This window comes from Crossiella sp. NPDC003009, from assembly GCF_053591555.1.
Genome location: NZ_JBSFUA010000036.1, coordinates 1 through 56,746, shown reverse-complemented (window position 1 = coordinate 56,746; position 56,746 = coordinate 1). Strand labels below are relative to the sequence as shown.

Annotated in this window: 52 protein-coding genes and 1 tRNA gene (1 of these 53 cut by a window edge); 18 read left to right on the top strand and 35 right to left on the bottom strand. The window is 71.8% G+C overall.

Features of this window, described 5'->3' with window-relative positions:
• Together ACWDY5_RS29790 and ACWDY5_RS29785 are read right to left on the bottom strand one after the other, a co-directional pair.
• Positions 1-422 carry the 5' portion of an SAM-dependent methyltransferase gene (locus ACWDY5_RS29790; RefSeq protein ID WP_449725459.1) on the bottom strand. The gene continues 373 nt to the left of window position 1, outside the view, so 422 of the gene's 795 nt are visible here — the first part of the coding sequence; its start codon is at positions 420-422; the stop codon falls past the left edge of the window.
• Between the two features lie 5 nt (positions 423-427).
• Positions 428-1,237 (bottom strand): SAM-dependent methyltransferase, encoded by an 810-nt coding sequence (locus tag ACWDY5_RS29785; RefSeq protein WP_449725458.1) that lies wholly within the window; start codon positions 1,235-1,237, stop codon positions 428-430.
• Positions 1,238-1,393: 156 nt separating this feature from the next.
• On the opposite strand from ACWDY5_RS29785, the gene ACWDY5_RS29780 reads away from it, so the two are divergent.
• The gene (locus ACWDY5_RS29780; protein ID WP_449725457.1) at positions 1,394-3,469 is read left to right on the top strand and encodes a phosphocholine-specific phospholipase C; all 2,076 of its coding nucleotides are present in this window, start codon (positions 1,394-1,396) and stop codon (positions 3,467-3,469) included.
• 18 nt (positions 3,470-3,487) lie between these two features.
• Here the strand turns inward: ACWDY5_RS29780 and ACWDY5_RS29775 are convergent, their stop codons facing one another.
• The 3 genes from ACWDY5_RS29775 to ACWDY5_RS29765 form a co-directional block, all read right to left on the bottom strand.
• Positions 3,488-3,766, bottom strand: coding sequence for a DivIVA domain-containing protein (locus ACWDY5_RS29775; RefSeq protein WP_252485117.1), 279 nt, complete (start codon positions 3,764-3,766; stop codon positions 3,488-3,490).
• 69 nt (positions 3,767-3,835) lie between these two features.
• Positions 3,836-4,519 (bottom strand): TetR/AcrR family transcriptional regulator, encoded by a 684-nt coding sequence (locus ACWDY5_RS29770; RefSeq protein WP_449725456.1) that lies wholly within the window; start codon positions 4,517-4,519, stop codon positions 3,836-3,838.
• Positions 4,520-4,521: 2 nt separating this feature from the next.
• Positions 4,522-5,721, bottom strand: coding sequence for a PucR family transcriptional regulator (locus ACWDY5_RS29765; protein WP_449725496.1), 1,200 nt, complete (start codon positions 5,719-5,721; stop codon positions 4,522-4,524).
• Positions 5,722-5,899: 178 nt separating this feature from the next.
• On the opposite strand from ACWDY5_RS29765, the gene ACWDY5_RS29760 reads away from it, so the two are divergent.
• Positions 5,900-6,745, top strand: coding sequence for an esterase/lipase family protein (locus tag ACWDY5_RS29760; protein ID WP_449725455.1), 846 nt, complete (start codon positions 5,900-5,902; stop codon positions 6,743-6,745).
• 50 nt (positions 6,746-6,795) lie between these two features.
• Here the strand turns inward: ACWDY5_RS29760 and ACWDY5_RS29755 are convergent, their stop codons facing one another.
• The 4 genes from ACWDY5_RS29755 to ACWDY5_RS29740 all read right to left on the bottom strand — a co-directional run bounded on the left by ACWDY5_RS29755 (position 6,796) and on the right by ACWDY5_RS29740 (position 9,299).
• Positions 6,796-7,554, bottom strand: coding sequence for an alpha/beta fold hydrolase (locus tag ACWDY5_RS29755; protein WP_449725454.1), 759 nt, complete (start codon positions 7,552-7,554; stop codon positions 6,796-6,798).
• On the bottom strand, positions 7,551-8,039 hold the full coding sequence (locus tag ACWDY5_RS29750; RefSeq protein WP_449725453.1) for an acyl-CoA-like ligand-binding transcription factor: 489 nt from the start codon (positions 8,037-8,039) through the stop codon (positions 7,551-7,553). Before ACWDY5_RS29750 ends, ACWDY5_RS29755 begins: the two co-directional genes overlap by 4 nt.
• A gap of 70 nt (positions 8,040-8,109) precedes the next feature.
• The gene (locus tag ACWDY5_RS29745) at positions 8,110-8,505 is read right to left on the bottom strand and encodes an SgcJ/EcaC family oxidoreductase (protein ID WP_449725452.1); all 396 of its coding nucleotides are present in this window, start codon (positions 8,503-8,505) and stop codon (positions 8,110-8,112) included.
• A gap of 137 nt (positions 8,506-8,642) precedes the next feature.
• The gene (locus tag ACWDY5_RS29740) at positions 8,643-9,299 is read right to left on the bottom strand and encodes a PadR family transcriptional regulator (protein WP_449725451.1); all 657 of its coding nucleotides are present in this window, start codon (positions 9,297-9,299) and stop codon (positions 8,643-8,645) included.
• Between the two features lie 143 nt (positions 9,300-9,442).
• Here ACWDY5_RS29740 and ACWDY5_RS29735 point away from each other — a divergent pair, with 143 nt between their 5' ends.
• Genes ACWDY5_RS29735 through ACWDY5_RS29725 form a run of 3 tightly spaced genes read left to right on the top strand, consistent with a single transcriptional unit; the run spans position 9,443 to position 12,005 of the window.
• On the top strand, positions 9,443-10,804 hold the full coding sequence (locus tag ACWDY5_RS29735) for a pyridoxal phosphate-dependent decarboxylase family protein (RefSeq protein ID WP_449725450.1): 1,362 nt from the start codon (positions 9,443-9,445) through the stop codon (positions 10,802-10,804).
• A complete protein-coding gene (locus tag ACWDY5_RS29730; protein WP_449725449.1) occupies positions 10,801-11,415 on the top strand; it encodes a hypothetical protein in 615 nt (204 codons plus the stop codon). Before ACWDY5_RS29735 ends, ACWDY5_RS29730 begins: the two co-directional genes overlap by 4 nt.
• Complete coding sequence (locus tag ACWDY5_RS29725) at positions 11,412-12,005, top strand: DUF6875 domain-containing protein (RefSeq protein WP_449725448.1); 594 nt, start codon at positions 11,412-11,414, stop codon at positions 12,003-12,005. Before ACWDY5_RS29730 ends, ACWDY5_RS29725 begins: the two co-directional genes overlap by 4 nt.
• Positions 12,006-12,099: 94 nt before the next feature.
• Here ACWDY5_RS29725 and ACWDY5_RS29720 read toward each other — a convergent pair whose 3' ends face one another.
• From ACWDY5_RS29720 to ACWDY5_RS29685, 8 genes are all read right to left on the bottom strand, one after another.
• Positions 12,100-12,843: a S1 family peptidase gene (locus ACWDY5_RS29720; RefSeq protein ID WP_449725447.1), complete on the bottom strand. Its 744-nt coding sequence runs from the start codon at positions 12,841-12,843 to the stop codon at positions 12,100-12,102.
• A gap of 214 nt (positions 12,844-13,057) precedes the next feature.
• Positions 13,058-13,441 carry a ribbon-helix-helix protein, CopG family gene (locus ACWDY5_RS29715; RefSeq protein ID WP_449725446.1) on the bottom strand — a complete coding sequence of 128 codons (384 nt, stop codon included), beginning with the start codon at positions 13,439-13,441 and terminating at the stop codon, positions 13,058-13,060.
• A complete protein-coding gene (locus ACWDY5_RS29710) occupies positions 13,438-13,731 on the bottom strand; it encodes a hypothetical protein (protein ID WP_449725445.1) in 294 nt (97 codons plus the stop codon). Before ACWDY5_RS29710 ends, ACWDY5_RS29715 begins: the two co-directional genes overlap by 4 nt.
• Positions 13,732-13,793: 62 nt before the next feature.
• The gene (locus tag ACWDY5_RS29705; protein ID WP_449725444.1) at positions 13,794-14,441 is read right to left on the bottom strand and encodes a TetR/AcrR family transcriptional regulator; all 648 of its coding nucleotides are present in this window, start codon (positions 14,439-14,441) and stop codon (positions 13,794-13,796) included.
• A complete protein-coding gene (locus tag ACWDY5_RS29700; protein WP_449725443.1) occupies positions 14,434-15,138 on the bottom strand; it encodes a DUF4166 domain-containing protein in 705 nt (234 codons plus the stop codon). Before ACWDY5_RS29700 ends, ACWDY5_RS29705 begins: the two co-directional genes overlap by 8 nt.
• The gene (locus tag ACWDY5_RS29695) at positions 15,135-15,806 is read right to left on the bottom strand and encodes an SRPBCC family protein (protein WP_449725442.1); all 672 of its coding nucleotides are present in this window, start codon (positions 15,804-15,806) and stop codon (positions 15,135-15,137) included. The genes ACWDY5_RS29700 and ACWDY5_RS29695 overlap by 4 nt, the downstream gene beginning before the upstream one ends.
• A 74-nt stretch (positions 15,807-15,880) precedes the next feature.
• Positions 15,881-16,759 (bottom strand): hypothetical protein, encoded by an 879-nt coding sequence (locus ACWDY5_RS29690; RefSeq protein ID WP_449725441.1) that lies wholly within the window; start codon positions 16,757-16,759, stop codon positions 15,881-15,883.
• Positions 16,760-16,871: 112 nt separating this feature from the next.
• Positions 16,872-17,528 (bottom strand): 4'-phosphopantetheinyl transferase family protein, encoded by a 657-nt coding sequence (locus ACWDY5_RS29685; RefSeq protein WP_449725440.1) that lies wholly within the window; start codon positions 17,526-17,528, stop codon positions 16,872-16,874.
• Between the two features lie 74 nt (positions 17,529-17,602).
• Here ACWDY5_RS29685 and ACWDY5_RS29680 point away from each other — a divergent pair, with 74 nt between their 5' ends.
• The 3 genes from ACWDY5_RS29680 (at position 17,603) to ACWDY5_RS29670 (ending at position 19,575) form a co-directional block, all read left to right on the top strand.
• Entirely contained in the window at positions 17,603-18,151 is a 549-nt protein-coding gene (locus ACWDY5_RS29680; protein ID WP_252485133.1) for an NADPH-dependent FMN reductase, read from the top strand.
• 102 nt (positions 18,152-18,253) lie between these two features.
• A complete protein-coding gene (locus ACWDY5_RS29675) occupies positions 18,254-18,814 on the top strand; it encodes a hypothetical protein (protein WP_449725439.1) in 561 nt (186 codons plus the stop codon).
• 5 nt (positions 18,815-18,819) lie between these two features.
• Entirely contained in the window at positions 18,820-19,575 is a 756-nt protein-coding gene (locus ACWDY5_RS29670; RefSeq protein ID WP_449725438.1) for a MerR family transcriptional regulator, read from the top strand.
• Here the strand turns inward: ACWDY5_RS29670 and ACWDY5_RS29665 are convergent.
• The 5 genes from ACWDY5_RS29665 to ACWDY5_RS29645 all read right to left on the bottom strand — a co-directional run bounded on the left by ACWDY5_RS29665 (position 19,526) and on the right by ACWDY5_RS29645 (position 26,030).
• On the bottom strand, positions 19,526-20,041 hold the full coding sequence (locus ACWDY5_RS29665; RefSeq protein WP_449725437.1) for a DUF2165 domain-containing protein: 516 nt from the start codon (positions 20,039-20,041) through the stop codon (positions 19,526-19,528). The genes ACWDY5_RS29670 and ACWDY5_RS29665 overlap by 50 nt on opposite strands.
• A gap of 14 nt (positions 20,042-20,055) precedes the next feature.
• Entirely contained in the window at positions 20,056-23,928 is a 3,873-nt protein-coding gene (locus ACWDY5_RS29660; RefSeq protein ID WP_449725436.1) for an nSTAND1 domain-containing NTPase, read from the bottom strand.
• Between the two features lie 295 nt (positions 23,929-24,223).
• Complete coding sequence (locus ACWDY5_RS29655) at positions 24,224-24,973, bottom strand: SDR family NAD(P)-dependent oxidoreductase (RefSeq protein WP_449725435.1); 750 nt, start codon at positions 24,971-24,973, stop codon at positions 24,224-24,226.
• Between the two features lie 100 nt (positions 24,974-25,073).
• Positions 25,074-25,838: an SDR family oxidoreductase gene (locus ACWDY5_RS29650; RefSeq protein ID WP_252485140.1), complete on the bottom strand. Its 765-nt coding sequence runs from the start codon at positions 25,836-25,838 to the stop codon at positions 25,074-25,076.
• A 118-nt stretch (positions 25,839-25,956) separates the two neighbouring features.
• A tRNA-Arg gene (locus tag ACWDY5_RS29645) sits at positions 25,957-26,030 on the bottom strand.
• A 152-nt stretch (positions 26,031-26,182) separates the two neighbouring features.
• Between ACWDY5_RS29645 and ACWDY5_RS29640 the strand changes: the two genes are divergently transcribed.
• On the top strand, positions 26,183-28,147 hold the full coding sequence (locus ACWDY5_RS29640) for a cytochrome c oxidase assembly protein (protein ID WP_449725495.1): 1,965 nt from the start codon (positions 26,183-26,185) through the stop codon (positions 28,145-28,147).
• A gap of 16 nt (positions 28,148-28,163) precedes the next feature.
• On the opposite strand, the gene ACWDY5_RS29635 is transcribed toward ACWDY5_RS29640, so the two are convergent.
• Genes ACWDY5_RS29635 through ACWDY5_RS29625 form a run of 3 tightly spaced genes read right to left on the bottom strand, consistent with a single transcriptional unit; the run spans position 28,164 to position 30,598 of the window.
• Positions 28,164-28,988, bottom strand: coding sequence for an ABC transporter permease (locus ACWDY5_RS29635; RefSeq protein WP_283663477.1), 825 nt, complete (start codon positions 28,986-28,988; stop codon positions 28,164-28,166).
• Between the two features lie 11 nt (positions 28,989-28,999).
• Complete coding sequence (locus ACWDY5_RS29630; protein ID WP_449725434.1) at positions 29,000-29,944, bottom strand: ATP-binding cassette domain-containing protein; 945 nt, start codon at positions 29,942-29,944, stop codon at positions 29,000-29,002.
• Positions 29,945-29,971: 27 nt separating this feature from the next.
• Positions 29,972-30,598, bottom strand: coding sequence for a TetR/AcrR family transcriptional regulator (locus ACWDY5_RS29625; protein ID WP_449725433.1), 627 nt, complete (start codon positions 30,596-30,598; stop codon positions 29,972-29,974).
• Positions 30,599-30,802: 204 nt separating this feature from the next.
• Between ACWDY5_RS29625 and ACWDY5_RS29620 the strand changes: the two genes are divergently transcribed.
• The 6 genes from ACWDY5_RS29620 to ACWDY5_RS29595 all read left to right on the top strand — a co-directional run bounded on the left by ACWDY5_RS29620 (position 30,803) and on the right by ACWDY5_RS29595 (position 44,351).
• The gene (locus ACWDY5_RS29620) at positions 30,803-31,636 is read left to right on the top strand and encodes a single-stranded DNA-binding protein (protein WP_449725432.1); all 834 of its coding nucleotides are present in this window, start codon (positions 30,803-30,805) and stop codon (positions 31,634-31,636) included.
• Positions 31,637-31,819: 183 nt separating this feature from the next.
• Entirely contained in the window at positions 31,820-33,496 is a 1,677-nt protein-coding gene (ettA, locus tag ACWDY5_RS29615) for an energy-dependent translational throttle protein EttA (RefSeq protein ID WP_252486711.1), read from the top strand.
• 12 nt (positions 33,497-33,508) lie between these two features.
• Positions 33,509-38,095, top strand: coding sequence for a diguanylate cyclase domain-containing protein (locus tag ACWDY5_RS29610; protein ID WP_449725431.1), 4,587 nt, complete (start codon positions 33,509-33,511; stop codon positions 38,093-38,095).
• A 199-nt stretch (positions 38,096-38,294) separates the two neighbouring features.
• Complete coding sequence (locus ACWDY5_RS29605) at positions 38,295-43,292, top strand: NAD-glutamate dehydrogenase (protein ID WP_449725430.1); 4,998 nt, start codon at positions 38,295-38,297, stop codon at positions 43,290-43,292.
• Positions 43,292-43,723, top strand: a complete 432-nt coding sequence (locus ACWDY5_RS29600) for an acyl-CoA thioesterase (RefSeq protein WP_449725429.1) — start codon at positions 43,292-43,294, stop codon at positions 43,721-43,723. The genes ACWDY5_RS29605 and ACWDY5_RS29600 overlap by 1 nt, the downstream gene beginning before the upstream one ends.
• On the top strand, positions 43,716-44,351 hold the full coding sequence (locus tag ACWDY5_RS29595) for a hypothetical protein (protein WP_449725494.1): 636 nt from the start codon (positions 43,716-43,718) through the stop codon (positions 44,349-44,351). The genes ACWDY5_RS29600 and ACWDY5_RS29595 overlap by 8 nt, the downstream gene beginning before the upstream one ends.
• 5 nt (positions 44,352-44,356) lie before the next feature.
• On the opposite strand, the gene ACWDY5_RS29590 is transcribed toward ACWDY5_RS29595, so the two are convergent.
• The 9 genes from ACWDY5_RS29590 to ACWDY5_RS29550 form a co-directional block, all read right to left on the bottom strand.
• Positions 44,357-45,280, bottom strand: a complete 924-nt coding sequence (locus ACWDY5_RS29590; protein ID WP_449725428.1) for a DMT family transporter — start codon at positions 45,278-45,280, stop codon at positions 44,357-44,359.
• Positions 45,281-45,356: 76 nt separating this feature from the next.
• The gene (locus ACWDY5_RS29585; protein WP_449725493.1) at positions 45,357-46,955 is read right to left on the bottom strand and encodes a glycoside hydrolase family 13 protein; all 1,599 of its coding nucleotides are present in this window, start codon (positions 46,953-46,955) and stop codon (positions 45,357-45,359) included.
• A 99-nt stretch (positions 46,956-47,054) separates the two neighbouring features.
• Positions 47,055-47,447, bottom strand: a complete 393-nt coding sequence (locus ACWDY5_RS29580; RefSeq protein ID WP_449725427.1) for a globin — start codon at positions 47,445-47,447, stop codon at positions 47,055-47,057.
• A 12-nt stretch (positions 47,448-47,459) separates the two neighbouring features.
• The gene (locus ACWDY5_RS29575) at positions 47,460-48,437 is read right to left on the bottom strand and encodes a mechanosensitive ion channel family protein (RefSeq protein ID WP_449725426.1); all 978 of its coding nucleotides are present in this window, start codon (positions 48,435-48,437) and stop codon (positions 47,460-47,462) included.
• 52 nt (positions 48,438-48,489) lie between these two features.
• Positions 48,490-49,299 (bottom strand): ESX secretion-associated protein EspG, encoded by an 810-nt coding sequence (locus ACWDY5_RS29570; protein WP_449725425.1) that lies wholly within the window; start codon positions 49,297-49,299, stop codon positions 48,490-48,492.
• A gap of 22 nt (positions 49,300-49,321) precedes the next feature.
• Positions 49,322-50,560 carry a hypothetical protein gene (locus ACWDY5_RS29565; protein WP_449725424.1) on the bottom strand — a complete coding sequence of 413 codons (1,239 nt, stop codon included), beginning with the start codon at positions 50,558-50,560 and terminating at the stop codon, positions 49,322-49,324.
• A 23-nt stretch (positions 50,561-50,583) separates the two neighbouring features.
• On the bottom strand, positions 50,584-51,195 hold the full coding sequence (locus ACWDY5_RS29560) for a DUF3558 domain-containing protein (RefSeq protein ID WP_449725423.1): 612 nt from the start codon (positions 51,193-51,195) through the stop codon (positions 50,584-50,586).
• Between the two features lie 8 nt (positions 51,196-51,203).
• A complete protein-coding gene (locus ACWDY5_RS29555) occupies positions 51,204-51,611 on the bottom strand; it encodes a hypothetical protein (RefSeq protein WP_449725422.1) in 408 nt (135 codons plus the stop codon).
• A 181-nt stretch (positions 51,612-51,792) separates the two neighbouring features.
• On the bottom strand, positions 51,793-53,892 hold the full coding sequence (locus ACWDY5_RS29550; RefSeq protein WP_449725421.1) for a prolyl oligopeptidase family serine peptidase: 2,100 nt from the start codon (positions 53,890-53,892) through the stop codon (positions 51,793-51,795).
• A 154-nt stretch (positions 53,893-54,046) separates the two neighbouring features.
• Here ACWDY5_RS29550 and ACWDY5_RS29545 point away from each other — a divergent pair, with 154 nt between their 5' ends.
• On the top strand, positions 54,047-54,712 hold the full coding sequence (locus ACWDY5_RS29545; RefSeq protein WP_374213372.1) for an HNH endonuclease: 666 nt from the start codon (positions 54,047-54,049) through the stop codon (positions 54,710-54,712).
• Between the two features lie 9 nt (positions 54,713-54,721).
• Here ACWDY5_RS29545 and ACWDY5_RS29540 read toward each other — a convergent pair whose 3' ends face one another.
• Positions 54,722-55,237, bottom strand: a complete 516-nt coding sequence (locus tag ACWDY5_RS29540) for a hypothetical protein (protein ID WP_449725420.1) — start codon at positions 55,235-55,237, stop codon at positions 54,722-54,724.
• Between the two features lie 654 nt (positions 55,238-55,891).
• On the opposite strand from ACWDY5_RS29540, the gene ctaJ reads away from it, so the two are divergent.
• Both ctaJ and ACWDY5_RS29530 read left to right on the top strand, forming a co-directional pair.
• Complete coding sequence (gene ctaJ / locus ACWDY5_RS29535) at positions 55,892-56,146, top strand: aa3-type cytochrome oxidase subunit CtaJ (RefSeq protein WP_449725419.1); 255 nt, start codon at positions 55,892-55,894, stop codon at positions 56,144-56,146.
• On the top strand, positions 56,133-56,612 hold the full coding sequence (locus ACWDY5_RS29530; protein WP_449725418.1) for a DUF5130 family protein: 480 nt from the start codon (positions 56,133-56,135) through the stop codon (positions 56,610-56,612). Before ctaJ ends, ACWDY5_RS29530 begins: the two co-directional genes overlap by 14 nt.
• Positions 56,613-56,746 lie beyond the last annotated feature (134 nt).

Genomic DNA, 56,746 nt, shown 5'->3' with positions numbered 1-56,746 from the left:
CGCCTGGTCTCCGGCGCGTTCAGGATCGTGTCCGGGTCGCGCAGGTCGGCGTGCACGATCGCGGCCCGTGCCGAGCCGCGCAGCATCATCCGGCTGTGCGCCACCGCGACCGGCTCGTTGTCCACGTAGACCACCCTGGCCTCCGGCGCCACCTCGTGCACGTTGCCGGAGGTGGGCAGGCCGGAGCCGATGTCCAGGAACTGCCGGATCCCGTTGTCCGCGCAGTAGCGCACCGCGCGGCGCAGGAAGGAGCGGTTCTCCCGGCACACCATGGGCAGGCCGGGGTGGATGGCGATGGCCTGCTGCGCGAAGGCCCGGTCGGCGGCGAAGTTGTAGTTGCCGCCCAGCAGGTAGTCGTAGACCCTGGCCGCGCTCGGCGCGTCCACGTTCACCTCGGTCGGCACCCACAGCCGACGGTCCACCACGGTCACGGTTTGCGCCCCACAATCGCGTAGAACCCGGCCAGCTCCGGCTCGTCCGGCACGTCCGAGGGTGACTCCGGCCGCCACTCCGGGGTGAACACCAGGCCGGGCTCGACGATCTCGAAGTCGCCCATGAACGCGGTGATCTCCGCGCTGGTGCGGGTGGTCACCCGGTTGGCCCGCTGGTTGTACAGGTCGCGCACCGCGTGCACCTGCGGCGGCTGCCGCTCCTCGGTGCCCTGCGACAGCGCGAGGAAGCTGCCCGGCGCGAGCACCTCCCGGTACCGGCGCATGAACTCCGCGGGCTCGTCGGCATCGGGCACGAAGTGCAGCAGCGCCACCATGAGCAGCGCCACCGGCTGGTCGAAGTCGATCAGGGCTCTGGTCTGCGGGGCGTTGAGGATCCAGTCCGGGTCGCGCACGTCGGCGTGCAGGATGGTCGCGCTGTCGTTGTCCTTCAACATCAACTCGCTGTGCGCCACCGCGACCGGCTCGTTGTCCACGTAGACCACCTTGGCGTCCGGGTAGGCCGCCTGGGCGATCTCGTGCACGTTGCCGGTGGTGGGCAGGCCGGAGCCGATGTCCAGGAACTGCCGCACGCCGTGGCCGAGGATGTACTGCACCGCGCGGCGCAGGAAGGAGCGGTTCTGCCTGCACACCATCGGCATGGTGGGCGCGACCGAGAGCAGCTGCTGGGCGAAGGCGCGGTCCACCGCGAAGTTGTAGCTGCCGCCCAGGAAGTAGTCGTAGACCCTGGCCGCGCTCGGTTTGGACACATCGACTTCCTTCGGCACCCAGCTCGGCCGCTGCTCCACGGCTCACCTTCCCCTGACACCGGTGACCGAACGGAACCGAGTGCGCCCGGTCCGTAGCGGTGAGTGTACTGACCGGCGCGGCGCAGGCCATTCATTCACTCGATGGTCATCCCTTCGCCTCTACCCAACGAACGTCCGCCGGGTGAGGTTGGCGGAATGACCGCTGTCTCCCGCCGCCGGGTGCTCACCACCGGAGCCGCCACTCTCGGCGCCGCCGCACTCGGCTCGTTGCTGCCGCCGTCCCTGCACCGCGCGCTCGCCCTGCCGGCTCCCGCCGGTGGCCTGCGCGATCTGCGGCACGTGGTGGTGCTGATGCAGGAGAACCGGGCCTTCGACCACTACTACGGCACGTTGCGCGGGGTGCGCGGCTTCGGCGACCGCAACGCGCTCGAACTGCCCGGTGGCGGCTCGGTCTTCGCCCAGCCCAGGGCCGGTGGCGAGCCGGTGCTGCCGTTCTCGGTGCGGCAGGCGGCCAAGGACAGCCAGCGGCCGGGGGACGCGGTGCACTACATCGGCGACCTGGACCACGACTGGGACGGCGGGCACAAGGCCTGGGGCCAGGGCAGGCTGGACGGCTGGATCGGTGCGAAGTCCCCGGCCACCATGGCCTACTACGACCGCGCCGACCTCCCGTTCCACCACGAGCTGGCCGACACCTTCACCCTGTGCGACGCCTACCACTGCTCGGTCTTCGGCGCGACCAACCCGAACCGGATGTACCTGATGAGCGGCACGGTCGGCTTCGAGCCGCCGCCGAACCAGCAGCGCCGCGCGGTGCGCAACTGGGCCTACGACGAGGACAAGCACCCCGGGTACGACTGGACCACCTACCCGGAACGCCTGCAGCTGGCCGGGCGCAGCTGGCAGGTGTACCAGGAGTGGGACAACTTCCAGGACAACGCGCTGGAGTTCTTCAGTCGTTTCAAGGCGATCGCGCGCAAGGCGCTGGCGCCGGCCGGTGACTTCAAGAGCATGGACACCTTCTTCGGCAAGGTCCGCAAGGCCGAACCCGTTGAGCGGCAACGACTGCTGGACCTGCTGGCCAAGGGCGTGGCCACGCTGACCGCCGAGGAGCGCGCGCTCTACGACCGCGGCCTGCACCGGGTGCCGACCGGTCAGCTGGCCGCCTCGCTGCGGGCCGACATCGCCGCGGGCCGGTTGCCGGAGGTGTCCTACCTGGTGCCCTCGGCGCTGGACTCCGAGCACCCCGGCGCGTCCTCGCCGGCGGCCAGCGCCGGGATCACCTACCAGGTGCTGGACGCGCTGGCCTCGGATCCCGAGGTGTGGCGGCACACCGCGCTGATCATCAACTACGACGAGAACGACGGCTACTTCGACCACGTGCCCCCGCCGGTCCCGCCGCCGGGCACCGCGGACGAGTTCGTGGACGGCCTGCCCATCGGCCTGGGCTTCCGGGTGCCCGCGACCATCGTGTCCCCGTGGACGGTCGGCGGCTACGTCAACTCCCAGGTCTTCGACCACACCTCGGTGCTGCGCTTCCTGGAGACCTGGCTCGGCGTCCGCGAACCCAACATCAGCACCTGGCGGCGCACCGTCACCGGCGACCTGACCTCGGTCTTCGACTTCCACGGCAGCCGTCCGGGCCGGGTGCCCACGCAGCCGGTCAAGACCCCGCCCGCGATCTCCCGCTGGCGTCCGTCGCCCCCGGCCAAGGGCGTCCTGCCCACCCCCGAACCAGGCACCCGCCCTGCTCGCCCGCTGCCCTACCAGCCGGACGCCACGGCCACCCTGGACGCCACCGGCACCCACCTGCTGCTGCGCCTGACCAACTCCGGCCGGGCCAGCGCGCACCTGTCGCTGCACTCCTACGGCGGCGAGTTCCCGGTGCCCCGGCACTACGACGTGGCAGGCGCGAAAACCGACGCGGTCCCGCTCGCCGGCTCGTCCTACCGGCTGACCCTGTTGGGCCCCAACGGTTTCCGCCGCGAGTTCGGCGGCGACAAGAACTCGGCCGCCGAGGTCACCAGCGAGGTCGCGGCCATCTCCCGCCTGCTCCGCCTGACCCTGCGCAACACCGGCAGCACCCCGCTCACCTTCGACCTGGACGGCCGCAAGATCCGCGTCGCGCCCTCGTCCAGCCGCACCGTGCACCACTCGGCCGCCGCCACCCGCGGCTGGTACGACCTCACCATCCGCGTCCAGGGCGACGGCGGCTTCCACCGCCGCCTGTGCGGCCACATCGAGAACGGCCGCGACAGCACCAGCGGCTGAGCCGCCGCCCGCGGGCGGTCAGCCGGTGGCTTCGTCCACGGCGCTGAGGGTGACCACGACCTGGTCGAGGAAGGCGTCGACCTCGTCGACGTTGTAGCCGCGGCGGCCCAGTGGCGGCCTGCTGAAGGTGACCTCGTCGACCTGGCGGGCGGTGACCGAGTCGGCGCCCCGCAGGGTGGCCTCGACGCGGTCCAGGAAGGCGTCGACCTCGCCTTCGTCGTAGCCGCGGCGGAGCAGCGTGGACATGCTGAACTCCACCTCGCGGATGTCCTTCGGGGTGAGTCCCCGCTCGTTCATGGCAGTCCTCCCCGGGTGGGTGACCGGGGCAGTATCACGCCGGCGGGGGGTGTGCGCGGCATGAGTGGGTCAGGCGTCACCCTTCGGGGTAGCCGCTGCCCCCGGAGTGAGTGTGACGCGGATCCCGGCGAGCACCACGTCCAGCTTGGCGCCGAACCACTCGTCCTGATCTTCGACCATGGCCTCGAAGGCGATCCGGCGCAGCTCCTCGTCGTCCGGGCCGGGGAAGGTGTCGCGCAGCTGTGCGGCCACCGCGTCCGGGCCCAGCCGCCGGGCGTCCACCGCGGTCACCGCCGACTCGTCCACCATGTCCACCACCACATCGGCGGCCAGCATCGCGGCATCGGGCGCGAAACCCAGCGCCACCAGGTGCCGGATGATGGGCAGGTTGCGGGCGGCGAACGGGTCGGTGGGCGAGGCCAGGCCGGAGATGGCCTGGCGGATGCCCGGGTACTCGGTGAAGATCCGCCAGCGGACCCAGGCCTCGCCGCGCAGCAGCTCCTCCCAGTCCGGGCCCAGCAGCGGTTGCGGCGCGCGGTCGGCGACCCGTTCGATCGCGGCCCGCACCAGGTCGTCCCGGTCGGTGACGTGCCGGTACAGCGCGGCGTGCGTGGCGTTGAGCCGCTGCGCCACCGCGGTGACCGTGACCTCCTCGAAGCCGACCCCCAGCACCGCCTCGGCGATGAGGTCCCGGCTCAACCGGGGTGCGGGACCCGGCCTGCGTCGGCCGGGTGTCGGCGGTGGCGTAGTCACGATCAAGAACCTACCCGCTCGGCGGTGAAGTCAGCCGGGGGCGACAGGCGCAGCGCCTCCAACGCCAAGTGCAGCTGGCTCAACGCTTTCGGGCTGGTCAGTGCCAGTCCGGTGAGCTCCTCCAGCCTGCGCAACCGATACCGGACCGTGTTGCGGTGGCAGTGCAGCTCTGCCGCCGCGGCACTGGTCGCGCCGTCGTGCGCCAGCCAGACCCGCAAGGTCTCCAGCACCAGCTCCCGGTCCCGCGCGGGCAGGTCGAGCACCGGGCCGAGCGCGGCCTGGGCCACCGCGCGGGCCGCCTCCGGCGCGCTGGCCAACAGGATCGGCACCGGGGCCTGGTCGTGCCGGAGCACCCCGGGACCGCGCGTGCCCACCGCCGCGCGGGCCAGCCCGGCGGCGTGCCGGGCGCCGGGCGTGGCCTCGATCTGGTGGTACTCCGCGCTCACCCCGACCCTGGCCCTGGTGTGCCCGGCCAGGTGCGCGCACAGCTGCTCCGGCGAGCCGCTCGGCGGCAGCAGCACGATCCCGGCCTGGGCGTCGATCTCCTGCCGCCACACCGACACGGTGCCGCGCAGCCGCAGCCGCTCCTCGATCCTGGGCAGCGCGAGCGTGTCCGCGACCACCACCAGGAACCGCCCGGCCGCGGGCAGCCGCAGGTCGGCCGCGCAGTCCAGCAGCGAGCGGCCGGCCGCGGAGTTGCCCGCGAACAGCGCCTCCAGCAGCGCGGAGCGGACCTCGGTGTCGGTGCGCGCCCGGTCCTCGCTGGCCTGCCGGTGCCCCTCGGCCAGTGCCGCGGAGTAGGTGTCGATGAAGGTCCACAGCGTGGTCGCGGCGGCCAGCACCGCGCGCTGGTCGCCCAGGTCGGCGCCGGCCGCGCTGACGAAGGTCTCCCACATGAACTGCCCGCCGATGCGGTAGCTGCGCAGGGTCGCCTCCACCGGGAAGCCCTGCTCGGCGCGGCGGCGGCCGAGGCGGCGGGCCGCGTCCGTGCCGTCCCAGGACGGGCTGTCCACATCGCGCAGGCCCTGCACCAGGTTGGCCTGGCACTCGGCCACCAGATCGGCGAAGCTGACCAGCCGTTCGTCCTGGTAGGCGGGCACCTCGGCGCGGACCCGGGTGGCCAGGGCGAACGCCAGCTCGGGCACGCGACCGGACAGTTCTCGGGCCAGCCTGCGCACCGCGGCCGGGAAAGTCGGAGTCATCACCTGGGGACCGCCCAACCTCGTCGTTGTGCGTGAGCACAACCGGGGCCGGGCCAAGGCTGTGCTCGCACCCATTCCACCACAGCGTGACCACGATCACGATTAGTCCGGGGCCACCCGTTGATGGAAGGGACACCTGGTGTCGATGAGGACGTTGCGTGCCCTGGTATTTGCCCTGGTGACAGCCTTGACAGTGCTGGTGGTGGGCGCTGGAGCGGCGTCGGCCGCGGTGCCGCCCACCGAGCCGGGCTCGCCGCCCGGCGCCAACGACTGGGCGTGCAAGCCGAGCAAGGCCCACCCCGAACCGGTGGTGCTCGCGCATGGCGCCAGCGCCAACATGACGCTCAACTGGTTCGCCCTGTCGCCGAAGCTGAAGGCACAGGGCCACTGCGTGTTCGCGCTGACCTACGGGGTGCCTGCCGGGACCCCGTTCCCGATCAACCAGATCGGTGGCCGGCTGCCCATGGAGCAGAGCGCCAAGGAGTTCGGCGCGTTCGTGGACCGGGTGCTCAAGCACACCGGCGCGGGCAAGGTGAACATCGTCGGGCACTCCGAGGGCAGCCTGATGCCCAACTACTACGTGAAGTTCCTCGGCGGCAAGGACAAGGTCAACCGCTACGTGGCGCTGACCCCGCTGTGGGACGGCAGCCAGCTGCTCGCCCTGCCCAAGCTGCTGGAGTTCGCCCGCAAGCTCGGCCTCGGCCCGGTCATCGACGGCATCATGGGCCCGGTGTTCCCCTCCGCGCTGCAGTTCCTGCACGGCTCGGAGTTCCTGCGCAAGCTCAACCAGGACGGCGTCGCGGTGCCGGGGGTGACCTACACCAACGTGATGACCCGCTACGACGAGGCAGTGGTGCCTTACACCAGCGGGTACATGCACGCGCCCAACGCCACCAACTACGTGCTGCAGGACCTGTGCAAGTTCAACCTCTCCGAGCACATCCTGGTCGCGGTCGACCCGCTGGTGCACCAGCTGGTGGCCAACTCGCTGGACCCGGCCAACGCCAAGCCGATCCGCTGCTGAGCTGACCACCGCGGCCCACCGTCCACTGTGGATGGTGGGCCGCGGTGCGCTCAGACCGCCAGGAACTCCCTGATCAGCTTGGCCACCTCGGCCGGGTGCTCCCGGACCATGGCGTGACTGCTGCCGATCCGCTCGACCTGCACATTCCACACCTCGGCCAGCGCGGTCAGATCCCGGTCCAGGCCCCGGCGGTACGCCTCGGTCAGCTCGGGGAACTGCTCCTGCGCCGGCAGGTTCTGGGTGGCCGCGACCACCAGCAGCGGTGAGCGGGCCGCCCGGCAGGCGGCGATGTGGTCCTCCTCCACGGCCGCCCTGAGCTCGTCGATGATCTCCGCCAGCGGCCCGGTGACCGCGGCCGCCTGCTCGTCGAACATCGCCCGCACCCTGGCGAGTTCCTTCTCCCGCAAGGCGGGATCGAGGCCGGGGTAGTTCTCCGGCGCGGTCAGGTACCCGCGCAGGCCGTCCAGGTTGACCGCGCCGGGACAGCCCGGCCGGGCCGCCCAGCGGGTGGCGACCATGCCCCCCAGCGACATGCCTGCCACCGCCGGGCTGCCCAGGTCGAGTGCGGCGATCACCGCCTCGACGTCGGCCAGCGCGGCCGACCAGCTCCACGGCCCCACCCCGGAACCGCCGTGCCCGCGCAGGTCCATCAGCACCACCCGGTGCGTGCCGGTCAGCTCCGGCACCACCGGGTCCCAGTGCGCCATCGACCCGCCGAGCCCGTGCAGCAGCAGCACCGGCGGGCCGTCGCCGCCGTGGTCCCGCACCGCGACCGGCACCGGACCCGACTCGACCGTCAGCTCAATCATGTTGTCCCCCACGCGTTTCCGTCCTCTCTGGCGAGTAGCCGGGCGCGGACGGACTCGGTGCGCACGCCGCCGTCGGGGTGCCGGTCGAGCTTGTGCCGGTTGACCAGGTCGTGCACGCCCTGCCGGGTGACGCCGAGCATCGCCCCGGCCACCGAGTACGGGACCGCCTCGGTGGCCGGGTGCCCGACCCGGCGGGCCACGACCTGGCCCAGCGGCGTCCGCCACCACTCCAGCGGCGGGTCGAACGGCTGATCACCCGGGTACAGCGCGCCGATCACCCTGGCGGCCGCGTGCCGGGCCAGCTGGTCGTCCCGTCCGAGCAGTTGCGCCGCCTGGGTCTCCACCGCGGCACGCAGGTACGTGCGCGCGGTGGCCAGGGGTTCGGCCGACTGGAGCAGGATCTCCAGCGGGTCGAGCAGCCGCTGCTCGCTCAGTCGCAGCAGTTGCTCGACGAGGGCGGTGTGCACGGACGTCGGACCGGGCATCGAGTACCTCCGCTTGCTACTTGACGGCAAACGTAAAGTACTTGACGCCAAGCGTCAAGGAGCCTGCGCATCAGAACGCCTGCCGTCGGGTCACCTGGAAAGCGCTGATCAGCCACCTGTCGTCGGTGCGCACCACGACCGCGGTGGTCACCGAGTCGCGCTCCGGGGCGGGGGCGTCGTCCTCCGGCAGGCTGCTGCCGCCGGAGTTGACCACCACCGCGACGTCCGGGCCGAGGAACTTGACCGAGGGCGTGGCCTCGGCCGACCCGCCGCCGAGCTTGACGCCCTTGAGCGGACCGGCGAACAGCTTGGCGTGCCCGGACTCCAGCTCCGCGCGGCCGCGGATGTGCATGCCGTGGAAGGTGACGTAGTCGACGTCCTCGGTGAACTGCGCGGCGTAGGCGGTGGCGTCGCCGTTGTTCCAGGCCTCGACCAGGCGCTGGAAGGTCTTGTTGATCTCGGACATGCGGATGCTCCTTCTCGGATGGTCCGCGTGGCGCCCCCGGCTATCCTGGGTTCGCGTTACCGGGCGCGAGAGCCGCCACGCGGTGCTTGTGTGTCCACTTCTCGGCGCGGTGTTGGCGCACCGCGCCGAGAAGCGCGTCAGTCCACTTCGGACTGTGCGTCTGGTGGGCCGAACGGCGGCAGCTGACCCGGCTTCGCGCCCCGCGCATGCCAGTCGCGCCACCAGTCCGCGCCCTCGATGGTGTGCTGCTCGATGCCCTCGACCACGCCGGACACCCAGCGGTGCTCGGCCTCGATCATGGCCACCCGGTACTCCAGCTCGATCCAGGCCAGCGCGGGCAGGCCCTGCGCGCGCAGCTCGGCCATCACCGAGCGCAGTCCCTCGACCTGCCCGGCCAGGGTCTCCGCGCGCTGACCGAGCAGCCGCGCCGCCTCCTCGGGCGGCAGGATGCCGAGCAGGGAGACCCCGGCCTCGAACCGCGGATATTCCTTGTGCGGCACCGCGATCAGCTCGCGCAGCCAGTCGTTCAGCTCGGCCAGCCCGGCCTCGGTCAGGCGGTACGGGGTGCGTTCCGGGCGCCGCCCGTCCCGCTCGGCCTCGGCCGCCTCGATCAACCTGTGCTTGGCCAGCGACTCGACCACCGTGTACAGCGTGCCCCAGTTGAGCTTGACGCTCTCGTCCTTGTGCCGTTCGCGCAGCGTGGTGGCCATCTCATAGGGATGCATCTCGCGCTCCCAGAGCAGCGACAACAGGGCGAGGGCCAGCGGGTTCGAGCGGCGGTATGTGGTGGCCATTGTCGCTCCGTTCCGAGTACTCGTATCCGAATATACGGGGACGGAGGTCCTGTGGCAACCGGGACTCCGCTCCCGCCGCGGTAGTGGCCGGGTCCCCTGCCGGCGGGAGGTTCCACGTGGAGCCAGTCGCGAGGCTGGTTCTCGTGGATCTCCGACACTGGCTGGGCAGCGCGGTCGACCTGGTGGACAACTGGGCGGCGACCTTCGGCCCGGTCGCCCCGCATCCGGCGAACGCGGTCACCGACGCCGACTTCGGCCGCGCGTTCGCCGAGTTCGGCGACCGGATGCGGGCCAACTACCCGTTCGGCCACCCGCGCTACGCCGCCCAGATGGTCAAGCCGCCGCACCCGGCCGCCGTGGTCGGCTACCTGGCCGCGATGCTGGTCAACCCGAACAACCACGCCCTGGACGGCGGCCCGGCGACCGCGCGGATGGAACGCGAGGTGGTCGCCGCGCTGGCCGGGATGTTCGCCCTGCCAGTCCACTTGGGACACCTGACCACCAGCGGCACCATCGCCAACCTGGAAGCGCTGTTCGTGGCGCGGGAAACCCACCCCGGCAAGCTGGTCCTGCACAGCGCGGAGGCGCACTACACGCACGGCCGGATGTGCCGGCTGCTCGGCGTGCCCAGCGAGCCGGTGCCCACCGACGGCCTGGGCCGGATGGATCTGGTTGCGCTGGAACGGAAACTGCGCCGAGGCGAGGTGGGCACCGTGGTGCTCACCCCCGGCACCACCGGACTGGGCGCGGTGGACCCCATCCACGAAGCCCTTGCGCTGAAGGAGAAGTACGGCGTGCGCATCCACGTGGACGCGGCCTACGGCGGCTTCTTCGCCCTGCTGGCCGGGGAACTGGGCGTGCCTGCCGAGCCGTTCGCCGCGATCCGGCACTGCGACTCGGTGACCATCGACCCGCACAAGCACGGCCTCCAGCCCTACGGCTGCGGCGCGGTGCTCTTCGCCGACCCGGCGGTCGGCCGCTTCTACCGGCACGACTCGCCCTACACCTACTTCACCTCCGACGAGCTGCACCTGGGCGAGATCTCCCTGGAGTGCAGCCGGGCCGGGGCCGCCGCGGCCGCGCTGTGGCTGACGCTGCAAGTGCTGCCGCTGACCAGGACTGGGCTCGGCGAGGTGCTCGCGGCCGGGCGGCGGGCCGCGCTGCACTGGGCCGAGCTGATCGAGAAGTCCGAGGAGCTGGTGCTCTACCAGCAGCCGGAACTGGACATCCTCACCTACTTCCCGCGCCGCGACACACTGTCCGAAGTGGACGGAGCATCGGCGCGGGCGCTGGCCGAGGGCATGGCCGATGAGGCCGATCCGGTCTACCTCAGCACCCTGCGGGTCTCCGCGGCCGAGCTGGGCCGCCGTCACCCCGGCGTGCGCGCCGACGCCGCCGCGGCCCGGGTGCTGCGCAGCGTGCTGCTCAAACCCGAGGCGGAACCGGCGATCGAGCCGCTGCACCGCCGGGTCACCCAACTCGTCCGACAACGGGAGGACACATGATCACCCTGGACCGCCTGGTGCGCAAGGGCACCCCGGCCGACGTGCCGGCGCTGACCCGCCTGCTCGCCGAGTCCTTCGCCACCGACCCGCTGGTGGAATGGATCTTCCCGGACCCCCTGCGGCGCACACGGCTGCTGCCGAGGATGTTCCGGGTGTTCCTGGACCTGTCCCTGGCCGGCCACGGCGTCTACACCACCGTGGACCTGGACTGCGCGCTGCTCACCCTGCCGCCGGGCGCGACCGCGCTGAGCGAGTTCCAGCAGCGCGAGCTGGACCGACGGTTCACCGCCGCCCTCGGCCAGGACGCGGCCAGGCTGCGCACCATCAGCGCGCTCCAGGACGCCGCGCACCCGCAGGGGGAACCGCACTGCTACTTCAGCTTCGCCTGCGTGGCCCCCGACCTCCAGCACACCGGCCGCGGCAGGCTGCTCGCCCCGTACGTCATCGACCGCTGCGACCAGCTCGGCCTGCCCGTCTACCTGGAGGCCAGCTCACCCGGCGGCGAGGCGGCGGCCCGGCTGCTCGGCTTCACCGCGCACGGCCAGGACATCCGGCTGCCCGGCGGCCCCAGCCTGCGACCGATGTGGCGCACCCCCAGGACAGTCCGGTGAACCCCCGGCTCTGGACCGCGACCCAGGTCGAAGCCGGTCTGCCGCCACTGGCCGAGCGACCGCCACTGGAGCTGGTCCTGCGCTGGGCCAAGGACTTCCTCATCCCCGGCCACCCCGACCTCGGCCGCAGCGGCCCGGTCTGCCCGTACACCCGCCCCGCGCTGCGCCGGGACCTGTTCCACCTCGGCGTCGGCTCCGGCGACCTGCGCGAGGCGCTGACCGCGCTGCGCACCGGCTACGCCGCGAAACTGTCCACAATGGACTCCGAGGACGCCGACCTGCTCACCTACCTGCTGGTGCTGCCGGCGGCCGACGCCGATCAGGTCGACGCGGTGCAGCGGGAGCTCAAGTCGGAGTTCGTCGCCGAGGGCCTGATGCTCGGCCAGTTCCACCCGCACTGCGCCGAACCCGGCCTGTGGAACCAGGACTTCCGCCCGCTGCGCTCACCGGTGCCGCTGCTGGCGATCCGGCGACTGCTGCCGGTGGACCTGCCGTTCCTGCTGGCCGACAACGGTCACCTGGACGCCTATCTGGCCAGGTTCGCCCCCGGCATCCCGGCCAGGCTGCGCGCCCAGCTCATCTCGCGCTGAACCGGCGGCGACCAGGCCGCGCCGCCACCCGCAGTGGAAAGGAGTCCGGCCCGGCTGCGCAGGCAGCCGGGCCGGACGGTCCACTAAGGACAGGTCACACGGTTCCCGCGTACTGGCTGATCCAGCTGCGGAAGTAGGGCACGTCCACGTAGATCGACGGGCCGGTGGCGCAGCGCGGGTCGCCGTTGCCGGAGCGGCTGGTCGCGCCGACCAGCTGCCAGGCCCCACCGACCTGCTTGACCTGCGGGCCACCCGAGTCGCCGTAGCAGGCGCCCTGGTTGCCACCGGTGTTGTTGGTGCAGATCTCCGCGGCCGCGTTCATCCCGTTGGTGCAGCGGGTGTCCGCCACGATCGAGGTGTTCAGCTCCTTGAGGTAGGTCGCCGCGCCCGAGCCGTCCGCCCGGGTGGCGCCCCAGCCGATGATGCGGGTCGCGGTGCCCACCGGGCCGGAGGTGGAGGCCACCGGCACGGTCGCCTGGCTCACCGGGGAGGCCAGCTCCAGCAGGGCCAGGTCGATCGAGGGGTGCCGGACGACCCGCTTCACCGCGGCGGTGCTGCCGCCCTGGTTGCGGTACAGCGACCCGACCCGCACCTGCCGCGGCGCGGTGTTGGTGCAGTGCTTGGCGGTCACCACCCAGGTGGGCTTGATCAGCGATCCACCACAGCCGGTGTCCAGCGAGACCATGAACGAGTAGGTCTGGGTCGCGTTGCCGCCACCCACGATCAGCGGCGACACATCGTCGCTCGGTGCAGGGGCAGCCGAGGCGGAACCGGCGAGGCCACCGACGGCGGCAGCCGCGGCGACGAACAGGCTCATCGCGATACGACGGATCTTCATGAGAAAAGCGCTCCTTCCCGTCCGCGATGCCCCGCGAAGCAGGGGAGAGCGGGGACCGTTAATCGGACGGTGGTGTTCGGGCTTCGCACAGAGCATCCGACACCGGTCCGCGCCAGGGGAAGGCCCGGAATTTCACACTCCGGGGAGTGAAACGGTTCCTACTTATGGCGGGGACCCAAGCAAGCGCGGGTGACTCAGTATGTTCGATCGCCCATCAGGCGGACTCGTGATAGACCCGCCGGGCGATCTCCTCGACCTGTTCGACGGTGAGCACAGGAGCGGACGGCGCCCGCAGCGCCTCGGTGAGCAGGCGACGCACCAGCGCCGAGGTGGGGATGTGTTCGGCATCTGCCCGAGCCTTCAGTTCAGCCACCAGCGACGCGGGCACCCGCAGGGACAGCGCGGCCTGCTGGTTCTCCGCGACCTCCGCCGCGATGGCCTCGGCCTCTTCCGCCGCGACCTCCTCGCGCAGCTGTGCGTGCCGAGACCGCCGCTCGCGCTTGACGGGATCCGCCTCGGCCTCGGCGGCGCTTCGCTGGTCGGCGATTTCCTGCCGGATGGCGGCCAGGGCTTCATCCCGGGTGGTCTTGTCAGTCATGACCTGCCGTCCTCTCCCTGTCGATCGCCCAGGTACTCCCGCAGATCGGCTCCGCTGGTCTTCCACGCCGTGACGCCGGAGTGATCCTCGGGATCGATGATCACGGTCAGGACGAACCCCGCCGACAGCGAGTAGCCGACGATTCGAGTGTGGCCGCTTCGGCTCTTGGGGTCGGGTTCACGGGTGATCCGGTGCGGATCGGCTGCTGCTTCCAGTGTCCAGGCGGGGTTCGATGTCAGTGGCTCCCGGATAGCGAAGCGAACGCTGGCGAATGTGCTCCGCGTCTTCATCATCCCACCACAGGCCGATGGTCACAACACACATTGTCACACATCTGCACACCTGCTGGAGGTCAGGCTTTCGCTACCCCGCGCAGCTTGGCCTTGAGCGCGCGCCGGGCCACCGGTCCCAGGTTGTCCACCACCTCGGCCAGCACCGCCAGCTGTTCCAGCGCGGCCAGCCCGTCCTCGGCCCCCTGCGGGTCGGCCGCCGCCCACAGCTCCACGCCGATGAAGCTGGCCGCCACCGCGCGGGCCAGCCCGGCCGGGTCGGCCAGCTCGCCCACCGGGGAGGCGGCCAGGATGCGGCGCAGCACCAGTTCGATCTCGGCGACCCAGAGGTCCAGTGCGGTGCGGGTGGCCTCGGCGAGCTTGGGGTCGCCCTGGGCGCCTGCCAGCATCTGGGCCAGCACGGTGACGTTGCCCGCGGCCCGTTCCTCCTGTTGCAGGGCGCGGCCCAGGTTCAGCAGGGCGCGCAGGTCGGAGACGGTGGCGAAGCGGTCGCGGTAGGCCTCGACCCTGGCCTTGGTGCTGGTGAGGCAGGCCGTGCCGAGCAGCTCGTCCACGCTGCCGAAGTGGTAGAAGATCAGCGCCTGGTTGACGCCCGCGGTGGTCGCGATGGACCGCGCCGAGACGCCGCTGATGCCGTGCGCGCGGATGGTGTCGATCGCGCCGTCCATCAGCCGCCTGCGGGTCTCCGCGGTGCGGGCGTCCTTACTCACGCAGCTCCTCCCGATAGGGCCGGACCGTCGCCGGCACCCGAGCCGCCGCGGTGTCCCAGTACCGGGCGGTGAACCTGCCGCGGTAACCGAACAGCGGCCCGGCCCAGCTGCTGGCCACCCGCACCTCGATCCGGAACTCCCCGGCCTGCTCGTCATACCACTCGCGCACCTCGGCCCGCGCCAGCAGCGCCCTGGGCACCCGCAGGTCGAGCAGGCCCGCGCGCAGCCGCTGCTCGCCGCTGCGGATCACCAGCCCGCCCCTGCTGTCCACCGACAGGTCCAGGTCGACCGCGACGTGCTGGTGCGTGCCAAGGTAGTCGACCACGCGGCCGCGCCGCGCGCTGTGCACCATGGTGGCGTCGAAGCGCCGCCGCAGGCCGCCGCCCAGCTCGAAGGTGCGTACGAAGGTGACCGTGTCCCGGCCGAAGTCGTCGAGGTAGGCGTAGTTCTCGATCACGAACGGCACGTCCCTGCCGGTCTCCGGGAACAGGATGTTGCGGGTCGCGCCCAGGCGCAGGAACGGCACGGTGAACGCGGGGCCGCGCCAGATCTCCGCCATCACGCCCTCGCCGACGCAGGCCACCCCGTCGGCCGCGCTGAAGCCGAAACGGCGGCGCAGTTGCGGGTGCAGGCGATCGAAGTCCTCGCCCAGCGCCTTGCGGAAGATCGAGCCGGTCTTGGTCCGGGTGGTGGTCATGGCAGCTCCAGTCGGGCGAGGGTGGCTGGGGGAGTGGCGTCGCGGGCCGCGCGCCGGCAGCGCCGGGCGGCCGGGGTGCGGGCCGAGGGCGGCAGGAACAGCGCGAGGGCCGCGGTCGCGAGCGCGACCGGCAGCGAGGTGAGCAGCAGGGCGGCGGTGGTCAGCAGCAGGCGGGCGGCGAGCTCGAACAGGGCGCGGCGCAACGAGGATTCCGGGCTGATGCCGTGTTCCAGCCACAGCCGCAGCCGGTCGAAGGACCAGGCGGTGGCCCAGCCCATCAGCGGCCGGAACACCAGGTCGGCCGCCGGTCCGAGCCTGCCCCAGCCGGGCCGGTAGTCATAGCCCGTGCAGAACCGGACGCCGTCCGGGCCCGGACGGTAGCGCCAATACCCGGAGCCGGCCCGGATCAACGACAGCGGGTGCACGCAGGCGAACCGCAGCGCCGAGGTGCTCGATCCGTCCGGGGTGCGCCGCTCGCCGACGCTGATGCCGACCCCGGCGATGCCGAAGGTCGCGTAGCGGAACCGCTGCGGCGCACCGGCTTCCCCCGGCAGGTACTCGATGCGGTGGAAGCGCAGGTCCCAGCGCTGGTGCTGGGCCGGGTCCTGGGTGCGGGCCCACAGCTCCGCCGGGTCGGCCTTGATCGTGGTCTCGATGTAGAGCCGCATGTCACCCCAGTTCTTGAGCGTCTGCTCAATTCAACGGGCGCAGCGTAACTCTTCTTGAGCGAGTGCTCAAGTAATCAGCTGGTGATCCACCGGATGCCGTAGTTGCCGGGTTCCGGCTGCGGCACGACCAGGTGCGTGGTGTGGTACTGGCCGATCCACAACTGCTGCGTGGTCTCGGGCTCGCCGTCCGGGCGCAGGTAACCGAGGCAGTCGGCGGGCACCGCGGCCGGGTCGAAGTGCACCTGGAGCAGGTAGTCCCGCGCGCCCAGCGGCAGCCGCCGTTCGTGGTGGTCGACCGGCTCGCCACCGTGGAAGGCCAGCTCGTAGTCCAGCACCGCGGTCTCCTCCACCGCGAGCGGGCGCTCCAGCAGCAGTTCGGCCAGCAGCAGGCCGGCGGTGGGGTCGGTGCGGATCCGGCCGATCCGGCAACCGCCGGCCGCGGTCAGCGCGGGCAGCGGCGAATCGCCGTGGTAGTAGACAAAAGCCCGGCCGACACCGTCCCGCTTGGCCCGCACCACCTCGCGCACCCGCAGCAGCCGGTGCCGGAAGTCCGGGCCGAGGTGGTAGTTCTCCTGCACCATCAGGCGTTCCAGCCGTGGCGTGCGCATCCGGCGCTGCAGCTGGGCCAGGTCGGTGCGCGGATCCGCCGGGTCCTCATCGGCCAGCAGCGCACCGAGCGAACCGGGCGGCAGGCTGAGCACGCTCTCCAGGGCCGCGATCTCCGGCCGCTCGCCGTCCTCGGCCGGGAGGGCGTCGCTGCACCGCCAGTCACTGAGCGTGTTCTGGTCCAGTCGAGCGCCGCGGGCGGAGAGCTCGCGCTGGATGTGCTCAAGGGTCAGCTCGCTGCGCTGGATGGCCAGGTCCAGCGCCCGGCCGAAGGGTCCGTCGGCCAGGGCCCCGGCGAGCGGGTCCCGCGTGCTGCTGAAGTCCTTGTCCGAAAACGGATCCGTCATGCCCGCCCCTCCCTCCGGCGAGGGCGAGACTACCTGCTGAAAGGCAACCTTCTTGCCCTCGCGGAAACTCCAGCGAGACGTCACCGAGTACACGTTCAGTTAACAGATTTCGTCACAGATTTTGGCCATTCGATCGGGGGACGGCGATGGTCGTGACGACTAGCCCGTCGGCCACCAGCCAGCGCCCGGAAAAGCCCTCGACCGGACCGGGAACCAGCAGGTCAGCGCGGAAGGTGCGGCCGGAGGGGTGCACCGTGAGCCTGGCCTCCTCGAAGCCGAGCCAGCGCCGGGCGAGCGGGAACCACGCCTTGTAGACCGACTCCTTAGCACTGAACAACAACCGGTCCCAGTGAACTTCGGGGTCGGTGCGGGACAAGGTGTTGAGCCAGCTCCGCTCCTCGGGCAGCGAGACCGCCTCCAGCACGCCGTCGGGCAGCGGGGCGTGCGGTTCGGCGTCGATCCCGATGGTCTGGACAACCGAGTCCTCGGCCACCGCGGCCGCCCGGTACCCGTCACAGTGCGTCATGCTGCCGACGATCCCGGCAGGCCAGATCGGCGCCCCGCGCTCGCCGCGCAGCAGTGGCGCGGGCGGACGGCCCAGCTCGGCCAGCGCGCGCCGGGCGCAGTGCCGCACGGTGGTGAACTCGCGCCGCCGCTTCTCCACCGAGCGGCCCAGCAGCGCCGCCTCCTCCGCGAAGAGCACGGCTTCGGCCGGGTCGTCGAAGGCCTCGGACACCGCGATGTTGTTCGGCAGGATCTTCTCAAGCACGCGATCAAAATACCTGTGCCTGCGCGGAATCCGGCGCTTGACCTCAAGTAAGGTCGAGGTTGTTGGCTTGCCCCATGACCACTTCAGCCACTGGCACTGACCGACTCAAGATCGCCGTCATCATCAGCAGCACCAGGGAAGGCCGCCTCGGCCCCGCGGTGGCCCGCTGGTTCCTCGGTGAGGCGGCGACCAACCACGACGTCGACCTGGACCTGGTCGACGTGGCCGACGGGGTCGAGGGCTTCGCCGCCCGGATCGCCGGCGCGGACGCCTTCGTCATCGTGACGCCCGAGTACAACCACGGCTACCCGGCCCCGTTGAAGGAGGCGATCGACAGCTCCTACGCCGAATGGCGGGCAAAACCGGTGGCCTTCGTCTCCTACGGCGGCATGTCCGGCGGCCTGCGCGCGGTGGAGCAGCTGCGCCAGGTGCTGGCGGAGATGCACGCCACCACGATCAGGGACACCGTCAGCTTCCACTCCGTCTACGAGAAGTTCGACGCCAACGGCCCGCTGGCCGAGTTCGAGCACAGCGCGACCGCGGCCAAGGTGCTGCTGGACCAGCTGACCTGGTGGGGCGTCGCACTGCGGGAAGCGCGCGCCAAGCGGCCGTACGCGGCCTGAGTGAGCGGTCCACGGGCTGCGGATGGGGGTTCGCAGCCCGGGTGACTTGACCCTGCCCCTGGGGCAGGCCCGCACGCTGTCCCCGACGAGAAGGGGGACAGCGTGCGGGAGATCCAGATGTTCGGGGCGCTGTGGCACCGGTTGCGCGGACGTCGGCTGGTGCCGGCGGGCGCGCGGACCATCGACTACGCCGGCGGGCTGGCCGCGCCGCTGTTGGTCGCGGTGGCGGCGGCGGTGATCGAGATCGTCGCCGGTGAGCTGCTGGTGCCCTGGCTCTGGCTGCGGCTGGTGCTGCTGGCGATCGGGGCCTACGGCCTGCTGTGGGTGCTGGGCCTGCTCGCCGCCACCAGGGTCTACCCGCACGCGGTCGGGCCGGCGGAGCTGCGGCTGCGGTTCGCCTGCTTCACCGAGGTGGTGGTGCCGCTGATCAAGCTCGGCGCGGTGCGCAAGGAGTTCTGCGGCAGGCACGAGCGGATGATCGAGGTGGACGGCGGCACGCTGTCCTTCGCCTCCCTGGGCACCACCGGCGTCCTGGTCGAGCTGACCGAGCCGCACGAGGTCGACCTGGGCAAGCGCGGACGGCACCGGATCGAGCGGATCCGGCTGCACGCCGACGATCCAGCCGCCGCGGTGGCCGTGCTCAGCGGCGCCCGGCTACCGTGAGGATCGTGCTGACCATCGGGGAGGTGGCCCGGCTCGCGGGCACCACCGTGAAGGCCGTGCGGCACTACCACGCGCACGGCCTGCTCCCCGAACCCGGCCGCGACCACGCGGGCTACCGGCGTTACGGGGCAACGGCACTGGTCCGCCTGCTGCGGATCCGGCGGCTGCGTGAACTGGGCCTGTCCGTGCCGCGGATCCGCGAACTGCTCGGCGACGGCCCAGCCACGGTGCGCGCGGCCCTGGACGAGCTGGACCGGGAGCTGGCGCAGCGGCAGCGCGAGATCGCCGAGCAGCGCGGGAAGATCGCCGAGCTGCGATCGTCCACAGTGGACCTCGACCTGCCGGAGCCGGTGGCCGCGGTCTTCGACCGGCTGGAGCTCGACGGCATGCCAGCCGAGATGCTGGAGCTGGAGAAGAGCGCGGTGCTGCTGATGCACGCCCTCGCCCCCGAACACACCGGCGCGGTGGCCGGGTTCTGCCGGCAGGTGTGGCAGGAGCACCGCGAGCTGTCCCAGCGGATCGCCGACCGTCTCCAGGCCCTCGCCGACGCGCCGGCGGACGACCCCGGGATCGAACTGCTGGTCGAGGACCTGGCCGCGCTGGTCCAGATGGGGGAGTGGGGCGCGGTGACCGGTCGGTCGGCCGAGCAGCACGGCGCCGCGCTGATGGCCGACTACCTGAGCGGGTTCTCCCCGGCCCAGCGCCGGGCGCTCACGCTGCTGGCGGAACGGCTGTCCGCACCCGCCCGGCCACCTGGGTGACGATCAGCACCAGCCCGCCGATGATCACGTTCTGCAGCGCGGCCTGCAAACCGTTCCACTGCTTGGACTGCCACATGCAGAACCACTCACCGCCGATGGCGATGAACCCGCCGCCGAAGAGCAGCAGCTGCATGCTCAGCCCGAGGCTGCCGATCCGGCGTGCGACCTCCACATCGGCGCGCACCCAGCTGACCGTGGCGATGACCAGCACGATCGCGGTGGCCGCCTGCCAGCCGATGATCAGCACGTAGGCGATGTTCACCAGCGCGGGGCTGGTGATCGCCCGCCACATCGTGTTCGGCGACTTGAACGTGGTGTCCATGGCGAACACGTGCTGCACGAAGGCGTGGTTGGTGCCGAAGTCGGTGAGGTTGTTGAAGACCACCAGGGCCAGGTAGAGCGCGGTGACGCCGGTCAGCACCGCGCCCACGGTGCGCGGTCCGCCCAAACCGATCAGGAGACGCATAAGCGGACTCTAGGTCACTGGTCCGGACAGGGGGGCTCGTAGTCCAGCTGGGGCAGATGACGACGCCACTGGTCCTCGGTGAGCACGTCCCTGGTGCGCGCGCACACCCGCTGCCGCGCGTCCTCCAGGTCCAGGTTCCACAGCCGCAGCGTGTTGTCCGAGCCCGGGGTGGCCAGGAACTGGCCGTCAGGGCTGTACACCGGGCTGCTCCAGGTGGCGAAGCTGGTGGTCAGCGGCACGCCGACCGGCTCGCCCCCGGGCACCGACCAGCGTCGCACGGTGTGGTCCGCGCTGCCGCTGACCAGCGTTTTCCCGTCCGGGCTGAAGTTGACCCGGTTGACGCTCTCGGTGTGCCCGGTCAGCACCTTGCCCGGCACTGGATGCCGGGGATCGGTCAGGTCCCAGAGCCGGATGGTGTTGTCCCCGCCGCCGCTGGCGAGGGTCTTGCCGTCCGGGCTCAGCTCGGCGGTGCGCACCGCCTCGGTGTGCCCGCTCAGCGGCTCGCCGATCGCGGTCGGCCGGACCGGGTCGGTCACGTCCCACAGCCGGATCCGGTGGTCGTCGCTGGCCGAGACCAGGGTCTTGCCGTCGGGGGTGAAGCGCAGCGAGGTGATCGACCCGGTGTGCGCCTCGGTGGGCGTGCCCAGTGGGCGCGGGCGGGCCGGATCGCTGACGTCGATGAGCTGGATCATGTTGTGGTCCATGGGCGCGGCCAGCAGCTTGCCGTCCGGGCTGAACCGGATCGGCAGGCTGTACTTCTGCCCGCCGGGGATCGGCGCGCCGATCGGGGTCGGCTTGGCCGGGTCGGTGACGTCCCAGAGCCGGATGGTGCGGTCGGTGGAGGCCGAGGCCAGCAGCTTGCCGTCACCGCGGAAGGTCACCCACCACACCGGGTCGGTGTGCGCGTTGTCGATCGCGGCCAGCGCCTTGGGCGCGTTCGGATCGGCCACGTCCCACAGCCGGATGGCGCGGTCGCCGCCGCCGCTGGCCAGCACCCGGCCGTCCGGGCGGAACTCCGGCGTGCCGACCCCGACCGCGTGGCCCAGCAGCGCGCCGCTGGGCAGCGACCACAGCCGGGCCGCGCCGTCCTCGCCGCCGACGGCCAGGCTGCGCCCGTCCGGGCTGAACGCGACCGCGTACAACTCGTTGTTGCGGCCGGTCAGCTGCGGTCCGAACTGGGTGACCCCGGCCGGGTTGCTGATGTTCCACAGCCGTGCGGTGCCGTCCGCGGAGGCCGAGGCGAGCAGGTTCTGGGTGCGGCTGAAGGCCACCGACCACACCTGCGCGGAATGCCCGACCACCGGCGGGCCGGCCGGGTTGACCGCGGCCGGATCGCTGAGGTCCCACAGCCGGATCGTCCGGTCGTCGCTGCCGGAGGCCAGCAGCTTGCCGTCCGGGCTGAAGGCCACCGAGTGCAGTCCGGCCAGGTGCCCGGTGAGCGGGCGGCCGATCGGGGTGACCCGCGCCGGATTGCGCACGTCCCACAGCCGGATCTGGGTGTCGTCGCTGCCGGTGGCCAGCATGGTCCCGTCCGCGCTGAAGGCCAGCGAGCGGACCTGGCCGCTGTGCCCAGCCAGCGGCTCGCCGATCCTGGCCGGGCGGGCCGGGTCGCGGACGTCCCACAGCCGCGCGGTCTGGTCCTCGTTCGCGGTGGCCAGGGTGCGGCCGTCCGGGCTGAACGCGAGCAGGTAGGCGGTGCCGCCGCCGGTGTTCAGCGGCCGCCCGAGCAGCCTCGCGCTCACCGGGTCGGTGACGTCCCAGAGCCGGATGGTGTTGTCCGCGCCGGTAGTGGCCAGGGTCTTGCCGTCCGGGCTGAACACCGCGGAGCTGAGCCACTTGGTGTGCCCGGTCAGCGGCTGGCCGAGCTGGCGCGGCCGGGTCTGGTCGGTGACGTCCCAGAGCCGGGCGGTGCCGTCGTAGCCCGCGGTGGCCAGGGTCTTGCCGTCCGGGCTGAACGAGGTCAGGTAGACCGCGCCCTTGTGCCCGGTCAGGCCGGTGGCCAGCGGCAGCTGCTGGGTGGCCAGCACCCGGCTGCGCATCTCGGTGTCGCCCGGGCGGAGCTGGTGCGCGACCAGGCTGAGCTGGGCCGAGAGCGAGGGGTCGGTGTCCAGCACCCGGTCCGCCTCGGCCATCACCTGGCGGAACTGCGCCTCATCCCGCTGCTCCAGGGTGACCACCGCGGCCACCGAGGCGATCAGCGCGAGCACGCACACCGCGGCCACCGCGGCCCGGCGCAGCCACACCGCGCGCCGCCACTGCCGGGTGGAGGTGGCCAGGAACTGCCTGGCCAGCTCGGTCGGCCCGGCGCCGGCCACGGCCTGCCTGCTGGTCTGCAGCCGGGCGCCGCGGTAGAGCAGCGAGGCGTCCCGGTGCTGCGCGGCCCAGGTCTTGGCGTCCTCCTCCAGGCGCTGCCGGGTGAGGTGGCCCTCGCGGTCCTGGTCCAGCCAGCCGTGCAGCCGGGGCCAGGCCCGCAGCAGGGCCTCGTGGGTGATCTCCACCGACTCGGCGTCCAGGGTGACCAGCCGGGCCGAGACCAGGGTCTCCAGCGCGGTCTCGGTCGCGGCCCGGTCCGGCGCCTGCGCCAGCACCTCGTCCCGGCTGGCCCGGCGGCGGGTGTCCTCGGTGTCCTCGCCGATCCGGACCAGCCGCAGCAGCAGCGGCCGGGCCGCGGCCTGCCCCGCGGCGTCCAGCTCGGCCCAGGCCCGTTCTGCGGTGGCCGCGACCGCGCCCTGGATACCACCGGCCGCCCGGTACCCGGCCACGGTGAGCCGCCCGCCCTGGCGGTGTTGCCAGGTGGCCAGCAGCGCGTGCGAGAGCAGCGGCAGCGCACCCGCGTCGTAGCTGTCCTTCTCCCCGCGCACCCGGCCGCGCCGCTCGCTCACGCCGAGATCGCGCATCAGCAGCTCGACCAGCCCGGTCTCCAGCTGCAGGCCGACCGCGCGGGCCGGCGCGGTGACCGCGGCGCGCAGCTCGGCCACCGTCATCGGGCCCAGCACCAGGTGCCGGTCCTGCAACGCGGCGACCAGCTCGGGGTGGTCCAGGCAGCGGCCGTAGAAGTCGGCGCGCAGCCCGAGCACCACCAGGGCGGGGCCCTCAGTGGCGGCCAGATGCAGTAGCCGGATGAAGGTGCGCCGGGCCTCCTGGTCCGGGCAGAGGGTGAAGACCTCCTCGAACTGGTCCACGATGATCACCCGGCGCTGCTCGCCGAGCGCCTCCCGGACCTGCGCCGCGGTCTCCGCCTCGGCCATCCCCGGCAGGTGCCGGTCCAGCTCCTTGACCGGGTGCACGCCAGGGGTGAGCAGGGTGACCGGCCAGTCCGCGGTCTCGGCGCCTGCGTCCAGCGCGGGCACCAGCCCGGCCCGCAGCAGCGAGGACTTGCCCGCCCCCGACGCGCCGACCAGCATCGAGAGCCCGTCACCCGCGCGCAGCAGGCGGAGCAGGGCGGCGGTGGCCCGTTCCCGGCCGAAGAAGTGCGGCGAGTTCTCCGGCTGGAAGGCGGCCAGCCCCCGGTACGGGCACAGCGCCTCATCCGGCGGCGGCGGCTCGGCCTCCTCCACCGGGCTGGCCTGCGCGGCCGACCACAGCTCCCGCCAGCCGTCCCGGTCGTAGAGGCCGGGCAGCACGGGCACCGCCCGCCGGGTGCGGGCCTCGCCGATGAGGATCTCCAGCACCACGGCCAGCCCGGCGAAGCGGGCCGGCACGTTGCGGCCGCGCCGCCAGTCGCTGATCCGCTGGGTGGTCACCTGGACCGGCCTGCCGCGCTCGTCGGTGCGCCTGGCGCGCGCCACCGACTCGGCGACCCGCTTCAGCGGTGGGTCACCGGCTTCGGCGTACAGCAGCGCGAATCGTTCGGCGAAGGCCGCGCGGGCCCCGGATGCGACCGACAACCGACATGCTCTCCCCGCTCCCCAGCGCTCCGCCAATCCGGACCGGAAAACTCATCCTATGCAGGTGACCTGCACCTTCGGGCATCCGGTCCGGTGCTGACAGTGCGGCGGACAACCGGGGCTTGAAAGGTTGACCCAGCGAAGAGGTGTCCATGGGATCGGCGGGAAGCGCTGCTGAGAGTCCAACTGGGGGTACTTCTCAGCGGCGCGTCTCTGCCTCCTCCACCGGGACACCTTCCGCGTCTTCGGCATCCACGTCATACCCGACTGGCTCCCAGCGCACCAGCAGCAGGGCTCAGACGCCCAACCCGCCGTCGACGTGCAGTTCGGCGCCGGTGATGTAGCCGGCGTCCGGCCCGGCCAGGAACAGGATCGCGGCGGCCACCTCGGCCGGCTGGCCGTAGCGGCCGAGCGCGGTGAGCGCGGTCCGCTGCGCCGCGGCCTCGCCCTCGTTGGGGTTCATGTCGGTCTCGATCGGACCGGGGTGCACGGTGTTGACGGTGATCCCGCGCCCGCCGAGGTCCCGCGCCCAGCCCTTGGCGAAGACGGTGATCGCGGCCTTGGTGCCGGAGTACTCGGCCATGCCCCCGAAAGGCTGCCGGGTGGCCAGCACGGAGCCGAGCACGATGATCCGCCCGCCGTCACTGATCAGCGGCGCGGCCGCGCGCACGGTGGCGGCCACCCCGCCGATGTTGACCGCCAGCTGCCGGTCCAGCGCCGCCTCGTCCTGCCCCGCCTGGCCCAGCGAGCCGGGCGCGGCCACCCCGGCGTTGTTGACCAGCACGTCGAGCCGCCCGAAGTGCTCGTGCACGGTCCGCACCAGCTCCTTCGCCTGTGCCGGGTCGGCCTGGTCCGCCCGCACCGCGAGCGCCCTGACCCCGGCCTCCTTCAGCTCCGCGACCACGGCCTCAGCCCGGTCCGGGTTCGCGGTGTAGCTGATCGCGACCTCCGCCCCCGCCGCGCCCAGCGCCAGCGCGGTGGCCGCGCCGATCCCCCGCGAACCCCCGGTGACCAGCGCGACCTTGCCTGCGAGTTGCTTGCCCATGACCAAGCTCCCTACTTCTGTAATGACAAGTACAGAAGTAGTCGACGTGTCACCTACCCGTCAAGGCCGTTATGTACCGTTCGTTAAAAAGTGCGACCCATCACGCCTCCCGGTGCACCTGGAACCCGGCGAAGCTCTGCGCCACCGGCATCAGCTCGATGGTGTTGACGTTCACATGCGCGGGCTGCCCGGTGACCCAGTGCACGGTCTCCGCGATGTCCTCGGCGGTCAGCGGCTGCATCCCGTCGTACACTCCGGCCGCCTTGCCCGCGTCACCCTGGAACCGGACCAGGGAGAACTCGGTGCCGCCGCACATGCCGGGCTCCACACAGGTCACCCGGACCCCGGTGCCGTGCAGGTCGCTGCGCAGGTTGAGGCTGAACTGGTGCACGAACGCCTTGGTCCCGCCATAGGCGTTGCCGCCGGGGTAGGGGTGCGTGCCCGCCACCGACCCGATGTTGACCACGTGCCCGCGCCGCCGCTCGACCATCCCGGGCAACACCGCCCTGGTGCAGTAGAGCAACCCCTTGCAGTTGGTGTCGATCATCTGCTCCCAGTCCGCCAGCGAGGCCCGCTGCGCGGGCTCCAGCCCCAGCGCCAGCCCCGCGTTGTTGACCAGGACATCAACCTCGGCGAACTCCGCGGGCAACCCGGCGACCACCTGCTCCACCGCGTGGTTGTCCCGCACGTCCAGCTCCACCGGCAACACCAGATCCCCGAACTCACCGGCCAGCTCCGCCAGCTTGTCCTTGCGCCGCGCGGTCGCGATCACACGACTGCCCTCACCGGCGAACCGGCGGGCGATCGCCGCCCCGAACCCGGTGGACGCGCCGGTCACGAACACGGTCTTCGCCTGAGTGGTCACGGAAGTACTCACCGTTCTCTCCAGATGGGCCAGGTGCCCGTCCAGGCTATGCGGTAAGCGGCCGGAACTTCGGCGGATTGGGGGCGGGGGTGCCGCGGACAAAGGCGTGCTGAGGGAGCGCCCCCAGCAGGACTCGAACCTGCGACCTAGAGATTAGAAGTCTCTCGCTCTATCCAGCTGAGCTATGAGGGCACGGCGGTTGGAAACCGCCGGGCGAAATCGTAGCCGGAACCCGGCCCGGGGTCGCGCCCCCTTCCAGGTTCTTCGTTGCCTACGCTCGTCCTGTGGCACCCGAGCGCACCGACGAGGTCGACCCCACCCCCGTTCGACGTCCCACCGGCGGCATGGCGGTGCTGGTGGTCGTGGGGATCCTGCTGGCACTGAGCGTCGCGGTCGCGCTCACCGCGCTATCGCCCGGCCGGGTGTACGCCGAGTACGGGCTACCCGATCCTGGCGATGTCACCCGGTTCGGCCAGTCGCTGGTCAGGGCCATCGCCGAGGTGTGCGCGGCGATCGCGGTCGGCTCGCTGCTGTTCGCGGTCTTCCTCACCCCGGCCCAGCGCAGCGGGCTGCTGGCCGCCGACGGCTACGCCGCGGTGCGGGCCGCGGGCTGGGCGGCGCTGGGCTGGTTCCTGGCCGCGTCGGCCATGGTGCCGCTGTTCGTGGCCAACGCGCTGGGCAAGCCGGTCACCGACGTGCTCGACCCGGCCCAGCTGATCGTCTACATCGACGCGCTGGAGCAGGCCAAGGCGTGGGTGGCCACCGCGCTGCTGGCCGGGCTGCTGGCCATCGCCTGCCGGATCGTGCTGTCCTGGGGCTGGACCTTCGCCACCTTCACCTTCGGCCTGCTCTGCCTGATGCCGGTCGCGGTCACCGGACACTCGGCCTCCGGCGGCTCGCACGACGTCGGCACCAACTCGCTGATCTTCCACCTGCTGGCCACCGGCTTCTGGGTGGGCGGCCTGGTCGCGCTGGTCGCGCACGCCTACCGCGGTGGCGGCCACCTCCAGCTCGCCTACCGCCGCTTCTCCAAGCTGGCCCTGGTCTGCTGGATCACCCTGGCCGTCTCCGGCGTGGTCAACGCCCTGGTGCGGCTCACCCCGGCCGAGGTCTTCACCACCCCGTACGGCGCGCTGGTGCTGGCCAAGATCGGCGCGCTGGGCGTGCTCGGCGTGATCGGCTTCTTCCAGCGGCGGCGCGGGGTGCTGGCACTGGGCGTGGCGGAGTCCCGCTCGGTGCTGATGCGCCTGGGCGGCATCGAGATGCTGCTGATGCTGGCCACCATCGGCATCGCGGTGGCCCTGGGCGGCACCCCGCCGCCGGGGGAGATCAGCGCGCGGCCCAGCACCACCGAACTGCTCATCGGCTACGACCTGGACGGCCCGCCGACCTTCCTGGCGCTGCTGCTGGACTGGCGGTTCGACCTGCTCTTCGGCACGCTCTCGGTCGCCGCCGCGCTGGTCTACCTGCTGGGCGTGCGCCGCCTGCGCAAGCGCGGCGACCGCTGGCCGGTGGGCCGCACCATCGCCTGGGTCGCGGGCTGCCTGACCATCCTGATCGCCACCAGCTCCGGCATCGGCCGCTACTCACCCGCGATGTTCAGCGTGCACATGGGCAGCCACATGCTGCTGTCCATGCTGGCCCCGGTGCTGCTGGTGCTCGGCGGCCCGGTCACGCTGGCCCTGCGCGCACTGCCCACCGCGGGCAAGGACGCCCCGAGTGGGCCGAGGGAGTGGATCCTGGCGCTGGTGCACTCGCCGGTCAGCCGGGTGCTGACCCACCCGCTGGTCGCGCTCGCGCTGTTCGTCGGCTCCTTCTACGGCCTGTACTTCTCCGGCCTGTTCGACGCCGCGCTGCCGCTGCACTGGGCGCACCTGGCGATGAACGCGCACTTCCTGCTCGCCGGGTACGTCTTCTACTGGCCGGTGATCGGCATCGACCCGGCGCCGCGCAGGCTGCCGCCGCTGGGCCGCCTCGGCCTGGTGTTCGCCTCGATGCCCTTCCACGCCTTCTTCGGCATCGCGCTGATGAGCGGCTCCACCGTGATCGGCGAGTCCTTCTACCACCAGCTCAACCTGCCCTGGGTGAGCGACCTGCTCTCCGATCAGCGCCTCGGCGGCGGCCTGACCTGGGCCTCCGGCGAACTGCCGCTGCTGGTGGTGGTGATCGCGCTGCTCGCCCAGTGGGCCAAGGCGGACGACAGGGACGCCAAGCGCTCCGACCGGCACGCCGAGGCCGACGGGGACGCCGACCTGACCGCGTACAACGAGATGCTCAAGCGGATGGCCGGGGGCAAGCGCGACGGCTGACCCCCGGCCGCCTCGCTCAGGGGCGACGGAACCCGCGCTCGGCCAGCACCGCGCCGACCACCGCGATCCCCGCGCTAACCACCAGGGCCGAGGTCACCCCGGACCCGACCGGGTTGTTCAGCGCCAGGTCGCGGGAGGCGTTGATGGCGTAGGAGATCGGGTTCACCTCGGCCACCACCTGTAGCCAGCTGGGCAGGCTCTGGATCGGCACGAACGCGCTGGAGGCGAACTGCAGCGGGAACAGCGCCATCATGCCCACCATCTGCGCGGTGGTGCTCTCCCGCAGCCAGGCCGCCGCGGCCAGGAACAGCCAGCCGAGGCTCCAGCCGACCGCCAGCGCCAGCAGCAGCGCGCCGGTGACGCCGAGGATCCCGCCCGCCGGGGCGAAGCCGAAGAACAGCGCGGCCGCGATCAGCATCACCACCAGCTCGATCAGGCCCCTGGTCAGGTCGGCGATGCTGCGCGCGATCAGCACCGCCACCGGGCTCACCGGCATCGAGCGGAACCTGGCCAGCACGCCGTTCTTCATGTCGCTGGTCAGGCCGACACCGGCCTGCACGCCGACCATGGTCGCGGTGGTGACCATGATCGCGGGCAGTAAGTAGTCGATGTAGGCGACGCCCTTGGGGAACATCGGCCCCTCGGCGATGACCCGGAACACCTGGCTGAACAGCACCAGCATCAGCAGTGGCTGCATCAGGCTGAACACGAGCGTCTTGGGGTCGCGCAGCACCGGGCGCAGCGAGCGTCCGGTGAGCACCATGATCTGGGTGAACAGGCTGCTGCCCCGCCACGGGGTGGCCACCTCGGGCACCTCCGGGCGGGCGATGGTCGTGGTCATCACGATTCCTCTCAGGCCGCGCTCGGGGAGCTGTGGGTCAGGGCCAGGTACACGTCGTCCAGGGTCGGCTCGGTCAGCGCCAGCCCCGCGGGTTCGATGCCGGCCTCGTCCAGCGCGCGCACCACGGTGACCAGCTCCTTGGAGGCCAGCACCGGCACGGTGATCGAGTTGCGCTCCGGGTCGAAGACCGGCTGCTTGCCGCCGCGGCGGATCGCCTCCACCGCCTGCCACGGGTCGGCTCCGGGCTCCAGCGAGACCGCCACGGTGCGCTGACCGACCTCGGCCTTCAGCTGCGCCGCGGTGCCCTGGGCGACCACCCTGCCCTTGTTCAGCACGGTGATCGAGTCGGCCAGCCGGTCGGCCTCGTCCAGGTACTGGGTGGTCAGCAGGATCGTGGTGCCGCCCGCGACCAGGCCCTCGACCACCTCCCACATGCCGACCCTGGCCGAGGGGTCCAGGCCGGTGGTCGGCTCGTCCAGGAACACCATGCTGGGCTGCCCGACCAGGCTCGCGGCCAGGTCCAGCCTGCGGCGCATGCCGCCGGAGTAGGTCTTGACCGGCCGCCCGGCCGCGTCGGCCAGGTTGAAGGTCTCCAGCAGCTCCGCCGCGCGCAGCCGGGCCGCCCGCCGGCCCGCGCCGAGCAGCCTGGCGATCAGCACCAGGTTCTCGGTGCCGGTCAGGTCCTCGTCCACCGAGGCGAACTGCCCGGTCAGGCCGATCCGGCGGCGTACCTCGATGGGCTGGGCGACCACGTCGAACCCGGCCACGCTGGCCGTGCCGGAGGTGGGCGGGAACATCGTGCTGAGGATGTTGACCAGCGTGGTCTTGCCGGCCCCGTTGTGGCCGAGCAGACCGAGCACGGTGCCCTGCGGCACCTCCACGCTGACCCGGTCGAGCGCGGTGACCTTGCCGAAGGTCTTGGTCACCGCCGAGGCTCTAATCATCGGTTCGGTCATCGGAAAGTCCCCCAAGAGGTGTGGACGTCAGTTCGTGAGTGCGCCGTGCAGGAAGAAGTCGACGACCTCGTCGATCTCCGGTTCGCTGAGCTGTTTGGGCGTGCCGCCCAGTCCGCCGGAGATGACCAGGCCGAACAGGAACCGCACCGCCTGCTCCGGCGGCACGCGCAGCCGCCCGGCGTCCGCGCCGATCAGCTCGGCCACCGCGGTCAGCACCGGCCGGAAGTGGGCCATGTCCTCGTTCTTCTTGGTCTGCGCGCGGTGCTTGGCGTCATCGAGCCGGTAACCGCTGGTGGCCAGGGCGCTGAGCACCGAGCCCATCCGGAAGAAGTAGGCGTCCATGGTCCCCACCGCCGCGGCCAGCCGCCGGTCCAGCTGACCCTCGGCCGGGATCACGGCCAGCTGCTCGACCAGCTCGTCCACCCGCAGCGCTGCCTCGACGCAGGCGGCGATCAGCTCGGACTTGTCAGCGAAGGCCCGGAACACGGTGCCCTCGGCGATCCCGGCCGCCTTGGCGATCTGGCTGGTGGTCACGTTGAGGCCGTGCGTGGCCAGCAGCGGCAGCGTGCTGCGCACGATCTCCGCCCGCCGCTGCTCGGGACTCATCGCCGGCGCTCGCCGCCGCCTGCCCGCGCCCTCTCCGTCCACCACCATGCCACCAACTTATGAGTGAGTGCTCACTCAGTCAACCCGATACCACCCACCGCCGACATTCCCTGCCCCACCCCGCCCCCAAGATCCGCACCACTCCACAACCCACCACCTGTCAACACCCCCCACCGCCCCGCCTTTCCCCCCACCCCAACCCCCACAAAGCTCAACCCCAACACCCCTCCCCACCCCCAAGGAGCCCTCCCCGTGTTCGAGACCCCCGTCACCGTCATCGGCCGCATCAGCAGCGAGATCCGCGTCCGGCACACCGCGAGCAACGCCCGCGTGGCCGGCTTCCGCCTGGTCAGCCGCTCCCGCCGCTACGACAAGGACCGCCAGGAGTGGACCAGCGGCGACTCCCTGTCCGTGTGGGTCAGCTGCTTCGACCAGATCGCCACCGCCGTCACCGCCACCCTCCGCCGCAACGACCAGATCCTGGTGCACGGCGCGATGAGCACCCGCGAGTACGACGCCACCGACGGCACCCGCCGCTACTCCACCGAGCTGCGCGCCGAGGCCATCGGCCCCAACCTCCGCCACTGCACCGCCGACGTCCTCCGCCCACCCGAGTTCGACCAGTACCTCTACGCCGACCAACCCTTCGCCACGTCCGCCCCCACCCCCCAAGCCCCCGAACCCCTCCCAGCCCCCGCTCCCGCAGCCCTCATCACCCCGTCTCCCGCCACGCCAGCCCCCGCCCACATCCCCGCACCCCGCCGCCTCAGCCCAGCCACCCTGGCCGCCATCAGCCCCGCCACCGCCCGCCGCGCGGCCACCACCCCATCCCCGCTCGACCCCGCCACCCCAGCCCCCGCACCCGCCGCCCTGGCACCCCGCACCCCCAAACCGACCCCCGCCCGCACGACCAAGCCGCCCCGGCCCACCACCCCCGACCCCCAGCCCGCCCCGACCTCCAGCGCCGCCGTCCGCAGAGCCGCCGCCTCCGCCCGAGCCGAGCTCGGCGGGCCCCGGCAGGGTGATCTGGAAGACGTCCTCGCCGAGCTGGACCACACCCGTCAGGAGGCCATCCCCGTCGCCTGACCAGCCGAAGGCCCGATGTCCCCGAATTGCGTCATGCGGTCGAAAACGCGCGATGAGCGGTGGTGAACCCACCTAGAAGACGATCGTGGGCGGAGCCGTTCACCGAGAAGTCCGGACGCTCTCTGAGCGGATCCGCCCCACCGCCGTACGCGGCCCCCCGGGCACCGCTCTACGATCGCGGCCATGGCCGAGTTCATTTACACCATGAGGAAGGTCCGCAAGGCGCACGGGGACAAGGTGATCCTCGATGACGTCTCGACGGCCTTCTATCCGGGCGCGAAGATCGGCGTCGTCGGTCCCAACGGGGCGGGCAAGTCGAGCGTGCTCAAGATCATGGCGGGCCTCGACCAGCCCAACAACGGTGACGCGCAGCTCGCCGAGGGCGCCTCGGTCGGGATCCTGCTGCAGGAACCACCCCTCAACGAGGAGAAGACCGTTCTCGGCAACGTCGAGGAGGGTGTCGGCGAGATCATGGTGAAGCTGCACCGCTTCAACGAGATCGCCGAGCAGATGGCCACCGACTACTCCGACGAGCTGATGGAGGAGATGGGCAAGCTCCAGGAGGAGCTGGACCACGCCGACGCGTGGGACATCAGCTCCCAGCTCGAGCAGGCGATGGACGCCCTGCGCTGCCCGCCCGGCGACGCCGAGGTCACCCACCTCTCCGGTGGTGAGCGCCGCCGCGTGGCGTTGTGCAAGCTGCTGCTCTCCAAGCCGGACCTGCTGCTGCTCGACGAGCCCACCAACCACCTGGACGCGGAGAGCGTGCTGTGGCTGGAGAAGCACCTGGCCGACTACCCGGGTGCCGTCCTGGCCGTCACACACGACCGGTACTTCCTGGACAACGTGGCCCAGTGGATCATGGAGCTGGACCGCGGTCGCGCCATCGGCTACGAGGGCAACTACTCCGCCTACCTGGAGAAGAAGGCGGAACGGCTGGCCGTCCAGGGCAAGAAGGACGCGAAGCTGCACAAGCGGCTCAAGGACGAGCTGGACTGGGTCCGCTCCAACGCCAAGGCCCGCCAGACCAAGTCCCGGTCCCGTCTGAACCGGTACGAGGAGATGGCGGCCGAGGCGGAGAAGACCAGGAAGCTGGACTTCGAGGAGATCCAGATCCCGCCGGGCCCGCGCCTGGGCAACGTGGTGGTCGAGGTGGAGAACCTGAAGAAGGGCTTCGACGACCGTGTGCTCATCGACGGGCTGTCCTTCAGCCTGCCGAAGAACGGCATCGTCGGCGTCATCGGCCCGAACGGGGTCGGCAAGACCACGCTCTTCAAGACCATCGTCGGCCTTGAGGAGCCGGACTCGGGCATCGTGCGGGTCGGCGAGACGGTGAAGCTGTCCTACGTCGACCAGAACCGCGCCGGCATCGACCCGGCTAAGAACGTCTGGGAGGTCGTCTCCGGCGGTCTGGACTACATCAAGGTCGGCCACGTGGAGATGCCCTCGCGGGCCTACATCGGCGCGTTCGGCTTCAAGGGCGCGGACCAGCAGAAGCCGGCAGGCGTGCTCTCCGGTGGTGAGCGCAACCGGCTGAACCTGGCGCTGACGCTCAAGCAGGGCGGCAACCTGATCCTGCTCGACGAGCCCACGAACGACCTGGACGTGGAGACCCTCAGTTCGCTGGAGAACGCGCTCGAGCAGTTCCCCGGCTGCGCGGTGGTCATCTCGCACGATCGGTGGTTCCTGGACCGCGTGGCCACCCACATCCTGGCGTGGGAGGGCACCGACGAGGACGAGTCGAAGTGGTTCTGGTTCGAGGGCAACTTCGAGGGCTACGAGAAGAACAAGGTCGACCGGCTCGGAGCGGACGCCGCGCGTCCGCACCGGGTCACGCATCGCAAGCTCACACGAGGCTGAACGGGGAACTCCGTGGCGGCCTTGGGCGCAGAGCGGGCGAAGAACGGCAAGGCGGGGGCACTGATCGCCACCGCCTGGCAGCTTCGTTGGCGTGCGCCGGAGCTGAGCCGGATGCTCAGCGAACGGGCCGCCGAACTCGCCGTCGCCGACGGTGACGAGCACACCCGCCTCCGGGCCGAGACGCTGACGCTGTTCGCGCTCAACCGTCTCGGCCAGGGGGTGGTCGTCGCCGAACGCGCGGTGGCCTCGCTGCGGGCCGCCGAGGCCCTGGACGAGACCGAGCTGGCCTGGCGGCTGCGGGTCGAACTGGCCAACGCGGCCAGGGTGGTCGGCGCGCCGCTGACCGGTTTCGCCGTGCTCCGCCCCGTGCTGGAGGCGGGCACGGCGCCCAAGGGCCTGCGCGCGGCGGCCATGGTCCAGCTGGTGGACTGCCTGGCGCACCTGGGCAGCGTGCCGGAGCTCACCGAGGCGCTGGCCGAGGCCGACCAGCTCTACGGCGAGGATCCGGACCTGGAGCCGGACATCGTCCTGGTGCTGCGCGGCCTGCTGCACTCGGTGGCCTCGGCGCACCACCGCCGCTGGGGCGACCTGCCAGCGGCGGTGCACGCCGCCAGGGAGGGCCTTGCCCTGCTGGACCAGCTCGCCGACCCGGCAGCCGACAGCGGCCACGCCCGCGCCCGGCTGATCCTGCAGCTGGTGTGCGCCCTGCTGGACTCCAACCGACCCGGCGAGGCGCGGTCAGCCGCGTACGACCTGCTCGAGCAGGCGGTCCGCGCCCCGGTCGCCTCCAGCGTCGGCTGGATCCGGCTGGCCCTGGCCACTCGCCTGTACCTGCCTTCCGGCCAGCCCGACCTGGCCGCCGAACTGCTCGGTGCCACCGCCGACTCGGCCCAGCGCCACGGCCTGGAGCCGCTGCTGGCGGAAAGCCTGACCGCGCTCGCGCACGTGCACGAGATGGGCGGCGACTACGCGGACGCGCTGTCCTGCCTGCGCACGGCCTACGCCGCCGAACGCAGGCGGCAGCGCGCGGTGCACGCGGTCCGGGTCGCGCTGATCGAACAGATCCCGGTGCCCCAGCTGCACGGCGAGACCGCGGCCGGCCTCCGCGAGCAGGTCACCGCGATGCTGCGCCGCGGCCGGGTGCGCAGGGACACCCCACGCGGCGCGGTCCCGATGCTGCGCCGCACCGCGGCCGAGATCGACGACCTCACCGGCCTGCTGAACCAGAGCGGCTTCCGCCGCAGACTGGACGCGGTGGTCAACGGCGGCGACCCCGGCCACGCCCTCACCCTGGTCCTGTTCGACGTCGGCAAACTCGACGAGACCGCCCCGCACCACGTCAGCGAGCAACTGCTGCGCACGGTCGCCGACCGCGTCCGCGACACCGCCCCGCAGCAGGCCGCCGTGGCCCGCGTCGGCGGCGAGGAGCTCGCGGTCCTGCTCCCGGGCGCTACCCAAGACCAGGCCCAGCGCTGGGCCGAACAACTCCGCACCGAGGTCGCGGGCCTGTCCCCGGCGCTGCCGGTCACGGTGAACACCGGCGTCGCCCAGCACCGCCCAGGCACCAGAGCCGACGTCCTCATCACCGAGGCCGACCGCGCCCTGGCTCGAGCCAAACACGCCACCACCCCACCCCGCTTCCGCGCCGCCGACCTCCCCACTCCGGCCCGCCGCGCCAACACCAACGACCGCCCACCCACCACCCACCGCGCCCCCAGCACCGGTGACTTCGCCGCTGCCCCCCGCGGAGCGCGAACGGCCGATTCCCCCACTTTCGCGGCAGCCACCCCCCAGCCGACAGGCGAGTTCCCCACCCCCACCACGGCCCACCGCCAGTCGCCAACGAGCGACTTCCCCACCCCAGCCACTACCGCCCACCAGACGCAATCAAGCGGATACGCCACCCCCACTGACCAAACCCCGCCCAGCGGCTTCACCAGCCCCGCCGCCGCGACTGGTCAGGCCCTGCCGGGTGATTTCGCCAGCTCCACCTCCGCGACTGGTCAGCCGCCATCGGGCGATTTCGCCAGTCCGACCTCGGCCACCAGTCCGGCCCCGTCGAGCGAGTTCGGCACCCCCGCCGCGGCCGATGACCAGACTCCGCCGGACGGTTTCGCCGCTCCGGCCTCGGCCACCGGCCAGATTCCGTCCGACGAGTTCAGCACCCCGGCGATGGCCACCCGCCACATGTCATCCGGCGAGTTCCGCATCCCGGCAGCCGCCGACCACCAGGCGCCATCGGGCGAGTTCTCCGCTCCGGCGACGGCCACCCACGCGGCATCGACCGGCGAGTTCCCGGCCGTCACCCGCCCGCAGCCCACCGGCGAGCCCGACCCCGCGACCCCGGCAGGCCAGCACTCGGCCGCCACCGGTGAGTCCGAGGCAGTCCCCACCGGCCACCGCCAGCCCACCCGAGCAGAGACCACCGGCAGCTTCCCGTCGCCGACCCGCGCCGCCACCGGCGAGTTCCCGGCCCCGGCCACCGCCGACAACTTCTCCACGCCCACCCGCGCCACCGACTTCCCAGCCCCGGCCAGCCGCGCCACCACCGGCGAGTTCTCCATCCCCGCCGCGGCCACCACCGGCGAGTTCCCCGCCCAGCCAGCCACCCGCACCCCGACCGGCGAGTTCCCGGCCCCTGCCGCCACCCCCATTGGCGAGCCCCCGGCCAACCCCGCCGAGTCCACCGGCAGCCACGCCCGCCCCGACCCCACCGGCCGCCGGGTCGCCTCGGAAGCCAGGTTCGCCGCGCTGCCGCCCAGGGAGCGCCCGGCGCCGGAGCCGGAGGCGCTCGGGCAGTCCGAGGCGCCGTTGTTCTTCGAGGCGCCGACCGCGCCGCAGCCGATCATCACCGACCAAACGCCGCGGCCGGCCGAGCTCGACGCGGCCTCGTTAACCGGGTCGCGGCCGGTGGCGGCGGAACCGGTCGCGGCGCCAGCGGACTTCGCGTCGGTGCGGGCGGCCACTGTCGACTACGACGAGCCCGCGGCCGAGGTCGCGCCGGAACCAGAGCTGGAAGCACCCGCCGAGCCGGAGCCGGCACCGCGGCCCGAACCCGAACCGGTGGCCGCCGAGCCGCCCGTTGTCGAGGAACCGGCGCCGGCCCCGGAAGTCCGGACGCGGCGCAGGTCCTCGTCGCTGGCGGAGGCGTTGGACTTCGACTGGGCGCAGGCGTTGCGGGACACCGAGCCGGAGACCGGGTACGAGCCCGCACTGCCCCCGCCGCCCCGATCCGCCGAACCCCAGGCCGACACCCCGGACCGGACGGCCGAGCGCCAGGGAGCGGCGCAACGCCAAGAGGCCCCGCACCAAGAGGCCGCGCACCAGGAGCCCGCACACCGGGAGTCCGGGCACCGGGAGTTGAGGCACCAGCAGTTCGGGCACCAAGCGGCCGCGCACCAGGACTTCGGGCACCACGAGGCCGGGCACCACGAGTCCGGGCAGCAAGAGGCGGCGCACCAAGGGGCCGGGCGCGAGGAGGCGGCGCACCAGGAGCCCGCGCACCAGGACGCCGGGCACCAAAACGCCACGCACCAGGATGGCGGGCACCGGGAAGCCGAATACCGCAACGCCGGGCACCAAAACGCCGCGCACCAAAACGCCGCGCACCAGAACGCCGCGCACCAGAACGCCGCGCACCAGAACGCCGCGCACCAGAACGCCGCGCACGGAGAATCCGGGCACCGGGACGGCGCGCACCAGGAGTTCGCGCAGCCGGAGCCGCGGCACCCGGACCTCGCCCCCCGGGAGTCCGAGCCGGCCGAGCACCTGCACCGCGAGACCGCGCCGCACCCGGACCTCATGCCCCGCGAAGCCGAGCCCGCCCAGCAACCCCCGGAATGGTCCGACACATCGGCAGAGGGGCCCGAACGCCGGTCCCGGGGTGACGCCAAGCTCGCCGAACTGCTCGCCGAGGCCCTCGCCGCCTACGAGACCGGCCGCCGCGAGGACCCCGAGACCGACTACGCCGACCCGGCTCCCGAACCGGAAAGCGCTCCCGAGCCCCCGGAACCCGCCTACCCGGGCAGCGAACCGCCCCGCCCCGCCTACCCAGCCTCAGCGGAGCCCACCTACCCGGCAGCCGCCAGCTACCCAGCCTCAGCGGACCACGCCTACCCAGCCGAACCCAGCTACCCGGCCGCCTCCACCTACCCGGCCGAATCCAGCTACCCCGCCGACCCCGCCTATCCCAGCGATCCGGCCACCCCCTCCTACCAGCGCAACCAGCCCAACCCCCCGGTCACCATCATCGGCCCCACCACCCCGGCCGACCTCCTGCACAACCGGATCACCGTCCACCGCGCCGAGACCAGCGGCTTCCACCAGCCCGTCCAGCCCCCGCCGCCCGAGGACGACGACGGCCCCTTCACCGGTCGCTGCGGCCCCCAGATCACCGGGGCGCCCGATCCGTTCGCCGGGCCTGATCCGGATCCGTTCGGGTATGCCAGGGCCATGGATGCCACCGCGAGTGCCTCGATGCTGCCGGAGCCGCCGCGCTATCCCGACGTGGAGGACCCGACCGAGCCGCAGCCGCGGGTGGTCGACGGGCCCAGGGAACAGGCTTGGACGCCGCCGAAGCGGGACCCGTCCTTCGGGTGAACGGCCGGCTGGCCCAAAGTGACGCGATCTCAGTCACACCTGGCCGGCATCTGGTCCCTTGATCGTTTCGGTGACCGATTCCGTTGCTGGCCAGGGACCTTTCCGCGCCTCCCTGCCCCCACGGGAAGCCGAACGTAGTCGTAGGGTGAACCTGGTCCCGGCACACCGAGGTGCCGGGGAGCTGTGGAGCAAGCCGCACATGAAACCGACCGGAGCACCGTTGGGCGCCGCACCGTCACGCACCGAGACCACCAACCCCGAGTCCACCCCCGGAGTGCCCGCCAGCCCCGAACAGGTCCGCGACGAGCTGTTGGCTCGCGCCGCCGCGACCGCGCCGGAGATCGGCGATCTCATCCAGCTCTACTACCGCCACGCCCCGGCGGAGGAGGTCACCGACGACGAGCCCGCCGTGCTCGCCGGGACCGTCCGCTCGCACTACGAGCTCGCCGCCAGCCGAGTGCCCGGCAGGCCCGCGATCCGGGTGCTCAACCCCAGCACCGGCGCCGACGGCTGGAGCTGCCCGGCGACCGTGGTGCAGATCGTCACCGATGACATGCCCTACCTGGTGGACTCGGTGGCCGCCGAGCTCTCCCGGGGCGGCGTGCAGGCCCAGCGCGTGGTGCACCCCATCGTCGTGGTGCGCAGGGACGTCACCGGTGGTCTGCTCGAGGTCCTCACCGACGCGGACCCGGTCGACCCGCCATCCGACGCGCTGGCCGAGTCCTGGATGTACCTGGAAGTCGACCTCATCACCGACCCGGACCGCGCCCGTGAGCTGAAGCAGCGGCTGCTCTCGGTGCTCAACGACGTCCGCGAGGTCGTCGAGGACACCGACAAGATGATCGGCACCGCCACCCAGCTGGCCGACGAGCTGACCAGCAACCCGCCGCCGCTGGACGGCTCCGAGGTGGCCGATGGCGCCGCGCTGCTGCGCTGGCTCGCCGCCGATCACTTCACCTTCCTCGGCTACAGGCACTACGAGCTGGTCAGGGACACCCCGGACGGCGACCCGGCACTGCGCGCGGTGCTCGCCTCCGGCCTCGGTGTGCTGCGCCAGGACAGCCTGGCCGCGCGCAGCCTCACCGCGGGCCCGGACTCCGCGGCCCAGGCGCTGGCGCCCGAGCTGCTGGTGCTGACCCAGGCCTCCGCGCCCTCCACGGTGCACCGCTCGGTCTACCCGTACTACGTGGGCGTGAAGACCTTCGGCCCGGACGGCGAGGTCACCGGCGAGCACCGCTTCCTCGGCGTGCTGACCACCATCGCGCTGCACGAGAACGTGCTCGACATCCCGGTCATCCAGCACCGGGTGCGCGAGGTCATCCGCCGCGCCGGGTTCCCGCTGGAGTCCTACTCCGGGCAGCGGATGCTGGAGGAGATCCAGAACTACCCGCGCACCGAGCTGTTCTCCACCGACATCGACGGCCTCTACGACACCATCACCAAGGTGCTCGCGCTGGCCGAGCGCCGCAGGCTGCGGCTGTTCCTGCGCCGCGACCCGTACCGCCGCTTCTACTCCTGCCTGGTCTACCTGCCGCGCGACCGCTACACCACGACCTCGCGGCTGGCCATGCAGGAGGTGCTGCTGGCCGAGCTGTCCGGCACCTCGCTGGAGTACAGCGCCAGGATCGGGGAGTCCCAGCTGGCGCGGGTGCACTTCATGGTGCACACCGACCCGACCGTGGACAGCGAGCCGGACGCCGCCCTGATCCAGCAGCAGCTCACCGACGCGGTGCGCAGCTGGGACGACCTGATGGTGGACGCGGTGCTGGCCGAGCGGCGGGCGCAGGCCGAGACGGCGGGACATCCGGTGAGCACGGGCACCGAGTCCGCCACCGAGCTGGGCCAGCGGTACGCGCTGTCCTTCCCGGAGGCCTACAAGGAGGACTTCTCCGCCGAGGAGGGCCTGGCCGACCTGCGCAGGCTGCAGGGCCTGCTCGACCAGGAGGGCCAGTCCGCGCTGTCCTTCTACGTGCCGGAGCACGCCGAGCCCGGCGAGCGCCGGTTCAAGCTCTACCTGTGCGGGCGCAGGGTCACCCTGTCCCAGGTGCTGCCGATGCTGCAGCGGATGGGCGTGGAGGTCGTCGACGAGCGGCCCTACGAGATCCGCCGCGAGGACGGCGCCCAGTGCTGGATCTTCGACTTCGGCCTGCGGCTGGAGACCGCGGTGCTGGACCGGATCGCCACCGAGGACCTGGACGCGGTGCGCATCCGCTTCCAGGAGGCCTTCGCCGCCGCCTGGCGCGGCCAGGCCGAGGTGGACGGGTTCAACCAGCTGGTGCTGCGCGCCGGGCTGACCTGGCGGCAGGCCGCGCTGCTGCGCGCCTACGCCAAGTACCTGCGCCAGGCCCGCACGCCGTACAGCCAGGACTACATCGAGGACGCCGTGCTGGCGCACACCGAGGTGGCCACCGCGCTGGTCCGGCTGTTCGAGACCCGCTTCGACCCGGCGCTGTCGGAAGAGACCAGGAACTCGCAGACGGAGAACCTGCGCGCGGAGCTGGCGGCCCGGATCGACGAGGTCACCAGCCTGGACGCGGACCGCATCCTGCGCAGCTTCCTCACCCTGATCAACGCCACCCTGCGCACCAACTACTTCTGGCGCGACGAGCAGGGCGAGCCGCGTCCGTACGTGGCCTTCAAGCTGGAGCCCAGGTCCATCCCCGACCTGCCGGAGCCGCGGCCGCGGTTCGAGATCTTCGTCTACTCGCCCAGGATCGAGGGCGTGCACCTGCGCTTCGGCCCGGTGGCCCGGGGCGGCCTGCGCTGGTCCGACCGGCGGGAGGACTTCCGCACCGAGATCCTCGGCCTGGTCAAGGCGCAGGCGGTGAAGAACGCGGTGATCGTGCCGGTCGGCGCCAAGGGCGGCTTCGTGGTCAAGCAGCCGCCCAAGCCCACCGGGGACGCCGGCCTGGACCGCGAGGCGACCTGGAACGAGGGCATCGCCTGCTACAAGATGTTCATCTCCGGCCTGCTCGACCTGACCGACAACCTGGCCGCCGGCCCCGACGGCAGCACCGTGGTCCCGGCCGACCAGGTGGTGCGGCACGACGGTGACGACACCTACCTGGTGGTCGCCGCGGACAAGGGCACCGCGACCTTCTCCGACATCGCCAACGGCGTGGCCAAGGACTACGGCTTCTGGCTGGGCGACGCCTTCGCCTCCGGCGGCTCGGTCGGCTACGACCACAAGGCCATGGGCATCACCGCCCGCGGCGCCTGGGAGAGCGTGAAGCGGCACTTCCGCGAGCTGGGGGTGGACACCCAGACCGAGGAGTTCACCGTGGTCGGCGTCGGCGACATGTCCGGCGACGTCTTCGGCAACGGCATGCTGCTCTCCGAGCACATCCGGCTGGTGGCCGCCTTCGACCACCGGCACATCTTCCTGGACCCGAACCCGGACGCGGCGGCCGGCTTCGCCGAGCGGCGGCGGATGTTCGAGCTGCCCCGCTCCTCCTGGGACGACTACGACCGGACCAAGATCAGCGAGGGCGGCGGGGTGTTCCCGCGCGGCGCCAAGTCGATCCCGGTCAGCCCGCAGGTCGCCGCGGCGCTCGGCCTGCCGGAGGGCACCGCGAAGCTGTCCCCGCCGGAGCTGATGAAGGCCATCCTGCTGGCCCCGGTGGACCTGCTGTGGAACGGCGGCATCGGCACCTACGTCAAGGCCTCCACCGAGTCGCACGCCGAGGTCGGCGACAAGGCCAACGACGCGCTGCGGGTGGATGGCAAGGCGCTGCGGGTCAAGGTGGTCGGCGAGGGCGGCAACCTGGGCCTGACCCAGCTCGGCCGGATCGAGTTCGCCCGGGCCGGCGGCAAGGTCAACACCGACGCGCTGGACAACTCCGCCGGGGTGGACTGCTCCGACCACGAGGTCAACATCAAGATCCTGCTGGACCGGCTGGTCGCCGACGGCAGGCTGGACGGCGCGCAGCGGGACGAGCTGCTGGCCGAGATGACCGACGAGGTCGCCGAGCTGGTGCTGGCGGACAACTACCGGCAGAACGCGGTGCTCGGCATCAGCCGCGCGCACGCCGCGCCGATGCTGTCCGTGCACGCCAGGCTGGTCGCCGACCTGGAGAAGCGCACCGGCCTGGACCGCACCCTGGAGGCGCTGCCCAGCCGGAGCCAGTTCAAGCAGCTGGAAACCGCCGGTCAGGGCCTGACCTCGCCGGAGCTGGCCACGCTGCTCGCGCACGTCAAGCTGGCGCTCAAGGACGAGGTGCTGGCCAGCGACCTGCCGGAGTCCGGCGCGTTCGCCAGGCGGCTGCCGGAGTACTTCCCCTCCGCACTGCGCGAGCGCTTCGGCGAGGCCATCCCGAGGCACCCGCTGCACCGGGAGATCACCACCACGCTGCTGGTCAACGAGGTGGTCGACGGCGGCGGCGTGTCCTTCGCCTTCCGGCTGACCGAGGAGCTCAACGCCAGCGCCACCGACGCGGTGCGCGCCTTCGCCATCGTGACCAAGGTCTTCGACCTGCCGTCGCTGTGGCGGGCGGTGGACGAGCTGGACAACGTGGTGCCCACCGCGGTGGCCGACGAGATCATCCTGGAGATCCGGCGGCTGCTGGACCGGGCCTGCCGCTGGCTGCTGTCCAACCGGCCGCAGCCGCTGGCCGTCGGCGCGGAGATCGCCCGCTTCCAGAGCCTGATCGGCGAGGTCGGGCCGGACACGATCGAGCTGCTGCGCGGCAGGGAACGCGAGCAGGTGGTCGAGCACGCGGAGAAGCTGGTCGCCGACGGCGTGCCGGTCGAGCTGGCCCGCAGGGTCGCCTCGCTGCTGCACACCTACTGCCTGCTCGACGTCACCGAGGTGGCCGAGCTGGCCGAGCGGGACAACGTGGTCGGCGAGCACAGTCAGCGGGAGGCCGCCGACATGTACTACGCGCTGTCGGAGCACCTGGAGGTGGACCGCATGCTCACCTCGGTGAGCGCGCTGGAACGCGGCAACCGCTGGCACGCGCTGGCCAGGCTGGCGCTGCGGGACGACCTCTACGCCTCGCTGCGGGAGATCACCCTGGACGTGCTGCGCACCAGCGACGTGGGCGACAGCGTGGCGGAGAAGATCGAGAAGTGGGAGCAGGCCAACTCCTCGAGGCTGGCCCGCGCCCGCGCCGCGCTGCAGGAGATCAAGGAAGTCGGCAAGCTGGACCTGCCGACGCTGTCGGTGGTGGCCCGCCGGGTGCGCAGTATCGTCCGCTGATGCCCGTATACATCACGCAGGTGCGGCCGCGCTGGGCCGACATGGACGTGTTCAACCATGTCAACCACGCGGCCGTGGTCACCCTGCTGGAGGAGGCCCGGGCCGGGCTGCTGTTCGTGGAGGCGGCGCGGCTCGGGTTCACCGACATGGCCAACGGCCTGGTGCTGTCCCGGCTGGAAGTCGAGTACAAGGGCCAGCTGCGCTACACCGGCGGTGACGTCTACGCCGAGGTGAGCATCGAGGACCTGCGGCACGCCACCTTCGTGGTGCGGCACACTCTGCACACGGGCCCGGCGGCGGGGGACCCGGTCGCGGCGGTCGCCAGGACCACGCTGGTCCCCTTCGACGTGTCCGCACAACGACCACGACGACTGAGTGGAGCCGAGCGGGAGTTCCTCGCCGGTTACCAGGTGGGGGAGAGTGTTGGCTGAGTTGCACGTGCCCGATCCAGTGGAGCGGGACGATCTCGGCGCGTTCGTGGCCAGGGCGGTACGGCTGGACCAGCAGGTGGCGGTGCGGCTGAAGGAACGCGAGGGCGGGCTGCTGGAAGCGTGGGCCGCCACCCCGTTCGACGTGCTGGCCACCAGGTCCGTCCAGGGCGCGATCCAGCCTGCGGACATCACGGTGACCGGCAACGAGCTGCTGACCGCGCTGGCCGTGGTCGGCGGCGAACGGGTCGACCCCGGTCCGCCGCGGGACATGCTGTGGCGGTCGGCGCTGCCGCCGGCGATCGGCTGGCAGCACGTGGACCTGCTGCCGGTCGCGGTGATCAGCGAGCTGGCCGACCGGGGGGTGGAGCTGGCCAAGGAGAACACCGGCCCGCAGGGCACCCCGCCCGCTTCGCTGCTGGACCAGACGGTGCTCACCGTCTCTGGCAGCGGGCTGGACGTGAAGGTGCCGCTGCGGGTGCTGTTCGCCTTGTCCGGCATGGGTTTCCTCAGCGGTGGCCCGGCCGAGGACGTGGTGAAGGTGACCGCGACCGACGCCTGGCTGCGCATCGACGCCCGCTTCGGCGCGGTGGTCCGCCGCAGGCACGCCCTGCTGCCGCTGCTGGTCTGAAGTCCTCAGGCGGCGGGAGCCACGGGTTCCCGCCGCTTGGCCCGGCTGGGCAGCGCGAGCAGTCCCAGCCCGGCCAGCACCAGCAGCGCGCCGATCCCGCCGCCGGTGGTGAACGGCTCGCCCAGCACCAGCACGCCCAGCAGCGCGGCCACCACCGGCTCGGCCAGGTTGAGCGTGGCCACGGTGGCCGCGGGCAGCACCCGCAGCCCCGCGCCGAAGAGCAGGTAGGCCAGCACGGTCGGCACCAGCACCAGGTAGCCGACCACGGCCAGCCCGGACAGCCAGGCCGGGTCGCCGCCGTCCAGCCCGCCCGGCCAGCGCCACAGCAGCATCGGCAGCAGCACCAGCCCGCCCCCGGCGAACAGCAGGCCCATCACCCCGTCCGAACGCTGCCCCGCGGAGATCATCCTGGCCGCGCAGACCGTGTAGACCGCGTAACCCAGCCCGGCGGCCAGTGCGAGCACCGCGCCCAGCACCGCGTCCGCGGCCTTCCCCGTGCCGCTGGGACTGGCGAACACCAGCGTGCCCACCCCGGCCACCGCGAGCGTGGTCGCGGCCAGCCAGGTCCGGCTGGGCCGTTCCCTGGTGACCAGCCACTGCACCAGCCCGGTCCACACCGGGCAGGAGCCGAGCGCGGTGATCGTGCCGACCGCGACCCCGGCCAGCGACACCCCGGAGAAGAACCCGACCTGGAACAGCGCCACCGCGGCCGCGCCCACCAGGACCAGCGGCCAGGGGGCCGGTGGCAGGCCGCGGAAGGCCCCGCGCAGCACGGCGAGGCCGAGCAGCAGCGCCCCGGCCAGCGCCACCCTGGCCGAGCCGACGGTCAGCGGGTCGAGGCCGGTGGGGCCGAGGGCCTGTGCCGTGCCGGTGGTGCCGAACAGCACGGCGGCGGCGAGGACCAGGACGGTGGCGCGTGCGGTGTTCATCGCCGCCGATCCTGCGGCACCCGGCCGAGCCGCGTCGACCGGGTTTCCCAGCCGGTCGGACGAGCAGGCCGGTGGCTCAGACCAGCCAGGCCGCGGTGTCCGGCGGCAGCTGCTCACCGGCCAGCGGGCCGCTGGCCAGCAGCACCTCGCCCGGCGGCAGCGGGACCAGCGCGCCGGAGGTGTTCAGCGCGCAGATCAGCCCGCCCGGCTTGCGGCGGAAGGCGAAGCAGCCGGCGGGCGCGCCGTACCACTCCACCTCTTCGCCGCTGATCGCCCCGTGCGTCTTGCGCAGCTCAAGAGCCTGCCGGTACAGCGAGAGCATGGAGGCCGGGTCCTCCAGCTGGGCCTCCACGGTCAGCGCGACCCACTCCGGCGGCATCGGCAGCCAGGTGTGCTCGCCGGGGGAGAAGCCGAAGGGTGACTGGTCGCCCTCCCAGGGCATCGGCACCCGGCAGCCGTCCCGGCCGCGCTCGGTGTGCCCGGACCGCTCCCAGGACGGGTCCTGCAGGGCCCAGTCCGGCAGCTCCACGTTGGGCAGGCCCAGCTCTTCGCCGTTGTACAGGTAGACCACGCCGGGTAGCGCCAGCTCGACCAGCGTCATCGCCCGCGCCCGCTTGACGCCCAGCTCGCCGCCGCCATAGCGGGTCACGTGCCGGATGACGTCGTGGTTGGACAGCGTCCAGGTGGGCAGCGCGCCGACCTCGCGCACCGCGGCCAGCGAGTGGTCGATCGCCCCGCGCACCGAGTCGGCGTCGAAGTCGGTCTCCACCAGCCGGAAGTTGAAGCCCAGGTGCAGCTCGTCCTGGCGGACGTAGCGGGACATCCGCTCGTCGTCCTGCACCCAGATCTCGCCGACGGCCATCCGGCCCGGGTACTCGTCCAGCACCTTGCGGATCATGCGGTGGATGTCGTGCACGCCGTCGTTGTCAAAGCGCGGGTCCCGGTTGTTGTCGAAGAGCAGGTGCGGGCCCGGCATGTCCTCGGGGTTCATGTCCGGCAGCCCGTCCGGCTTGGCCATGCCGTGCGCCACGTCGATGCGGAACCCGTCGACGCCCCGGTCCAGCCAGAACCGCAGCGTCCGCTCCAGGTCCGCCCACACCTCGGGGTGCTGCCAGTTCAGGTCGGGCTGCTCGGGGGCGAACAGGTGCAGGTACCACTGGCCGTCCTGGACCCTGGTCCACGCCGGTCCGCCGAAGATGCTCGGCCAGTTGTTCGGCGGCTCCGAGCCGTCGGGGCCGCGGCCCTCGCGGAAGATGTAGCGCTCCCGCTCCGGGCTGCCCCGGCCGCTGACGAGCGCGGCCTGGAACCACTCGTGCGCCTCGCTGCTGTGGTTGGGCACCAGGTCCACGGTGACCTTGATGTTCTGCGCGTGCGCGTCCGCGACCAGCCGATCGAAGGCGGCCAGGTCGCCGAAGAGCGGGTCCACATCGCGCGGGTCGGCCACGTCGTAGCCGTGGTCGGCCATCGGGGAGCGGTAGAACGGGGTCAGCCAGAGCGCGTCGACACCGAGCAGCTCCAGGTAGCCCAGCCGGGACCGGATGCCCTCCAGGTCACCGACCCCATCGCCGTCGGAGTCGGCGAAAGAGCGCACGTAGACCTGGTAGAAGACGGAGTCCCGCCACCAGTCGGACGCGGCGGCAGGATCAGCACTGCCCCCCGCGATGTCGGGGTCCACCTCGGGCGATCGTCGCACGATGGTTCATCCTGCCATCCGGGTCCGACATTCAAGGCCCACTTGGGTGATCCGTGAGTTTCCCGACTTTCGCGGTCTGGATCACACCCAGGAGTTGACCAAGCTGTTAGCGGCCATCTCCATGTACGCCCACAGCTGGTCCCGGCGCTCCTGCTCCAGGCCCGCCTCGTCCACCGCGATCCGCATGCAGCGCAGCCAGGCGTCCCGCTCGATCGGGCCGATGGTGAACGGCACGTGCCGCATCCGCAGCCGGGGGTGTCCGCGCTGGTCGGAATAGGTGTGCGGGCCGCCCCAGTACTGCATCAGGAACAGCCGCAGCCGCTCCTCGGCCGGGCCGAGGTCCTGCTCCGGGTACATCGGCCGCAGCACCTCGTCCTTGGCGACCTCGGCGTAGAAGCGCCCCACGATGCGACGGAAGGTCTCCTCGCCGCCGACGAGGTCGTAGAAGGTTTCCGGAGTGCCCACGACAGCCATTCTCCCCGTTGCTCAGGTCTTGGATCCGGCCGGGGCGGGCGGCAGTTCCGGCCCGCCAGGTCGCCCGTTCGGGTAAGGCGGCTCGATGCCGGCCTCGTCATAGGCGGCCATGATCCTGGCCCGCAGCGCGCGCTGCACCGCCCACTGACGGCCGGGTCGTACCTTGACGGTCATCCGCAGGGTCACCGTGTCCGAGGTGACCTTCTCCACGCCGAGCACCTCCGGCGGCTCCAGCACGTCCTCCAGCAGCGGCGTCTGGCTCGCCGCCTCGGTGACCACCTCGGCCATCAGTTCGGTCGCCTGGGCCACGTCCACCGTGTGCGCCAGCGGGAAGTCGACCACCGCGACCGCGAAGCCCTGGCTGGAGTTGCCGACCCGGAGCACCTCGCCGTTGCGCACGTACCAGACGGTGCCGTTGACGTCCCGCAGCGTGGTGACCCGCAGGCCCACCGTCTCGATGGTGCCGGTGGCCGGGCCGAGGTCGACCACGTCGCCGACCCCGTACTGGTCCTCCAGCATCATGAAGATGCCGGACAGGAAGTCCTTGATCAGGTTCTGCGCGCCGAAACCGATGGCCACGCCCAGCACACCCGCCGAGGCGATGATCGGCGTGATGTCGATGGTCAGCGTTTCCAGGATCATCAGGAACGCGATGCCGAACACCAGGATCGAAGTGATCGACTTCAATATCGAGCCGATGGTCTTGGCCCGCTGCGCCCGCCGCTCGGACAGCAGCGGCCCGGCCGCGGCCTTGAGCGCTTCGGGCGCGCGCTCCTTGAGCGGCCGCAGCAGCACCGGCACCCGCCCGGCGCCGGAGTTCGCGGTCAGCTTGTCGATCATCCGCCGGAGCACGTAGCGCAGCAGGAACGCGCCGGCCATGACCAAGATGATCTTGATGGGTTTGGTGATGACCCACGGGTTGTTGGCCAGCCACTCAGCCGAGCTGAGCAGCCACTCCTGTGGTTCACGCACTGATGACTCGACGGTCATGTCACTAACTAAGGTGACAACGTTCGGCACGGTGCCATGTTACGGAGCGGTCTCAGCGACCACTGACCGAGGCGGCCATCTCGGACAGCTTCTGGGCCAGCGTGCGCTTGTCAGCAGGGGCCACGATGACCCACTGGCTACCGTCCGGACCTCGCATCTTCTGCCCGAGGTAGCGCCCGTCGGTGTTGTCGATGAATGTGAGCGGGCTCTCGGCCCGCTTGCGCGACCCGAGCCGGTCGCGGGCCGCCACGAACAGCTGCCCGCCGCCGGTGCGCGGCTTGTCCATGATCTCCTTCAGCCGCTGCGGGCTGGGCCCGCCGCTGCCGCGCGAGGAGGTCATGAACCCGCCGCCGTCGTCCTCCGGCCGGGAGTGCCGTCCACCGGTCCGACCACCGCCACCACCGTCGCCGATGCTGTCGGCGGGGAAGTTGAAGGACTGCCCGCGCGCGGCAGGTTTGTCCGGCAGCACCGAGACCAGCGCGTCGATCAGCCCGGTCGGCCGCAGCGGGGTCAGCACCAGCTTCTCGTCGATGATCTCGGCCAGCACCGCGTCGTCCCCGGAGGCCGCGGACAGCGCGGCGCGCTGCCCCTCGCCGCCGGGGGCGCTGAACCAGCCGTAGAACTCCCGCTGCGGCCGCTCCAGCATGTGGAAGGTGTCCACCAGGTCGGGGTGGGCCTTGCCGTTGCGGGCAAGGCCCAGCCCCTCCAGCTCCTGCCAGGCCCGCCGTTGCACGTCAAGCCGATCCTGGTAGGTCTCCCCGTAGGAGGGGATGCTCAGGGTCGGGTGCTTGTCCTGCAGGTTCTCGCTTTCCCACACGATGTCGTAGGCAGGCAGCGAGATGGTGACTCTGGCTCTCAGCACGGTTTCTTCCTAGGTTGCGCGATCAGCGGTACCCGGGCGGGGTCTCCCCGATGACCGGCGGCGCGACCAGCGTGTTGTCACCCCAGATGTCATCGGACTCGACCAGGTAGCTCGGCCGCTTGTGTTCCTTGTCCTCATCGCCGCGCGCACCCGCGCCGCCCATACCGCCACCGGCGCCCATGCCACCGCGGCCACCGGCCCCACCCGCGCCGGCGCCACCGCGCCCGCCAGGCCCGTGCCCGTCCGCACCGACACCGCCGGACCCACCAGGCCCGAACCCGGCCCCACTGGGCCCGAACCCGCCACCACGCGGCCCGAACCCACCAGCGCCACCACCGCCGCCAGGCCCACGGCCACCACCACCGCCACCGGGCATCCCCGGCATCCGCGGCGGCGCCCCACCACCAGGCCCACGACCGGGCCCGTTGGGCGGCTGCTGCCCCGGCGGCCAAGTGCCGATGGGCGGCGCGATCGGGGGCTGAATCGGCGGCGGCTGCACCGGCGGAGTCGGCGGCAGGTACGGCGGCCGCGGCGGCTCGACCAGCGGCGGCTTCACCAGACTCGGGTCGACCTGGTCGTGGAGACCACCGGTGCCAGGCGGCCGCCCGTCCCCGCCGGGCAGACCCTGCGGGAGGTTCGGGATGTTCGGCGTACGACTGCCGTTGCGGTCTCCGCCACCGATCCCGCCGGGATCGTTCGGGTCGCGCTTGCCGGGGTCCACCTCGTTCGGGTTCGTCCCGCTGGTGTCCGGGGTCACCGGAGGCGGCGGGATGAACTGCGGCATGTTGCTGGTGTTGGTCTCGCTCTGCGCCGCGTACTCGGTCAGTGCCTGCTGGTTCGCGGTGGTCTTCTCCCCTTGAACCCGCTTGGCCTCGTCGTAGTCGGTCTCCCACCACGCCGCACCGTTGAGCCAGGGCTCCTCACCCGGGTCCGGCGGCATCTCGACCTTGTCCTTGACCGTCCGGAAGTCACCACTCTGCGAGGCGACCTTGTAGGCCGTCTCGGTGCACACGTTCTTGGCCGCACCGGCCCAGGCCGCCAACGGCGAGGCCACCGCGTGCGCCTGGTCCGCGGCCTGGCCCTCCCAGGCCACCTTGCCCGCCGCCAGCGCGTTCTCGACCATGTCGCGGACGGTCAGGTAGCGGTCGCCGAGCTTCTGCCACGCCTCGTAGTTCGGGTCCGTGGTGGCCTCAGCGCCCTTGGCGTCCTTGTGGAAGAACTCGTAGATCGTCTTCCCGTCGTAGGCGTTCGGACGGGGCATGCACGAGGGATCCGGAGCCATGACTAGCTACCCCCCTTGAGAGTCGCGATCACCTTTTCGGCGACCTTGTCCGCCAGCGCGCAGGGCGCCTTGTACTCGGGCGCCGCCTTGTCGCTGATGAGGACGACGACATTCAGGATGACGTTGTCGTTGATGCCGACAGCGGTGCCGCAGTCGCCGCTGTCGAAGGGCACCGACTCGTTGATGTGCACCGAGGGATAGCCGGCAACCGGCTTCTCCTCGAAGTACTTGTACTTGCTCTTGTCGGCGTAGATCTGGTTCAGGCCGCCCGCGGTCTTGCTGTTGATGTTGACGCTGAACCGGCCGTTGAGGTTCGTGTTCGGGTTGCGCTTGGTGTTCCAGGCACAGATCTCACCGGTCGCGGCAGCCCGCGCGGTGCCGGCCTTCTCCGCACCGAGCTCGATGTACTGAGCCTCGGTGAGCAGCGAACAGGTCTTGCCCTCGAACGCCGCGACGTCGAGCTTGGGCTGGGTGATGGGCGGTGCGAGCCCTGCGCTGGTGGAGGTGGCCGCACTGGCCGAACTCGTCGCACCGGAGGAGGCGGGCGGGTTCGAGGGCCCGGAGCAACCGGCGACCGCCGCCAGAGCAAGTCCGGTGGTCAGTGCGATCAGCACCCTGCGGCTCACTGCGCCTTGCCTCCAAGCTTGGTGTTCATGTCTTCCGCGTCCGCATAGCCCTTCATGACCGCCGTCAGGTTGGCGACCATGGCTTCCAGCGCCTCGCGGTACTGCTTGTTGGCCTGCCCGTGACAGCCGGCCTGGTCCAGCGCGCGCTCGGTGATCTTCTCGACGGCGACCGCGCTGTAGGGATCGCGGCCGGGCGCGCTGAGCTGACGGAGCAGCCGCGCCTCCTCCTCGATCGCCTTGATCTCTTCGATGGCCAGGTTCAGACCGTCGATCGCCTTCTGCGCGTGTGCCTTGTCGACCTTGAACTTGCCGCCGGTCTTAGCCGAGGAGTAGTCGGTCGCGTAGTGCTGATTGAGCCTCGCCTGCCCTGGCGAGATATCCGCATCCGGATCCCGTGGCGGCATGTCACACCCTCCCAGTTACTGCGCTCGATGCCGTCTCGCATCGTAACCTTCGACGCGGACACCGCAGGGCGGGTTCCCACAGGTTCGCGCTGTCGTTTGTGGACCGTGACCCGGCTTGGTCACGGCCTGTCAACGGTGGTGACGCACGGGTACCGCGATCATGACGCGAACGTGCGGCCGGTCACTGTCCGCCGAAGGTCAGGCCGGTGGCGCCGGCCAGGAAGGACAGGGTGTCGGCGGTCAGCGAGACGGTGCGGGAGATCGAGCGGGTGCTGTGGCCCACGTCGGTCTCGCGGCGGAACAGGATCGGGTGGGTGGCCGGGTCGCCGCTGGTGGCGGCCTGCAGGGCGGCGCACATCTTGCGGGCGTGGCAGGGGTCCACGCGGGAGTCGGACTCGAAGACGGTGAACAGCACCGCCGGGTAGGCCACGCCCGGCCGGACGTGGTGGTACGGGGAGTAGGACAGCAGCCACTCCAGCTCGGCCGGGTCGGCGGCCGAGCCGTACTCGTCCTTCCAGATGCGCCCGATCAGGAACTCCTCGTAGCGGACCATGTCCAGCAGCGGGGCTGAGCAGACCACCGCGCGGTACAGCTCGGGGCGCTGGGTGATCGCCGCGCCCATCAGCAGGCCGCCGTTGGAGCCGCCCTGGATGGCCAGCTGCGGGCTGGTGGTCCAGCCGGTGGCGATCAGGTGTTCGGCGGCGGCGTGAAAGTCGTCGAAGGTGTTCTGCTTGTTCGCCCGCATGCCGCCCTGGTGCCAGGCCTCGCCCTCCTCGCCGCCGCCGCGCAGCGAGGCCAGCGCGTACACCCCGCCCGCCTCGACCCAGGCCAGCGCGGAGGCGCTGTAGGACGGGGAGTAGCTGATGGAGAAGCCGCCGTAGCCGCCGAGCAGGGTGGGCCGCGGCCGGTCCGGCTCGGCGGCGGGGGAGAGCACGAACATGTGCACGGTGGTGCCGTCGGCCGAGGTGTAGGCCAGCTGCTGGGTGTGCACCGAGGGCACCTCGACCGAGCCGGGCGCGGACTCCAGCAGCTCGGTGACGCCGGTGGAGCGCACGTGCCGGTGCACGCTGGGCGGGGTGACGAAGTCGGTCCAGCCGATCCACAGCGTGTCGGCGTCCGCCGTGGTGAGACTGTCCACTGTGGAGAGTCCGTGCACGGATCCGGTGCCGGGCAAGGGGATCTGGGTGAGGTGGCTGCCGTCGGCCGGATCGTGCAGGTGCACCTCGGAGACCGCGTGGCGGCTGCGCAGCACGGCGAGCGAGCCGTCCAGCCAGCGGGCGGTCTCCAGCACCGAGCCGGGGTCCTCGGCGATCAGCTCGCGCCAGTGTTCCTGGCCGGGCTCGGCCGGGTCGGCCACGCACAGCCGCCAGCGCGGGGCGTCCAGGGTGGTCAGCAGGTAGAGCCTGCCGTCGCGCTCGACCCAGGCGGTGCAGTAGGCGCTGTCCACCTCGTCCACGATCTGGCGCAGCTTGCCGTCACCGGCCAGGTCGGCGATCCAGACCGACTCCTTGGGCGCGGTGCCGGGGGTGGCGTCGACCACCAGCCAGCGCCCGTCGGCGGACAGGCGCACGCCGTAGTAGTTGGTCTTGTCCAGGCCCTCGCCGTGCACCAGCTCGTCCTTGGCCGGGTCGGCGCCCAGCCGGTGCCGCCACACCCGCCGGTGGAACAGCTCCTCGCCGGCGGGCACCGCCTCGGGCGCCAGGCGGCGGACGTAGTACAGCTCCTCGCCGCCGGGCAGCCAGGCGATCGGCGAGTTGCGGGCCCGGTCGATCGGCCCGTCCAGCACCCGGCCGGTGGCCACGTCGACCACGTGCAGCTGGGACTCCTCGTCGCCGCCGCTGGAGAGCAGGTAGGCGAGCTTGTCGCCTTCCAGGCTGGGCACCCAGTAGTCCAGGGTGGTCAGGCCGGAGGGGTCCAGCGCGGCCACGTCGATCAGCGCGCGCTCGCTGCCGTCGGCCTCCCGCACGTGCAGCACCGAGTGCTCCTGACCGGGCAGGCGGCGGGTGAAGAAGGCCCGGCCGTTGCGCCAGAACGGCGCGGACACCGACCCGGACCGCAGCAGCGTGCCGACCCGCTCGGCCACCGCGGCGCGACCCGGCAGTTCCGCCAGCAGCGGGCTGACCAGCGCGTCCTGCGCGGCCGACCAGGACTGGGTGCGTTCATCGGCGGCGTCTTCGAGCCAGCGGTAAGGGTCCGGCAACCGGTGTCCGTGCAGCTCGTCGACCAGGTCGAGGCGCTCGGCGGGCGGGTAGGTCGAGGCTGCGGGACGCGACTGGCTCACGATCGGAACAGTACCGATACAGGCTTGTCACTCCACCGGTTAGCCGCTCGTTCACCGTAGATTCGGGCGAGCCTGCCCGACACGTTACAGATCACAGGTGCGCGAATAGCGCATTATGTGGTCGACTACGTGTTGACCCGGTGGAGGTGGTCGCGTGCCCGACCGACAACCGACTCCCATCGGCGTAGCCGGTGGGCAGACGCCGCGGGTCCGTTCGTCCTCGAACGGGGTCCCGCCGGCCTTGGCCGCGTGCGTTCCTGTGCCTGCGCAGGAACGGGCGGCCCCTAGCGAGACGACCCCTGGCTGGGGTCGACGCCGTGTGTTGTTGCTGAATGCCACCTTCGAGCCGCTGACGGCTCTCCCGGTGCGCCGAGCGATCGTACTTCTTGTCTGCGGCAAAGCGGAAATCGTCCACGGAGACACCGCTGGCCTGCAGGTTCACTCCGCCAGCGAGACCGTCGCGGTGCCCTCGGTGATCAGGTTGAGCACTTTCGTCCGGGTGCCCTACCGAGGCCGCATCCCGCTGACCCGCGCCGCCCTGATGCACCGCGACCGGTTCCGCTGCGCCTACTGCGCCGGCCGGGCCGAGACCATCGACCACGTGGTCCCGCGCAGCAAAGGCGGTCAGCACACCTGGGAGAACACGGTCGCCTGCTGCGCCAGGTGCAACCACCGCAAAGCCGACAAGCTGCTCAGCGAGCTGGGCTGGCGGCTGCGGGTGGTGCCGAGGACCCCGCGCGGACAGCACTGGCGCCTGCTCGCCGGTGTGCCCGACGCGGACCCGCAGTGGCTGCCCTACCTCGGCGAACCCGCCGCCTGACCCGGTCGTTCAGGCCGCCACGGCCAGCGCGGGAACCTGGGCGCTGATCCGCACGCCATCGGCGGCGCTGATGCGCACCCCATCGCGAGCACTGATGCGAACCCCGGCGCGCCCGGAGATCCGCACGCCCGCCTCGCCGCTGATGCGCACGCCGTCGCGGGCGGAGATCCGCACCCCGCGCTCAGCGCCGCTGATCCGGACACCCGCCTCGCCGCTGATGCGAACCCCGGCCTGACCGCTGATGCGGACACCGTCCTGGGCGGAGATGCGCACCCCGCGCTCAGCGCCGCTGATCCGGACGCCTGCCTCGCCGCTGATGCGGACACCGTCGCGGGCGGAGATGCGCACGCCCTGCTCGGCCCCGCTGATCCGGACACCCGCTTCACCGCTGATCCGCACACCGTCCCGGGCGGAAATCCGCACCCCCTGCTCGGCTCCGCTGATCCGGACGCCTGCCTCGCCGCTGATCCGCACACCGTCCTGGGCGGAGATCCGCACGCCCCGGTCCACGCCGCTGATCCGCACCCCACGCTCCGCCGAGCTGATCCGCACCCCACGCTCGGCCCCGCTGATTCGCGCCCCCGAAGCTCCGCTGATGCGCACTCCGCGATCGACTCCGCTGATGCGCACGCCGTCACGCACCGTGTCCGCCGAGCTGATCCGGACACCCGCCCGGCCGCTGATCCGCACCCCTGCGTGACCAGAGACGCAAACGTCATCAACGGCGCTGATGCGTACCCCGGCGCGTCCGCTGATCCGGACGCCATCAAAGTTGCTGATGCGCACGCCTGCATTGCGGATGAGTGACCACTTACCCGAACGGGTGTGGTCGTTGCTCTGTTCGAGAGTCTTGATATCCGACATGTTGGCGTCTCCCATCGGTGGGATGCTGCTCTGCGTGGAAGAGTCTGCGTGCACAAGACCCGGATAGGTGAAAAGTAGAAGCCTGGCTCGCCGCAGACAAGCCGCCAAAGCGGCCGCCATTTGCCGCTGTTCGGATCGGGGCCGACTGGCCCAGTGAGCTGGGCCGGTCGAGTGGCTTCGGAGCCGTGGTGCGTCGCGGGTCACACTTCCGGGTTACCTTCCGCGGCCTCCGGCCGAAACCTGGCGAATACCCGCGAACGGCCGCACGGGGACCACTGCCAGCGCAGCCGGGACCCACCATCTACAGTTGCCGCCGTGACCGTCCTGGAGACCATCCTCGTCTTCGCGGGGATCCCGTTGGCGCTGTACCTCGGGATCACCCTGCTGACGATGTGGCCGAACTCCAGCCGGGGCCAGCGCTACCGGCCCGGCCAGGAGTGGCCCCACGAGCCCGTGTGGTGGACTGCCAACCCCGCTGGCCTGACCACCTCCGCCGCTGCCGCGGCGCAAGACAACGAGGCGGCCGCGACCGCCGTCACCGCTCGGGGAGGTGCCCGTGGCAACTGGTGAGGTGGCGACCCGCGTCGACCCCAAGGACCTGGCCCTCGGCGAGGCGCTGATGCCGCACGGCCGGATCTCCTCGGCCAGGCACATCAGCGACAACGGCCCGAAGCTGCCGTTCAGCCCGGCCCAGCTGGCCACCCTGGACGAGGCGCTGACCCTGTCCAGCCGCAGCTCCGGCCTGGACTTCAGCATCTACCTCGGCGACCTCGGCGAGGACACCCGCGCCCGCGCGGAGCAGCTGCACGGCTCCCTCGGCGCCAAGGCGGCCAACGCGGTGCTGATCGCGGTGTCCCCCGGCCAGCGGGTGCTGGAGATCGTCACCGGCGCGGAGTCCGGGCGCAGGCTGGCCGACCGCGGCTGCAAGCTCGCGGTGATGAGCATGGTCGCCTCCTTCAAGGAGGGCGACCTGCCGGGCGGCCTGGTCAGCGGACTGCGCATGCTGGCCGACCAGGCCGGTCCCAAGCAGCACTGACCAGCTGAAACGTCAGCGGCGGCGTTCCCATCGGTCTGATGAAGGGTGTCCTCCAGGGTCTTGAACTCCTCGGTGACCCGGCCCTGCGCCCGGTCCCAGCTCGTGTCGTCATCGGCCTCGGCCGTGAGCTCGCG

Coding starts and splice junctions, on each gene's coding strand:
- ACWDY5_RS29665 (WP_449725437.1), bottom strand. CDS start 20,041: ATGCGTCTCCTGATCGGTTTGGGCGGACCGCGCACCGTGGGCGCGGTG.
- ACWDY5_RS29730 (WP_449725449.1), top strand. CDS start 10,801: ATGATCACCCTGGACCGCCTGGTGCGCAAGGGCACCCCGGCCGACGTG.
- ACWDY5_RS29590 (WP_449725428.1), bottom strand. CDS start 45,280: ATGAACACCGCACGCGCCACCGTCCTGGTCCTCGCCGCCGCCGTGCTG.
- ACWDY5_RS29700 (WP_449725443.1), bottom strand. CDS start 15,138: ATGACCACCACCCGGACCAAGACCGGCTCGATCTTCCGCAAGGCGCTG.
- ACWDY5_RS29720 (WP_449725447.1), bottom strand. CDS start 12,843: ATGAAGATCCGTCGTATCGCGATGAGCCTGTTCGTCGCCGCGGCTGCC.
- ACWDY5_RS29695 (WP_449725442.1), bottom strand. CDS start 15,806: ATGCGGCTCTACATCGAGACCACGATCAAGGCCGACCCGGCGGAGCTG.
- ACWDY5_RS29630 (WP_449725434.1), bottom strand. CDS start 29,944: ATGACCGAACCGATGATTAGAGCCTCGGCGGTGACCAAGACCTTCGGC.
- ACWDY5_RS29765 (WP_449725496.1), bottom strand. CDS start 5,721: ATGACTCCGACTTTCCCGGCCGCGGTGCGCAGGCTGGCCCGAGAACTG.
- ACWDY5_RS29655 (WP_449725435.1), bottom strand. CDS start 24,973: ATGGGCAAGCAACTCGCAGGCAAGGTCGCGCTGGTCACCGGGGGTTCG.
- ACWDY5_RS29775 (WP_252485117.1), bottom strand. CDS start 3,766: ATGAACGAGCGGGGACTCACCCCGAAGGACATCCGCGAGGTGGAGTTC.
- ACWDY5_RS29755 (WP_449725454.1), bottom strand. CDS start 7,554: ATGATTGAGCTGACGGTCGAGTCGGGTCCGGTGCCGGTCGCGGTGCGG.
- ACWDY5_RS29680 (WP_252485133.1), top strand. CDS start 17,603: ATGACCACTTCAGCCACTGGCACTGACCGACTCAAGATCGCCGTCATC.
- ACWDY5_RS29580 (WP_449725427.1), bottom strand. CDS start 47,447: ATGGCTGTCGTGGGCACTCCGGAAACCTTCTACGACCTCGTCGGCGGC.
- ettA (WP_252486711.1), top strand. CDS start 31,820: ATGGCCGAGTTCATTTACACCATGAGGAAGGTCCGCAAGGCGCACGGG.
- ACWDY5_RS29600 (WP_449725429.1), top strand. CDS start 43,292: ATGCCCGTATACATCACGCAGGTGCGGCCGCGCTGGGCCGACATGGAC.
- ACWDY5_RS29780 (WP_449725457.1), top strand. CDS start 1,394: ATGACCGCTGTCTCCCGCCGCCGGGTGCTCACCACCGGAGCCGCCACT.
- ACWDY5_RS29710 (WP_449725445.1), bottom strand. CDS start 13,731: ATGAAGACGCGGAGCACATTCGCCAGCGTTCGCTTCGCTATCCGGGAG.
- ACWDY5_RS29555 (WP_449725422.1), bottom strand. CDS start 51,611: ATGCCGCCACGGGATCCGGATGCGGATATCTCGCCAGGGCAGGCGAGG.
- ACWDY5_RS29750 (WP_449725453.1), bottom strand. CDS start 8,039: ATGCCCGGTCCGACGTCCGTGCACACCGCCCTCGTCGAGCAACTGCTG.
- ACWDY5_RS29690 (WP_449725441.1), bottom strand. CDS start 16,759: ATGACGGATCCGTTTTCGGACAAGGACTTCAGCAGCACGCGGGACCCG.
- ACWDY5_RS29740 (WP_449725451.1), bottom strand. CDS start 9,299: ATGGCCACCACATACCGCCGCTCGAACCCGCTGGCCCTCGCCCTGTTG.
- ACWDY5_RS29715 (WP_449725446.1), bottom strand. CDS start 13,441: ATGACTGACAAGACCACCCGGGATGAAGCCCTGGCCGCCATCCGGCAG.
- ACWDY5_RS29625 (WP_449725433.1), bottom strand. CDS start 30,598: ATGGTGGTGGACGGAGAGGGCGCGGGCAGGCGGCGGCGAGCGCCGGCG.
- ACWDY5_RS29575 (WP_449725426.1), bottom strand. CDS start 48,437: ATGACCGTCGAGTCATCAGTGCGTGAACCACAGGAGTGGCTGCTCAGC.
- ACWDY5_RS29745 (WP_449725452.1), bottom strand. CDS start 8,505: ATGTCCGAGATCAACAAGACCTTCCAGCGCCTGGTCGAGGCCTGGAAC.
- ACWDY5_RS29565 (WP_449725424.1), bottom strand. CDS start 50,560: ATGCCCCGTCCGAACGCCTACGACGGGAAGACGATCTACGAGTTCTTC.
- ACWDY5_RS29605 (WP_449725430.1), top strand. CDS start 38,295: ATGAAACCGACCGGAGCACCGTTGGGCGCCGCACCGTCACGCACCGAG.
- ACWDY5_RS29640 (WP_449725495.1), top strand. CDS start 26,183: ATGGCGGTGCTGGTGGTCGTGGGGATCCTGCTGGCACTGAGCGTCGCG.
- ACWDY5_RS29635 (WP_283663477.1), bottom strand. CDS start 28,988: ATGACCACGACCATCGCCCGCCCGGAGGTGCCCGAGGTGGCCACCCCG.